Origin of the sequence: uncultured Solobacterium sp., from assembly GCF_963550625.1 — a bacterium.
Lineage (GTDB): Bacteria > Bacillota_I > Bacilli_A > Erysipelotrichales > Erysipelotrichaceae > Bulleidia.
This window is the reverse complement of the sequence record NZ_CAUVCV010000001.1, coordinates 288,358-336,595: the sequence shown is the minus strand read 5'-3', so window position 1 is coordinate 336,595 and position 48,238 is coordinate 288,358. Positions and strand designations below refer to the sequence as shown.

General features: G+C 37.1%; 42 protein-coding genes and 1 other annotated feature (1 of these 43 cut by a window edge). Of the genes, 8 read left to right on the top strand and 34 right to left on the bottom strand.

The genetic code is table 11. From position 1 onward, the window contains the following. The coding region (locus tag RYK16_RS01570) for an IS3 family transposase (protein ID WP_314850311.1) at nt 1–1,451 on the top strand (1,451 nt) is incomplete at its 5' end. Between the two features lie 58 nt (nt 1,452–1,509). Here RYK16_RS01570 and RYK16_RS01565 read toward each other — a convergent pair. The 14 genes from RYK16_RS01565 to malQ form a co-directional block, all read right to left on the bottom strand. Next, nucleotides 1,510–2,361, bottom strand: coding sequence for a MetQ/NlpA family ABC transporter substrate-binding protein (locus RYK16_RS01565; RefSeq protein WP_314850309.1), 852 nt, complete (start codon nt 2,359–2,361; stop codon nt 1,510–1,512). 29 nt (nt 2,362–2,390) lie between these two features. After that, nucleotides 2,391–3,050: a methionine ABC transporter permease gene (locus RYK16_RS01560; protein WP_294207919.1), complete on the bottom strand. Its 660-nt coding sequence runs from the start codon at nt 3,048–3,050 to the stop codon at nt 2,391–2,393. Beyond that, entirely contained in the window at nt 3,050–4,069 is a 1,020-nt protein-coding gene (locus tag RYK16_RS01555) for an ATP-binding cassette domain-containing protein (protein ID WP_314850307.1), read from the bottom strand. Before RYK16_RS01555 ends, RYK16_RS01560 begins: the two co-directional genes overlap by 1 nt. A gap of 47 nt (nt 4,070–4,116) precedes the next feature. After that, nucleotides 4,117–4,353 (bottom strand) — a binding site (T-box leader). Nucleotides 4,354–4,444: 91 nt separating this feature from the next. Next, nucleotides 4,445–5,998, bottom strand: coding sequence for an alpha-amylase family glycosyl hydrolase (locus tag RYK16_RS01550; protein ID WP_314850305.1), 1,554 nt, complete (start codon nt 5,996–5,998; stop codon nt 4,445–4,447). A 3-nt stretch (nt 5,999–6,001) separates the two neighbouring features. Next, the gene (locus tag RYK16_RS01545) at nt 6,002–6,769 is read right to left on the bottom strand and encodes an HAD family hydrolase (RefSeq protein ID WP_314850304.1); all 768 of its coding nucleotides are present in this window, start codon (nt 6,767–6,769) and stop codon (nt 6,002–6,004) included. A gap of 84 nt (nt 6,770–6,853) precedes the next feature. Beyond that, entirely contained in the window at nt 6,854–7,732 is an 879-nt protein-coding gene (locus RYK16_RS01540) for a sugar ABC transporter permease (protein ID WP_298666815.1), read from the bottom strand. Then, entirely contained in the window at nt 7,732–9,090 is a 1,359-nt protein-coding gene (locus RYK16_RS01535) for a sugar ABC transporter permease (protein ID WP_314850303.1), read from the bottom strand. Before RYK16_RS01535 ends, RYK16_RS01540 begins: the two co-directional genes overlap by 1 nt. 83 nt (nt 9,091–9,173) lie before the next feature. Further along, a complete protein-coding gene (locus RYK16_RS01530; RefSeq protein ID WP_314850301.1) occupies nt 9,174–10,412 on the bottom strand; it encodes an extracellular solute-binding protein in 1,239 nt (412 codons plus the stop codon). 120 nt (nt 10,413–10,532) lie between these two features. Then, nucleotides 10,533–11,711: an ABC transporter ATP-binding protein gene (locus tag RYK16_RS01525; RefSeq protein ID WP_314850299.1), complete on the bottom strand. Its 1,179-nt coding sequence runs from the start codon at nt 11,709–11,711 to the stop codon at nt 10,533–10,535. 1 nt (nt 11,712) lies between these two features. Continuing rightward, nucleotides 11,713–12,744, bottom strand: coding sequence for a LacI family DNA-binding transcriptional regulator (locus tag RYK16_RS01520; protein ID WP_314112490.1), 1,032 nt, complete (start codon nt 12,742–12,744; stop codon nt 11,713–11,715). A gap of 120 nt (nt 12,745–12,864) precedes the next feature. Continuing rightward, nucleotides 12,865–14,634, bottom strand: coding sequence for a MucBP domain-containing protein (locus RYK16_RS01515; RefSeq protein ID WP_314850298.1), 1,770 nt, complete (start codon nt 14,632–14,634; stop codon nt 12,865–12,867). Nucleotides 14,635–14,948: 314 nt separating this feature from the next. Continuing rightward, nucleotides 14,949–16,208: a cytochrome c biogenesis protein CcdA gene (locus RYK16_RS01510; RefSeq protein WP_314850297.1), complete on the bottom strand. Its 1,260-nt coding sequence runs from the start codon at nt 16,206–16,208 to the stop codon at nt 14,949–14,951. 12 nt (nt 16,209–16,220) lie between these two features. Then, nucleotides 16,221–17,063, bottom strand: a complete 843-nt coding sequence (locus tag RYK16_RS01505; RefSeq protein WP_314850296.1) for an undecaprenyl-diphosphate phosphatase — start codon at nt 17,061–17,063, stop codon at nt 16,221–16,223. 14 nt (nt 17,064–17,077) lie between these two features. Beyond that, complete coding sequence (gene malQ, locus RYK16_RS01500; protein WP_314850295.1) at nt 17,078–18,541, bottom strand: 4-alpha-glucanotransferase; 1,464 nt, start codon at nt 18,539–18,541, stop codon at nt 17,078–17,080. Between the two features lie 132 nt (nt 18,542–18,673). Here malQ and RYK16_RS01495 point away from each other — a divergent pair, with 132 nt between their 5' ends. Next, a complete protein-coding gene (locus RYK16_RS01495; protein ID WP_314850294.1) occupies nt 18,674–20,932 on the top strand; it encodes a glycogen/starch/alpha-glucan phosphorylase in 2,259 nt (752 codons plus the stop codon). A 9-nt stretch (nt 20,933–20,941) separates the two neighbouring features. Further along, the gene (locus tag RYK16_RS01490) at nt 20,942–21,412 is read left to right on the top strand and encodes a peptidylprolyl isomerase (RefSeq protein WP_314850293.1); all 471 of its coding nucleotides are present in this window, start codon (nt 20,942–20,944) and stop codon (nt 21,410–21,412) included. 81 nt (nt 21,413–21,493) lie between these two features. Here the strand turns inward: RYK16_RS01490 and RYK16_RS01485 are convergent, their stop codons facing one another. The 5 genes from RYK16_RS01485 to RYK16_RS01465 all read right to left on the bottom strand — a co-directional run bounded on the left by RYK16_RS01485 (nt 21,494) and on the right by RYK16_RS01465 (nt 24,407). Continuing rightward, entirely contained in the window at nt 21,494–21,784 is a 291-nt protein-coding gene (locus RYK16_RS01485; protein ID WP_006526626.1) for an HU family DNA-binding protein, read from the bottom strand. Nucleotides 21,785–21,946: 162 nt separating this feature from the next. Beyond that, complete coding sequence (locus tag RYK16_RS01480) at nt 21,947–22,285, bottom strand: FMN-binding protein (protein ID WP_298666851.1); 339 nt, start codon at nt 22,283–22,285, stop codon at nt 21,947–21,949. Between the two features lie 78 nt (nt 22,286–22,363). Then, a complete protein-coding gene (locus RYK16_RS01475) occupies nt 22,364–23,191 on the bottom strand; it encodes a DNA/RNA non-specific endonuclease (RefSeq protein ID WP_314850292.1) in 828 nt (275 codons plus the stop codon). 41 nt (nt 23,192–23,232) lie between these two features. Further along, the gene (locus tag RYK16_RS01470) at nt 23,233–23,931 is read right to left on the bottom strand and encodes a 5'-methylthioadenosine/adenosylhomocysteine nucleosidase (RefSeq protein ID WP_314850291.1); all 699 of its coding nucleotides are present in this window, start codon (nt 23,929–23,931) and stop codon (nt 23,233–23,235) included. Next, a complete protein-coding gene (locus RYK16_RS01465) occupies nt 23,928–24,407 on the bottom strand; it encodes an S-ribosylhomocysteine lyase (RefSeq protein ID WP_314850290.1) in 480 nt (159 codons plus the stop codon). Before RYK16_RS01465 ends, RYK16_RS01470 begins: the two co-directional genes overlap by 4 nt. Before the next feature lie 86 nt (nt 24,408–24,493). On the opposite strand from RYK16_RS01465, the gene RYK16_RS01460 reads away from it, so the two are divergent. Then, nucleotides 24,494–25,687, top strand: a complete 1,194-nt coding sequence (locus RYK16_RS01460; protein WP_314850289.1) for a hypothetical protein — start codon at nt 24,494–24,496, stop codon at nt 25,685–25,687. Between the two features lie 13 nt (nt 25,688–25,700). Here the strand turns inward: RYK16_RS01460 and RYK16_RS01455 are convergent, their stop codons facing one another. The 5 genes from RYK16_RS01455 to RYK16_RS01435 all read right to left on the bottom strand — a co-directional run bounded on the left by RYK16_RS01455 (nt 25,701) and on the right by RYK16_RS01435 (nt 32,681). Continuing rightward, nucleotides 25,701–27,383, bottom strand: coding sequence for an ABC transporter ATP-binding protein (locus tag RYK16_RS01455; protein WP_314850288.1), 1,683 nt, complete (start codon nt 27,381–27,383; stop codon nt 25,701–25,703). After that, nucleotides 27,380–29,113: an ATP-binding cassette domain-containing protein gene (locus tag RYK16_RS01450; RefSeq protein ID WP_314850287.1), complete on the bottom strand. Its 1,734-nt coding sequence runs from the start codon at nt 29,111–29,113 to the stop codon at nt 27,380–27,382. The genes RYK16_RS01455 and RYK16_RS01450 overlap by 4 nt, the downstream gene beginning before the upstream one ends. A gap of 53 nt (nt 29,114–29,166) precedes the next feature. After that, nucleotides 29,167–29,442, bottom strand: coding sequence for a glutaredoxin domain-containing protein (locus tag RYK16_RS01445; protein ID WP_314850286.1), 276 nt, complete (start codon nt 29,440–29,442; stop codon nt 29,167–29,169). 60 nt (nt 29,443–29,502) lie between these two features. Further along, entirely contained in the window at nt 29,503–30,750 is a 1,248-nt protein-coding gene (locus RYK16_RS01440) for a chloride channel protein (protein WP_314850285.1), read from the bottom strand. 128 nt (nt 30,751–30,878) lie between these two features. Beyond that, nucleotides 30,879–32,681 (bottom strand): FAD-dependent oxidoreductase, encoded by a 1,803-nt coding sequence (locus tag RYK16_RS01435; RefSeq protein ID WP_314850284.1) that lies wholly within the window; start codon nt 32,679–32,681, stop codon nt 30,879–30,881. A 301-nt stretch (nt 32,682–32,982) separates the two neighbouring features. Here RYK16_RS01435 and RYK16_RS01430 point away from each other — a divergent pair, with 301 nt between their 5' ends. Further along, nucleotides 32,983–33,966: an LD-carboxypeptidase gene (locus tag RYK16_RS01430; protein WP_314850283.1), complete on the top strand. Its 984-nt coding sequence runs from the start codon at nt 32,983–32,985 to the stop codon at nt 33,964–33,966. Nucleotides 33,967–33,989: 23 nt separating this feature from the next. Here the strand turns inward: RYK16_RS01430 and RYK16_RS01425 are convergent, their stop codons facing one another. The 5 genes from RYK16_RS01425 to RYK16_RS01405 all read right to left on the bottom strand — a co-directional run bounded on the left by RYK16_RS01425 (nt 33,990) and on the right by RYK16_RS01405 (nt 39,562). Further along, the gene (locus tag RYK16_RS01425) at nt 33,990–34,679 is read right to left on the bottom strand and encodes a CBS domain-containing protein (protein WP_314850282.1); all 690 of its coding nucleotides are present in this window, start codon (nt 34,677–34,679) and stop codon (nt 33,990–33,992) included. 14 nt (nt 34,680–34,693) lie between these two features. Next, a complete protein-coding gene (locus RYK16_RS01420) occupies nt 34,694–35,530 on the bottom strand; it encodes an HAD family hydrolase (protein ID WP_314850281.1) in 837 nt (278 codons plus the stop codon). An 82-nt stretch (nt 35,531–35,612) separates the two neighbouring features. Further along, entirely contained in the window at nt 35,613–36,977 is a 1,365-nt protein-coding gene (locus tag RYK16_RS01415; RefSeq protein ID WP_314850280.1) for a Sapep family Mn(2+)-dependent dipeptidase, read from the bottom strand. 36 nt (nt 36,978–37,013) lie between these two features. After that, nucleotides 37,014–37,769: an exodeoxyribonuclease III gene (locus tag RYK16_RS01410; RefSeq protein ID WP_314850279.1), complete on the bottom strand. Its 756-nt coding sequence runs from the start codon at nt 37,767–37,769 to the stop codon at nt 37,014–37,016. Next, complete coding sequence (locus tag RYK16_RS01405) at nt 37,766–39,562, bottom strand: aminopeptidase P family protein (RefSeq protein ID WP_314850278.1); 1,797 nt, start codon at nt 39,560–39,562, stop codon at nt 37,766–37,768. Before RYK16_RS01405 ends, RYK16_RS01410 begins: the two co-directional genes overlap by 4 nt. Nucleotides 39,563–39,772: 210 nt before the next feature. Here RYK16_RS01405 and RYK16_RS01400 point away from each other — a divergent pair, with 210 nt between their 5' ends. Then, nucleotides 39,773–39,994 (top strand): hypothetical protein, encoded by a 222-nt coding sequence (locus RYK16_RS01400; protein WP_314850277.1) that lies wholly within the window; start codon nt 39,773–39,775, stop codon nt 39,992–39,994. 104 nt (nt 39,995–40,098) lie between these two features. Further along, nucleotides 40,099–42,231, top strand: a complete 2,133-nt coding sequence (locus tag RYK16_RS01395; RefSeq protein WP_314850276.1) for a cation transporter — start codon at nt 40,099–40,101, stop codon at nt 42,229–42,231. 95 nt (nt 42,232–42,326) lie between these two features. Here the strand turns inward: RYK16_RS01395 and RYK16_RS01390 are convergent, their stop codons facing one another. After that, nucleotides 42,327–42,605: a type II toxin-antitoxin system YafQ family toxin gene (locus tag RYK16_RS01390; protein WP_314850275.1), complete on the bottom strand. Its 279-nt coding sequence runs from the start codon at nt 42,603–42,605 to the stop codon at nt 42,327–42,329. Further along, nucleotides 42,598–42,867: a type II toxin-antitoxin system RelB/DinJ family antitoxin gene (locus tag RYK16_RS01385; protein WP_314850274.1), complete on the bottom strand. Its 270-nt coding sequence runs from the start codon at nt 42,865–42,867 to the stop codon at nt 42,598–42,600. Before RYK16_RS01385 ends, RYK16_RS01390 begins: the two co-directional genes overlap by 8 nt. A 566-nt stretch (nt 42,868–43,433) precedes the next feature. On the opposite strand from RYK16_RS01385, the gene nudC reads away from it, so the two are divergent. Further along, a complete protein-coding gene (nudC, locus tag RYK16_RS01380) occupies nt 43,434–44,243 on the top strand; it encodes an NAD(+) diphosphatase (RefSeq protein WP_314850273.1) in 810 nt (269 codons plus the stop codon). On the opposite strand, the gene RYK16_RS01375 is transcribed toward nudC, so the two are convergent. From RYK16_RS01375 to secA, 3 genes are all read right to left on the bottom strand, one after another. Further along, nucleotides 44,244–45,107, bottom strand: coding sequence for an RluA family pseudouridine synthase (locus RYK16_RS01375; protein ID WP_314850272.1), 864 nt, complete (start codon nt 45,105–45,107; stop codon nt 44,244–44,246). It lies immediately after the preceding gene. After that, nucleotides 45,100–46,210 (bottom strand): peptide chain release factor 2 gene (gene prfB, locus RYK16_RS01370; protein ID WP_314850271.1). Its coding sequence is split into 2 segments (ribosomal slippage): nt 45,100–46,137 and nt 46,139–46,210, totalling 1,110 coding nucleotides; the frame shifts between segments, so codons are not numbered across the junction. The genes RYK16_RS01375 and prfB overlap by 8 nt, the downstream gene beginning before the upstream one ends. A 2-nt stretch (nt 46,211–46,212) precedes the next feature. Beyond that, on the bottom strand, nt 46,213–48,238 hold the 3' portion of the coding sequence (gene secA, locus RYK16_RS01365) for a preprotein translocase subunit SecA (RefSeq protein ID WP_314850270.1). 326 nt of this gene lie beyond the right edge of the window; the window shows 2,026 of its 2,352 coding nt (coding positions 327–2,352); its start codon lies off the right edge, out of view; the stop codon is at nt 46,213–46,215.

The following is a 48,238-nucleotide window of genomic DNA, read 5'->3' as shown; positions in this document are numbered from 1 at the left end:
CCCCAAAAGTTGGACAACAACTTAGGAGGTTCACTTTTATTATGAAATTTACATTCGAAGACAAGGTCCAAATCTATAAGGAACGTAAATGTGGATTCACAATTCCACAACTCCATTTTAAATGGAATATAACACGATCTGAAATTGAATATATTGTTAGGCTAGTTGATAGACATGGAATTGATATTCTACGCCATATTCATCAAGATTACTCTGCTGAATTTAAGGAAGTGGCTATCTATAGAGTATTGACACTTCATGAGTCAATACTGAGCGTATCAATAGACTTAGGATTATCTACCAATAGTATTCTGCGTAGATGGATTAAAGAATATAAAGAAAATGGATATAATGTCGTTATAAGGAAGCGAGGACGACATGCCAAGGAAGAAAACAATCGAGGAGTTAGAGAAAGAAATCAAGTTCCTACGCGAGCAGAACTTGAGGCTATTAATAGAGAACGAATTTATAAAAAAATTAGATGCCTTAGTTACGGAAAGAGAAGCACGAGAAAAGAAGAAATAGTTAGAGCGATATCGGAGCTAAGGCAAGAACTACAAGTGCCTGTTAGATTTATCATTCAAACAATCAATGACAGCACACGCTTGCCTTATCATATCAGCCGCTCTGACTACTATTATTGGAAAGACAAACAAGACAATGATTTCAAATATGATGACGTAATGAATGATATCATCATTATTTACTATACCCATAAGGGAAGATATGGATATCGACGCATTTATCTTGAAATCAGAAAGCTGTATCCAACAATCAATCATAAGACAGTACAAAGACTCATGCATAAGATGAGTCTGTTTGGAAATACACCTAAAGCTAAATACAAATCATACAAAGGCAATATGAATGGTACAGTAAAGAACCACTTACTAGATGTCGTTATTGATGAAGAGAATCATAATACATATTACAAGCGCAACTTCTCAACAAACACAGTAAATGAGAAATGGACAACAGATGTATCAGAGTTCCATATCACTGCAGGTAAGCTGTATCTATCACCTATTCTCGACATGCATAATAGAGAAATTATATCTTGGAACATATCTAAGACCCCAAACTATGAACAGATTTCCAATATGCTTACTATCGCATTTCAGAAACATCCAAATATAGAAGGACTGATATTTCATTCTGATCAAGGATGGCAGTATCAAATGAATCAATACCATAAGACTCTACTTGAACACGGAATCATCCAATCGATGTCACGCAAGGGAAACTGCTTAGATAACTGTGTGATGGAGAACTTCTTTGGAAAGATGAAGAATGAGATGTTCTATGAACATGAATATGAATTCAAAACCTTAGATGAGCTAGAAAGTGCCATGGAAGAATACATACACTATTACAACAAAGAAAGAATACAGACAAAATTAAAAGGCCTAACTCCTTGCCAGGCAAGGAATCAAGCCTTATCATGTCTGTAAATTAACGTGTCCAAGAAATTGGGTTCACTTCAAAATATTCACATGGTAATATTTTTACTTATTCAGCTGGGATAACGGAACCATCAGACCAGTTCTTCTTGATGAATTCACGGATTTCTTCAGACTGTAATACCTTCACTAAAGCTTGGATCTTTTCATCCTTTTCATGACCTTCTTGGCAAGCGATGATGTTTACATATGGGTTCTTTGCGTCAGCCTTTTCAAGGATTAATGCATCAGAGCCTGGCTTTAGACCAGCGTTGATTGCGAAGTTACCGTTGATAGCTACTAAATCACCTTCACCATTTTCATAAGCTGTTGCGAGTAATTCTGGTTTTACTTCCTGGAACTTTAAGTGCTTAGGATTGTTTGTGTCGTTATCGATATCTGCGATTGTTAAGTTTAATACATCTGCGTTTTCTGGTAACTTCACAAGGTTTTCCTGTGCAAGAATTGCTAAGATACGACCATTATCTGCTACAGAGTTAGAAATAACAACTGTTGAACCATCCTTGATATCAGAAACTTTCTTGATTGTCTTAGAGTAGATTCCAAATGGTTCGATATGAACTCCACCTACATTAGAAATCTTGTAATTCTTTTCTTTCTTTTCTTTATCAAAGAATGGAACGTGCTGGAAGTAGTTTGCGTCTGCTTCTCCATTAGATACTGCTTCGTTTGGAATGAAGTAATCATCTGTAACTGTTACTTCTAGGTCGATGTTGTACTTGTTCTTTAAGATGGACTTAGCTTCTTCTAGAATCACTGCGTGTGGGTTAGCAGTTGCAATCACTGTTAACTTTGTGCTATCTGAAGCTGTTGATGATGCACTTTCTTTTTTGGATGTTCCGCAAGCTGTTAAGCCTAATGCGAATGTTGCTGCTGCAATAATCTTTGTAATCTTGTTCATGAGTTTTCTCCCTTTTCTTTTTTATATATTTATCGTTTGTCGATTCGTTTTACGATTGCATCACCCATCCACTGTATTGCGAATACAATGACGATAATGATGATGGTTGAAGTATAAAGTATTAAATCGTTTCTTCTTGCAAAACCATATAAGTATGCGAGGTTTCCAAGTCCTCCAGCACCGATGGCACCTGCCATTGCTGTATAGGAGATTAAGGAAATTCCTGTTACTGTGATTCCTGAGATTAAGGATGGTAATGCTTCAGGAAGTAATACTTTCAAAATAATTTGCCAATTGCTGGCGCCCATTGCTTTACTTGCTTCAATGGTACCTTTGTTTACATCTTGGAATGCGATGATGCACATTCGTGCATAGAACGGCGCTGCCGCAAATACCAGTGAAGGTAAGGCTGCTGTAGCTCCTAACATAGAACCTACAATCAACTTTGTAAATGGGATTAAGATAATCAATAAGATGATAAATGGAATTGCACGTAATACGTTGATAATTACATCAATCACTCGATTGATAATCTTATTTTGGAATAATCCACCTGTTTGTGTACAGTACAGTAGAATACCAATCAGTAATCCTAGGACTGTCGCAAGTACAAGTGATACGGCTGTCATATAGAGTGTTTCATTGATAGCTTTGAATAGCTGATCTAAATTGAGTACGCCACCTATCATTAGAGCACCTCCACTATGACATTGTTGTCAGTTAAGTATGTCACAAACTTGTTGTAGTCACTATCAACTCCACCACTAATATGAATGTATGTTACACCCATTGGACCAACAGAGGATTGTGAGATATTTGACTCAACAATCGATATCTCAAATGGTACAAGTCTAGCAGCGTTAATAATCGTTGGCTGCTCTGCGTTATTTCCTGTAAAGGATAAACGTAGTAACTTACCACTTGGATATTTCTCTTTTAAGCTTTCCGCCAATTCTTCGATTGTTTGGTTAGCTTCAATATTCTGCACAAATCTTCTTGTGACTGCGTGTTTTGGATGTTCGAACAACTGTTTCACTGTTCCTTCTTCCACAATATTTCCATCACTCATCACTGCCATTCGTGTACATATCTTTTGAACAACTTCCATCTGGTGTGTAATCATCACGATGGTGATTCCTAAACGACTATTGATTTCTCTTAATAGTTCAAGAATCTGCTCTGTTGTATCAGGGTCTAGTGCAGAGGTTGCCTCATCACATAGTAGAATTCTTGGCGAATTGGCGAGTGCTCTTGCAATACCAACTCTTTGTTTTTGACCACCTGAGAGTTCACTTGGGTATGCATCTTCTCTTCCTGTTAAGCCTACCATTTCAATTAGCTCAGCTGCTCTTTGTTTTCTTTCTGCTTTAGGAACATGCGCGAACTCTAGAGGAAGTTCAATGTTTTCAGCGACTGTTCTACTCCATAGGAGGTTGAAGTGTTGGAAAATCATACCGATTTGTTGACGTTGTAAACGTAGTTCTTTAGGACTAAGTTCTTTGAAGTTGACACCATTGATGATAACATCACCAGCTGTCTGTACTTCTAGTTGATTAATCAAACGAATTAACGTACTTTTACCAGCACCGGAATATCCGATGATGCCGTAGATTTCACCATCATTGATGGTGAGTGAAACGTTGTTTACCGCATGGATGTTTTCCTTGTTCGCTTTGAATGTTTTAACTATGTTAAATAACTCAATCATCGCTGCCTCCTATCTATATAAACAAAAATCCCGCACTTACACTTACATGTAAGGACGGGATATATAATCTCGTGTTACCACCTTAGTTTATATGTACTTCACAATACATACCTCATCGAGTACCAACATACTCTATGTCTATAACGGGACATCCCGGTACCCCCTACATTTCGGAAGTACAACTCCAAGACCATCTTCACTAAACCTTCGTATATCCTCTTCTCAGCGCTCGAGGACTCTCTGTGATACTATCTTTCAGCTACTCTTCTTATCATCGCCTATGGTTATAGTTTATTTAGAATTTAATAAATGTCAACAACTTTTTTGAGATTTTTTTGTAAATTTTGTTTTCTTCCATGAAAAATCTGTAAAATATTACATTTTTTGTAATACTACAAACGAACTTGGTCCAATTGTAAGAGTTAGCTCTTCAATAGATGCTTTTCCAATCGTATAGATTGGCTTATAACCTTGTAGCTCATCAAGAGAAATTGTCTCCTCTAATCCACTTGGATTGATTGCTAGTATCAACTTTCCACGTTTGTATACAAATGGCATCTTCTCCTTCTCAGCATAAATCACATTGAAGTCTGCATCAGCCTGTAAGTCTGCGTGCTTGTGACGTAATTCCACAAGAGATTTTGTCGTAGAATAGAGGGAATTTTCATCATTAAGTTGATCTGTAACGTTTGGTGCATCTGCTGATGAATCCACGGCTAGATAGAGTTGATGTGCTCCTGCTGTTGAAAAGCCCTTGTTTACGCTATTATCCCACTGCATTGGTGTGCGTGATCCTGTACGTTGGAAGCCACCTTCTTTGGAACGTATATCCTTCATATAGCGCATACCAATTTCATCACCATAGTAGATAAATGGTACTCCTGGCATTGTTAAGATAAATGCATATGCAATCTTTAACTCTTCTGGAGTTAATGTATTAGCCGGACGAGGTGTATCATGGTTGCATGTAAACATGGAGATATAACCATTCTGCTTTGTTGCCTTGTATTTAGGCATGTAGTCATTTAAGAAACGACAGATATCGCCCTTACCACTCTTTAAGAAGAAGCTGTTATCTTCCCCACCTGTTTCATAATCACGTAATAATGTGTTATATCCATTGTGCCAATGATCTAAGTAGAAATCCATGTGGAAGCCACCACCATTGATCGCTTGTTGTGGATTGGACCATTCACTGACAAGTGCTGCTTCTGGATACTCTTGATCTAGCATATTACGAACATCTCTCCAGATTTTCGCAGTAGCTGATTTCTTGTTATCATCATTCTTCACAAGTGAATCTGCCATATCAACACGGAAGCCATCTGCACCATGATCTAGCCAGAAGCGCATCACATCCTTCATCGCTTCTTTGGTAGCGATAGCTTCTGGACTATCGACTGCAGACATCCAATTCTCTGTACGATCTAGCCAACCATAGTTGAGCGCTGGTTGAGACGCAAAGAAGTTTAACATATAGGCACCATTTCGATCAGACATACCTGCCATATATGGATGATCTTTAACCCCAACAAAGGCACCATTTGTCCATACATAACGACTAGAGTATTCATTTTCTTCTGGTTGCTTACTTGCGTTAAACCAAGCATGTTCATCAGATGTATGACCAGGTACTAAATCTAGCAATACTTTGATACCACGCTTATGTGCTTCTTCAAATAAGCGATATGTGTCTTCATTTGTACCATAACGAGCCGCAACCTTCTTATAATCCCTAACATCATATCCTGCATCCATAAATGGTGAGTCATACATTGGATTAATCCACAATGCATTACAGCCTAGTTCTTTGATGTAATCTAACTTCTGGATGATACCTTCTAAATCACCGATACCATCTCCATTTGTATCATAGAATGACTGTGGATAGATTTCATAAAACACTGCATCTTTTAACCATGTTGGCATAACTTATTCTCCTAAAATTTCTAAAATATCCCCTGAAGTAACAATTTTGTACTGGAAGTCTGGATATTCTTGTTGTAACGTTTCTAATTCCTTTTGAATTACTTTTTCTTTACGGTGTGCCGTATTTAATAATATACCAGTTACCCCACACAATGCCGCAACTTGCATATCACTACCTACTTCATTACCAATCATGACACAATCACTCGCATTTAGTTTATGGTCATCGAGTACTTTTTGCATAAATGCTTTCTCTGGCTTACGGATACCGTAATCCGCAGAGATATACATATAATCAAAGTATGGATTTAAATCACAGATACCCATCTCCACTAGCGCAAAAGAGCGCTGTGCATTGGATAGTAAGATAATTTGATGCCCTTGTTGCTTTAATGTTTGTAATGTCTTGATGGTATTGAGGTATGGTTTACAACGTACTCTTGTCAAACGTCTAAACTCTGTTTCCACAAAGAGTAACCAAGTCCCCATATCTTGGACTCGTAATACTTCTTTGTGCATAGGAGCTTCATCATATAAACGTTTGAATACATTTTTAAATTGAATATCAATATATGTATCAGGATGAAGCGCTTCTACACGATCCCACTCTTCTTCATTAAATTTTAAATATGCTTGTTCAAACTGTTCTGGAGTGTAAATTGCACCATAACATGCATACATGTCTGATAATGCTTTCCACACCTTATGATTATGTAATTCCGTATGAATATCAATGAGTGTTCCATACAAGTCAAAGATATATGTTTTCATGTGGTTCCTCCTGATTCATATCTATCATACTACGATTTTACAAAGTAAACGGCAGGACCAAAAGGTTCTACCGTTTTTGTTTTATTATCCTTTAACAGCGCCAGACATTCCTTCAACGTAGAATTTCTGCATGTATACGAATAAGATTGCGATTGGAAGAGAGATAATAACCGCACCAGCCGCAAAGCTTGTGTACCATTGGTTAATATATTCCTTCTGCAACATATTCCATAAACCGATTGCGACTGTAAATTGATCTGCGTTAGCACGAACAATAACTTTCGCAAAGATAAAGTCTACCCATGGAGCGATGAATGAAGTCATAACTGTATAGATAATGATTGGTTTTGATAATGGCATTGTAATTCTTGTGAACACTTGCCATTGTGTAGCACCATCCATAATCGCTGCTTCATCGACAGAACGTGGAATTGTATCAAAGTAACCCTTGGCAATTTGGAAGCCTAAACCAGTACCAGCAGAATATACGATGATAAGTGCTAAACGTACTGCAGAACCTTCTGTTAAACCAAGTGCTTTTAAGATATAGTATTCCGCAATCATAGCCATAAATCCTGGGAATAAACCAAGAATCATCGCTAAGTTCATATATGGCTTACGTAGCTTGAAACGCATACGAGATAAGCTATATGAAACAGATAATACGAAGAATGTTGAAATAATACATGTGAATACCGCAATGATAAGTGTATTTGCAAACATACGTGGGAAGTTTAAGACGTTACGGTCTGTAAATAACTTAATGTAGTTTGCAAGTGTATATCCCTTAGGGAAGAATGTACTTACATAGGATCCCTGTTCAGCTCTAAAGCTAGTTAAGATGATCCAGAAAATTGGTAATACCCATATCGCTGCTAACATTGCTAGAAATACATGAACGAAGAAGTTACCAACACGGCTGGATACGCTCTTTTTATTACGTTTTAGTGTATTCGTACTCATTACATGAACGCCTCCTCATTCTGATAAGACTTCGATCTACGATATGTGATCAATGTGACTGTTGTTAAGATAATGAATGTCAAGATACCGATAACTGCACCTAAGTTATAGTACTGTTGATCGATTGTTAACTTGTACAACCATGTTACGAGCAAGTCTGTTTGACCTGCAGTATCTCCAACATATGTTGGTCCACCACCTGATAAGAGGTAGATAACGTTAAAGTTATTGATATTACCAACAAATGATGTAATCAAATATGGTGTAGTAACAAATAACATGTAAGGAAGTGTAATCTTGAAGAAAATCTTCACTGGTCCTGCACCATCCATACGAGCTGCTTCATAGAGCTCGCCTGGAATGTTCTGTAAGATACCTGTTACCTGTAACATTGTATATGGAATACCAATCCATAAGTTGATTACGATAATTGTGATTCTAGCCCACATCGCATCTGTTAAGAATGGTAGTGGTCCACTGATTAATCCATTATTCTGTAGTAACACGTTGATTGCACCTGATGGTTGTAACATGATATTCATAATCATCAAGGAAATAAACTGTGGTACAGCAATAGACAATACAAAGCAGAAACGCCAGAATCCTTTTGCCTTTGTTTCCTTACGGTTAATGATCATCGCAAGGATCATACCTGTAATGTAGTTTAAGAATGTCGCAACAAGAGCCCAAACAACTGTCCAAGCAAGTACATGCCAGAACTGTCTACCTATGTTACCACTGAAGTTTAATACACGCTTAAACTGTGTTAGTCCATTCCAATCGAACAACTGTAAGTGTTCATCTTCTTTGGAATAGGATGTAAATGCCATACTGATCATATAAACTAATGGCACGATATTGAATACTAAAATACCAACACATGGTAATGTCATCAATGTGATATGTAAGTTTCCATCTAATAGAGACTTCAGATCTTCCTTAAAGGTATTGATGTGTTCATTATTTTCTTTCTTTAGTTGTAGTTTGTATGCATGTTTAATCTGTAATACCCATAATAGGATAAAACCAGCAATAACAAATAGTGCAACAACCCCAAATAAGAGAATGAGCTGTGAGTTATCTCCGGCAGAATATTCGAAAATTTGTTTTGCTTCATTCCATACTTTGCCTTGTGCTTCATCACCCAGTGACGGTAGCATTGATAAAGCATGTATACCAGAAGTAGCCATATATAAGAAGAATGCTACTTCTAGAAGGAATATGAGGCAACCTTTAATTTTCTGCCCTTTCAAAAATATACCAAGTCCCATAAATGGGATGGATAGCTTCGTTTGTAAATCACCTGCTGTTATCGCTTTTAACACTGTGACTTTATCCTGAATCTTTTTATTTTCCATACGATTACCTCAATTCTATAAACGAAGAAGAATGCGGTTAAAATAAGTATCTCAACCACATTCTTTTAATCAGTAATGCAATATTATTGAACGGAAGCAGTGTTCATTGCCTTGTTCATGCTCTCTGTCTTTTCAGCAGCATTTTCATGTGTTACTGTACCGGCAACGATTTCCTTACCCATTGATTCTGCTGGTGTCCAATATTGACCCATGCCTGACTGTAGTGGCTGTACGATTGAAGCAAAGTCCATTGTATCCATCTGTGCCTTAGCCAATGCATCAGAAACTTTCAATGATGTATCTGTAGGAATGATATTACGTAAGTCGTAGTGAGCCTGTTGAGCCTTTGCACTACCTAAGAATGAAGCTAATGCAACTGCAACTTCTGGATTCTTACTTGTTGGGTTAACACCAATAGCCTTAGAACCTGCAAATGCCTTTAACTGAACTTCCTTACCATTTAAGTTGTACTTAGGAGGAGCTACGATACCAACGTTTTCTTCACCTAAAGCTTCAACAACTGCCTTGTAATCCCAAGCACCTGAGAATAATGCGTTGATTGTACCATCAGCTAATGTGCTTGGTGTTAAACCAGCCGCATCCTTGAAGTTAGGATTCTGAACTAAGTCAACTAAGTAATTTGTAACTGCTGTGCCCTTATCGCCACCGAAGTCGATACCAGCCTTAGCATCTGCTCCATTAGCACCGAATAATGTGCATCCGTTAGCTGCATAGAACGCTGCGATATACCAAGAGTTAGAGATTGGGAAGCCAACCTTACCCTTTGTAAGCATTGTATCTAAGTTCTTTACATCATCTTCTGTGAAGACGCGCTTGTCATAGTACATGAACCATGTGTTTGCTGTAAATGGAACACCATATACAGAGTTTTCATAAGTTACTGTGTCAACAGTAATATCGCTGTTGTTCTTCTTGATTGCTTCTACTGCAGATCCACCTAATTCAGCGATTGCGTTAGCCTTTAATAAATCTGGAATCTGGTCGTTTGCGAACATGTAAACGTCAGCTGCTGCTGATGGGTCAGCTGCTACTAATGTCTTCGCATCACCTTCAGGACATACACCTGTTTTGAATGTTAACTTCCATTCTGGGTGAGCTTCCTGGAAAGCATCTAATTGCTTCTTGAGCCAGTTACCCTGTTCATCTGATTGGTCTTCAGATGGTGTCCACACTGTAAGTGTAACATCCTTAGAATCTGAAGCTGTTGTTGTGTTTGATTCCTTCTTGCCGCCGCATCCTGCTAATGCAGAGATACCCATTAAAGCAGCTAAACCAAGTGATACTAACTTTGTACTTTTCATGTTATCCTCCCGAAAAAGTTTGTACATTCGTAAACGTTACTGGAAACGTTTACAATACTATAGTTTTATTTTATGCAAAGCGCTTTCAAATTTCAATATCTTTTTTATGAAATTTTAAAATTAATATTCTAAGTTCTGATGAGATTCTTTACCAAAGAGGTGCATTACATTACCACCAAATGTAAAGTTGATCTTATCGCCAATCTTGAATGTCCTACCACCGAGATCTAATGTTGGAACGATGATAATGCTATCCTTACCGCATGCATTTACGTGTAAGTGGATTGCAGATCCCATCATTTCGCTTACATCAACTGTACCTTCGATTGACTTTCCACTTTCACCACCAAGTGAGATATGTTCTGGACGAACACCTACTGTAATTGGCTGTGGTTGTACATTCTTTTCAGCTAAGATAGCTTGCTTCTCTTCAGAAACTTCCATCACAGCATTTTCTAACTTCACACAGTACTTACCAGCTTCATTCTTTAAAAGTTCACCACTGTAGAAGTTCATCTGTGGCATACCGATAAAGCCTGCTACGAACTCATTGATTGGATGATCGAATAACTGCTGTGGTGTTCCTACCTGTTGGATAACACCATCCTTCATAATAACGATACGATCACCTAGTGTCATTGCTTCTGTCTGGTCGTGTGTTACATAGATAAATGTTGCCTTAATCTTCTGTCTTAGCTTGATGATTTCAGCACGCATCTGGTTTCTTAATTTCGCGTCTAAGTTAGAGAGTGGTTCATCCATCAACAATAACTTTGGATCACGCACAATTGCACGTCCAATCGCAACACGCTGTCTTTGTCCACCGGATAAAGCCTTAGGCTTACGGTCAAGATATGGTGTTAAGTCAAGAATTTCTGCTGCTTCTTCAACCTTTACCTTGATTTCATCAGCTGGAACTTTGTGCATCTTGAGTGGGAATTCAAGATTCTGACGAACACTCATATGTGGATATAGCGCATAGTTCTGGAAAACCATCGCAATATCACGATCCTTAGGAGAAACGTTGTTCATTAACTTTCCATCAATAAACAATTCTCCACGTGTAATGTCTTCTAATCCTGCAACCATTCGTAATGTTGTAGATTTACCACAACCAGAAGGACCTACTAATACAACGAATTCTTCATCGCCGATTTCCAAGTTGAAATCATCAACCGCAACCACACCTTCATCTGTAATCTTTAGGTTCGTTTTCTTTACTTCGCCCTTCTTTTTCTTTTTTACCTCAACACTATTTGGGTAAATTTTTTGGACATGCTTTAGACTTACTGTTGACATCTTACTTTTCCTCCACTGGTTTTTTGATACTAACACTTTCTCCCGCCAATACATGGAATGGAATAATTTCATGTATTACAGGTTTATTATAATTTAATCTTAATAACAAGTCATCTACGCTGCGTTTTGCAAGTTGTACCGCATCTTGTTCGACGGTAGCTAAACGTGGTGTTGTATACCTTGCAAAGTCGATTCCATCGTTACCAATAATCGATATATCTTTTGGAACATTTAACCTACGGTCGTTAATTGCTCGTAGTGCACCAATTGCCACAACGTCACTAACTGCGTAGATTGCGGTAACTTCCGGATAGCGGTCCAATAACTTGATTGTTCCATTATATCCATCCTCAAGTGAGAACTTGCCTGGCACGAATTGCTTGCGTTTATCAAATGGTATCTTGTTTTCTTTAAACGCTGCAATTGCACTTTCTACACGTGTGGAACCAATTGATCCATCCTCAGAGACAGCAGATCCGCATACAATGCCAATCCTTCTGTGTCCTGATCGGATTAAGTATTCCGCTGCTGCACGTGCAGCTTCTCTATCGTCTGTCGTGAAACTGGAGAGATTACTAAACTTCATCCCTGCTGCGCTTTCTGAACATAATACACATGGCACTTTAACACTCGTAAATGATTCACGGAAATACTTTTGATTTCCACCCAAGAAGATAAAGCCCTTTGGTTTCTTCTCGCTACATATACGTATTGCCACTTCAACTTCGTTTTCAAGTTCATCCAAGTAGACAACGGAGACATCTTCCCCACTTTCCTGCAGATAACTTTGCATCTTTTCGACAATGATACTAAAGAAGGCATTGTGCAATCCCTTGATCAAAATCGTAATTGCGGATGCCGCAGATTGCTTTAAAAGTTTCGCATTTGAGTTTGGCTCAAACTTTTCGTCCTTGATTACCTTTTCAATTTTTTTCTTTGCTATCGCACTAACATCAGGATGGTTATTTATAACTCTGGAAACCGTTCCAATGCTATACCCCGATATACGTGCAATATCTTTTATTGTCGTCATTCAAACCCCTTTATACTCGTAACCGTTTACGGAAACGTTTACAGGATACATCAAAATAATATGTTAGCGTTTACAAAGTGTCAAGAGAAAAAACCTTCTTTCGAAGGTTTTTCAACTAGTTTATTTTGATTGTTTGAACTTGCGAATAAAGATAAGGGCTGCGATACAGAACGCTCCGATTCCAACAGCACCATACATCATTACATTTGTCGCATCAGATGTCTTTGGTGTAGGTTTACTTGGTGCTGGTGTAGGCTGTACAGGCACCGGTGTAGGTGTTGGCACATATGTATTTGTAACCGTAAAGCCATCTGTAAGATTGCCTTCCACACTTGCGGTGTAATTTGTGTAAGTATCTTCCGTTACACTGTAATGAATCACATTCCCTTGCATGTCTGTAACTGGCATCGTAACTGTCTCTTTCCAGTTATTTGTTGCGTTTAATACAATTGGACTACCTGTTTCAATTCCATTTGCTAAAACATGCAATGTTACTTCATCTAGTGTATGCGTTGGATCTGCCCAAACTTTCTTTACTTCAAATGTCTTTAGTTGACGATATACAAAGATTACTTCAATCGTTGTATTACCAATGACTTTACCTGTTGCATTAGCTGGCATCTCTACAAGTTCATATCCAGCGATTGTCTTTTCAGCCGCAGTATATGCCGCATTTTCAAGTCCATTTGTAATAACTGTTTCCTGTGGTGCCAGCTCATTACCTGCTTGATCTAAATACTTAGCTACGACGTTACCTCTAGGTGCACGTCTTGCATTTGAACTTAATGTTCCACCATTTACCGTAAGATTATGTTGTGAAGTCTTAGGTGCTTCATTATTAATTTGTGATTTGAGCGCTACAGGAAGGGTGTTATTTGTAACGGTTGAAGTATCCTTTACGATTAGCGGTAAATCTGGTCCTAAACGATATTGTGCCGCAATATTTTCGTCATCCATACTAATGATTTGGACAACAACCTTCGTTGGTTCAATTGAAAGAATCTTTGTCTTTACTCTCCTCTTAGGGAAGAATACTACACCATTTCCATTTGCACGTGTGGCTGCTGTATCAGCTGTCATAAAGCGGAAGTTTTGGGGATTTACCTCAGTACCTACCGCAATACGTGTTGTATCGAATTCAACTTTTCCATCTGTTAGTTCATAAGTTAGAACATCACCTGGCTTTAGTGGTGCACTATCAGGGTTGTTACTGCCTGAGGAATAACCACTTGGTGTTAGAGTTGCAGCACGAATTTCATCTGAGGAGTTTGTCTCTAAGTTGATTGTGCCATCTAACACCAAGAATGTTGGAACTTTATTTTGGAATGTACGCCCTGGAACGTTTTGTGAATTACTCGCTAGTTCTGTTCCATCATAGAGAATCTTCGCTACACGGTTGTAAGCTTGATTCTTAATAAAGTGATTCGAGCGAACGTTTCCACCAATATCAAAGTTAACTTCATCATATTCACCATTGAAAGTAACAGTTAAGTATGTATTCTCAGTATACTCATTGTCATAAGTTGGATTGATGACATCACTAAATGTATCAACATAGTGATCTTCATAATGTACGCTCAATTTACCAATTACTTTTTTCGTACCCGTCGCATCGGTTGTAGTAACATCAAGCCCATTTAATGGGTTAATATTGATGTTTTCAAAATCATAGCGTATGGTATCACCCGCATGAACTTGACCTGTTACTTCAGCGTGGATATTAAATTGGATCTGTGATGAGTAGTCGTTTGCTTGGGATGTCTGTATCGTTGCGGTATTTGTTACAGTAAATCCCGGTGCTGCATTAACACGAATTCCTGTTGTATGAAACAACATTCCTATCGCAAGCACTAAGGCACTTAGCGTGCGGATTAGATTTTTTGCTTTCATTGCCATCTCCTTACGTATCTGATTGATTGAAACTGTTGTGTAAATCTTTTTTTGATTCTTACAAATTCTTCCATTCGTAATCATCTACATACTAGGTATGTACAGCATTTTTTGCATGAAGAAAAAATGTTTACATATATACACATTTATCATAGCCGAACATCAATAAAATAATACTTGTTTCACATCACAAAAAGTCATTCTTAATAGTTACTTAATAATTAGTGTCGTATCTAGATACAAATTATAAAAAGGTGATTCAAAACACGTATGAATCACCTTGTATTCGTTTACACGAATGTGGATACTTTTTACTATTCCTGTGCTGACTTAATAAAGTTACGCAATTGTTCTTCAGATACATAGCCTGGTACATATCCTAAGAATTCACCGGATGGACGAACAACATACGTTGTTGGATAACCACTTACCTTATAAGTTCTTGTCATCTCTAAAGTTGTGTCATAAAGAATTGTAAAGTTATATCCCTTCTTCTTCATGTACTCCTCAACGTCAGAGATAGTACCCTCACCATTCAGGCCAGGAGCCGCAATCATAAGTACTTGAACATCGTCCTTCATCTCATCATTAATCTTCTGTAAACTTCCAAATTCTTCGTTACAGTAATGACACCATGTGCCAAAGAAGTTCATGACAATTGTCTTTCCCTTGTAATCGCTGAGATTATGAACATTACCTTCACCATCCACTAACGCGAAGTTATACTTTTCAATTGCAGTTTGGGAAGAGGCATCTGAATTCTCTTTTGAAGATGTATCTTCCTTGTTTGAAGTGTCTTCTTTTGTAGAAGTATCTTCCTTTGATTTGGAATCATCAACTGTTGTTGTTTCAGCTGGTGCTGAGGAACCACTATTTTGGAGAGCATTCATTGTGCTGAAACCACGGAATAACATAAAGCATCCCATTGCCAAGACAAGAACTCCACTTGCGATACCTGTATACTTCACAACATTCTTATTACGCTTGATTAGATTCAATATTTCTTCTGTAAAGAATCCAATGAGTACGAAGATAACGATGAATCCTAATGCATAGGACGCAATATAGAGCCAACCAAGTCCGTTTGTAGCAGTAGATGCTAGCAAGATTGCTTGTGCCAATAATGGGCCTACGCATGGAGACCATGCAAAACTAAACACAAATCCCAACGCAAATGCTTTGAAGAAAGTCATTCCACCTTCTACACGCATTGTCTTTTGGTGTGTCTGATTCAAGAAAGGAATATTGATAATGTGTAGATTTGCTAGACCAAGGATAACTAGTAATACACCACCTGCAATTTGAAACTGCAATGTGTATTGCTTGAATACTGCTGCTAATGCACTAGATCCAAGTCCTGCAATCACGAACACTGTCGAGATTCCTAAGACGAATCCAATTGTTAGAATGAGTGTTTTCATTCGATCATAACGTACCTGTCCATTCTCGTCTGTCATCATGGAACCATTTGTAAGGTAGCCAATGTATAACGGAACAAGTGGAAGAATACATGGTGAGAAGAATGATAATAACCCTTCTAAAAATAGACCGCCAAGAGTAATAATTTCTTTCATAATACCGCCATTCTATGCTATAAAGCGTGTAATGCAGAGAATCAGGACGATAATTCCGAGAATAATACGATATATGCCAAATACCTTGAAGTCATTCTTACGAATGTAATTCATTAAGGTACGAATCGCAATAATAGAAACGATAAACGAAACCACTGTACCAATGAGTAAAATCATGAGTGGCCAAAAGCCGAATGAGAAGTCTGCTTTGATAATCTTTAAAAGACTTGCGCCAAACATTGCTGGAATTGCCATAAAGAATGAGAACTCTGCAGCTGTTGCACGATTAAATCCTAATAAAGTTGCACCAAAGATTGTACTTCCAGAACGACTAGTCCCTGGAACCAAAGCCAAAATCTGGAACATACCAACACCGAAGGCTTTCTTAGGTGTGATTTGACTAACATGTTCAACTGTAAACTTCTTTTCTCTATTCTCCATCCAAATAAACAAGATACCGTAGAGAATCAAAGTAATACCGATGATATATGGTGCACTCATCACATCGTCAATCCAATCATTCAATAACATTCCTGCTACTAATGGAATGGATGCCACGATAACCATCAGCCATGTATGGTAGATATTCTTTTTCTTAGGCTCTGATACGTTTTTGCCGAGTGGGCATAAACGCTTCCAATACAAAAGCAGTACAGACAAAATACTACCGAACTGAATTACGACCTTGTATACATCCCAGAAGGCTTTGTTTTTTGCAGGATCCGTAAAGACATTCAAAGGCATAAACGTCTGTAATAAAATTAAATGACCTGTTGAACTGATTGGTAGAAACTCTGTTACACCTTGTACAATTCCAAAAATTACAGATTTAATAATATTTAAGATAATATCCATTTTTGTTAACCTTCTTAGTCGTGATTGATACGATCAGCTCGTACTAAGTCTGACTTAATTTGTTTGATACGTTTCGCAAATGCGCGTAAATCTTTCATTCGCCACATCCAGTTTGGAGCACCTACGCTACCAGGCATATTTAAGCGTGCTTGGCTTCCAGCATGGATCCAGTCTGACATCGGAATAATTACCATGTCCGCATTACTATCCAACGAATAGTCAATCACATCATCGACAAAGCTATGCTTGCGATATCCGTGTTTCCATAGGTATTGACGCATCTTTCTTCTTAAAGAAGCAGGTTGTTTGCAATACCAGGAATATGTCGTATCGTTGTCATGAGTCCCAGTATATACCAATAAATGCGTTTTATCTTCTTCCATGCCCTCAGGGTCAAATGTAAATTGAACAATACGCATACCTCTAAACTTATAGTGATCTCTTAATTCCAGTACTTCTGGACGTAAATCTCCTAAATCTTCCGCAACGATAGTTAGGTTTGGATATTGTTTGAATAATGTATCAAATAACTCATATCCAGGCGCTTCAATCCACTCACCTTCAATCGCAGTTGGACAATCTGCTGGAATCTTCCAGTATGTATCAAAGGCACGGAAGTGATCGACTCTAACAACGTCGAACATCTCTCCCATATATGACATACGCTCAATCCAGAATGTGAACTTATCCTTCTTCATAAAGTCCCAGTCGTAGATAGGATTGCCCCATCTTTGTCCTGTCGCTGAGAAGTAATCTGGTGGAACACCAGCGATAAACGTTGGTCTACCATCTTGATCTAATAAGAAGTTTTCACGATGTGCCCAAACATCTGCAGAATCTAGTCCTACATAGAATGGAATATCACCAACCATTTGAATCCCTAAACTATTTGCATACTTTTTAAGTGCATGCCACTGTTGGTACAACACAAACTGCAAGAACATCTGGTATGCAATTTCATCGTCATACTTTGATAAATCTAATTTCTGGTTGATTGGATAATCTTTCTGTTCCTTCTCCCATTCGTTCCAAGGTCTTAAATTGTTCGCAACTTTAAAAGTCTTAAAGATTGCATACTCTTTTACCCAAGGTTTCTTGATAAAAGATTCATATGCCTCATCCTTTTCAAACTTCTGATAGGCACGACGCAAGTACTTATCATGATACTGGCGAACTTCCTCATACTGAATCACATCATCGTTACGATGATAGGAAGGTACCTTCTCTAATAAACCTTGTTGTGCTAAAACATCTAATGATATATAGAGCTCATCAACCGCATAAGATGAATACGGCTGATAAGGTGAATTTCCATATCCTAAAGGGTTTAATGGCAATAGCTGCCAAATGCCCAAACCAGACTGGTGCATCATCTTTACAAAATCATATGCTTCTTTTCCAAAAGTACCACATCCGTGGCGGCCAGGCAGAGATGCGACTGGCATTAAAATTCCTGCTTTTCTCATATTACTATTCATTTAACTCCGCTTTCAGTTTAAATATTAACCCATGACGTAATATTTTTCCATGTCAAGTGAATGGAATTCACTTTTTTCTCATTTATGGTATAGTTGTCTATGGTTTTAATTATTTTGATAAAGGAGATACTCATGACATTAGAGAAAAAACTTGAGTCAAGCTTGAAAAAGCAGATTAAAAATGCCACTGACAGAGAACTTTATGATGCGATTGTTGCTATCGTAAAGGAAGAACAAGACCAACTTAAGAAGATTACAGGTGAAAAGAAGTTGTACTACATCAGTGCAGAATTCCTCATCGGTAAACAGTTAGGTAAGAACTTAATTAACTTAGGTCTATACGATGAATTAGCAAAGTTATTATCTAAGAATGGCAAGTCCATCCGTACAGTTGAAAGTTTTGAAAAGGAACCTTCACTTGGTAACGGTGGTCTAGGTCGTTTAGCTGCTTGCTTCTTAGATTCCATCGCTACATTAAACTTACAAGGTGATGGTGTTGGTTTAAATTACCACCTTGGTTTATTCCGTCAGGAATTCAAAGACAGAAAACAACATGAAATTCCAGATGAATGGTTATACGGTTCTACAGTATTACGCGATACAGATGTATCCTTCCCAGTTGAACTTGCTGGTAAGACATACTACTCACACATGTATGACTTAGATATCATCGGATATAAGACAAACAAGAATACATTACACTTATTCGACTTAGATACTGTTGATGAATCAATCGTTCACGATGGCACAAAGTTCGATAAGAAGAATATCGATAAGAACTTAACCCTATTCCTATATCCAGATGATAGTGATAAGGATGGTCAGTTATTACGTATTTACCAACAGTACTTCATGGTAAGTAACGCTGCTCAATTAATTCTCAAGGAAGAAAAAGAAAAGGGACACAGCCTCAACGATTTAGATAAGTATGTATCTATTCAAATCAATGATACTCACCCTTCTATGGTGATTCCTGAATTAATTCGTTTATTGATGAATGAAGGTATTACATTCCGTAGAGCAGCAGATATTGTCGCTAATACATGTGCATACACAAACCACACAATTCTTGCGGAAGCGTTAGAAAAGTGGCCTCTAGAATATCTACAGGAAGTTGTACCACAGCTTGTTCCAATTATCGGTGGATTAGATTATGCCGTAAATATCGCTTTCAAGGGTGATAAGGAGTTAACAATCATCGATGATAGTCACCGTGTACACATGGCAAGAATGGACATGCATTTCAGCAGTTCCATCAATGGTGTAGCAGCACTTCATACAGAAATTCTAAAACACCAAGAATTAAAGCCATTTTATAACATTTACCACTCTAAGTTTAACAACAAGACAAACGGTATCACATTCCGTAGATGGATCATGCATTGCAACCCAGAACTTGCAAATTACATCGATACATTAATCGGTGATGCATGGCGTAAAGATGCTAGTAAGTTAGAAGACTTATTGAAGTATATCAACGATACAGCAGTACTACAGAAGTTAGATGATATCAAGTATACAAACAAGGTTCGCCTTGCGGATATGATTAAGAAGGAAGAAGGAATTGAAATCAATCCAAGTTCTATCTTCGATATCCAAGTAAAACGTCTTCATGAGTACAAGCGTCAACAGATGAACGCATTATGGGTAATCTATAAGTACCTACAAATCAAGGCAGGTCAAAAGCCAGCTCGTCCTATTACCGTAATCTTTGGTGCAAAAGCAGCACCTGCATACATCATGGCAAAGAATATCATTCACTTAATTATTTGCTTACAAGACTTAATTAAGAATGACCCAGAAGTAAGTCCATACCTCAAGGTTGTTATGTTACAAAACTACAACGTAACTAAGGCAGAAACAGTTATTCCTGCATGTGATATCTCAGAACAGATTTCCCTAGCTTCTAAGGAAGCTTCCGGTACTGGTAACATGAAGTTCATGTTAAATGGTGCTATCACATTAGGTACAAATGACGGTGCTAACGTTGAAATTGGTGAATTAGTAGGTAAAGATAACATCTATACATTCGGACGTTCATCCGATGATGTAATCAAGCTCTATGAAACAAGTGGTTACCACGCAGCGGATTACTACAATAATAGCCAACTCATTCATGCATGTGTAGACTTCATCACAAGTCCTGAACTAATTAAGTTAGGCGACAAGCAGATGTTATCTGACTTACGTGATAACTTAATCAACAAGGACTGGTTCATGACATTACTTGACCTTGAAGAATATTGCAGAGTGAAAGATCAAGTACTAGCTGATTATGAAAATCGTCTAGAATGGAAGAAGAAGTCATTAGTAAATATTGCTAAGAGTGGATTCTTCTCAAGTGATCGTACAATCTTAGACTACAACCGCGATATCTGGCACTTAAAATAGGAGGTTACCATGATCGTAATCGAAATGAATAACGGCAAAGTTATCAAGTTAGAACTTGATGAAACAGCCGCCCCAAAGACTGTTGCGAACTTCAACAAACTTGTTAGTGAAGGTTTCTATGATGGATTATCATTCCATCGTATCATCCCTGGATTCATGATCCAAGGTGGTGATCCTATCGGAAATGGAACAGGTGGTTCCAAGGAAAACATCGTTGGTGAGTTCGCTTCAAACGGAGTTAACAATCCAATCAAGCATACTCGTGGTGTTATTTCCATGGCTCGTTCAATGGATCCAAACTCCGCAAGTTCCCAGTTCTTCATCATGCATGCAGATGCTCCACACTTAGATGGAAACTACGCTGCATTCGGTCATGTTGTAGAAGGTTTAGAAGTAGTTGATGAGATTGCAAATACTCCAACAGACTTCCGTGATAAACCAACAACTCCAGTTATCATCAAGCGTGCATATATCGCTTAAACAATAAAACCTGTGTAATCAAATACACAGGTTTTATTTTTCCTTCATACATAAAAAAGAGCGGTTATCCCGCTCATAAAATTACTTAACTAAGTCCTTTAAAGTCTTGCTAGCCTTGAACTTTGGAGCCTTAGTAGCCTTGATCTTAATCTTTTCGCCTGTAGCTGGGTTTAAACCAGTGCGAGCCTTCTTCTTAACTACTGTGAACTTACCAAAGCCATTTAATGAAACTTCGCCACCCTTCTTGATTGTTGTAGCGATTTCATCAAATACGTAATTAACTGCTTCTCCAGCAGCCTTCTTTGTTAAACCGTATTTTTCTGCTAAATCATCTGCTAATGTCTTCTTTGTAACGACTTTTACTGTTGCCATGCTTATGGCCTCCTTTTATTTTGATAATTTTATTGTAATTGATTTTTATGTATTTTCAACCTTTGAATCTTAAAAAAGTGTTTATTTATGCATGTTTTTCGCATTTTTGATGCGAAATTGTTTATTTTTACAAAAAAAGAAGGCAAATTGCCCTCTTTTTAATTACTTAGCTGCCTTCTTTAAAGCTTCCTTAGCTGCTTCAATGATTGCTTTAGAAGTAATTGTAGCACCAGAAACTGTGTCTACTTCAGCCTTGTTCTGCTTAACGATAGCTGCTGGAACTTCTTCTAAAGCGGCATCAGCGATACCTTTTGTTTCCTTGTTGTCCTTAACTTCTACCTTTTCAATCTTTGAATCTGAAACTGTAACTGCAACTGTAACGTCGCCATTACGTCCTTCAGCTGTTGCTTCATATGTACCGGCGTTGTAAATAGCCTTGGATCCGCAACCTGCTAATGAAAGGATTGTAGCTGCTGCTAAAATGCTCTTAACTAATTTCATGTTCATTTTCTCCTTTAGTCAAATGTATTATACATAATTCTTGATATTTTTGGTATCCATTTATTATTTTTACATAAATTAATCCTGCATAATCAGTTGATGATCACCAGTATGATAATCGATTTTTATATTCGGCTGCACGTTATAACAGAACACATTGAAGCAGATTCCTTCTCCACCATCCTCTATCGAGCGTGCTTCAATTAACACACCTGTTACCACTAGATTATCCTTTTCAAAGATAGGTGTACATCGATACAGCACATGGTTTCCTGTTCGTAAGATATACCATGCTGTCTTATCCTCAAACGGCTGCATCCCTTCCACATTCATATATCGAGTGCCAGTTATCAAATTCTGTACATTCGCATTTTCACCACTTAATTCATACGCAATCAAATGACAGCGATTATACAAATATTTCCCATCAATGAAATCATACTTGGCTAAATGCCAGCCAGTTGGTTTTACCATCGATATTGACCCACGCTTCTCTGTCGGCATCATATCAATGCCTACCATCGCCATCGCTGGACCACAGCGACCAAGATAATCTAATTCACTATACGATTCATATTCATCACTCTTTAATTCTTCTTCTGTAAAGAATGGGATGTTATGATTCACCTCTACGTATGGCGATGATGTATACGCTGGAATATCCGACATTGAAAATGATGCATCACGATTCACTGGAATCGCAGAAAAGAATGCTTCCCATATCATCACTACCGATAATACTAATAAAAGCAGTGATGACAGAATCCGTTTACGATATCGACGAAAAGACTTTTGGTACATCATCTTTGTAATACATATCACTAGATATGCAAATACCAAAAGAAATAATCCAATTGATAGATTTTTTATAAATGACTGCTGGTTATACATACTTGTATTATACACACATCTACCAATCACACTTTAAAAAAAGCGGGAATTCCCGCTTATAAATTCTGTAATACTTGGAAGACTAGATTTGCACAATGCTCAGCCGCCTGTGCTTCAAAATCCTCATAAGATATCGTACTTTCTTCATCTGCTTTATCAGAGATTGCACGTACAATTACAAATGGAACGTGATAGTCCGTCGCAACATGCGCAATTGCACAACCTTCCATCTCACAGCACTTCGCACCAAAGTTAGAAATAATCCAATCTTTCTTTTCTTTTTGTCCTACAAAGATATCCCCACTAGCAACGCGTCCTTCAAAGACTTGAATTTCTGGAGCGACCTTTTGAATACTATCGACAACCAACTTACGTAGAGTTTGATCTGCCGTAAAAGAGATTGTCGTTCTTCCCGGTACCATCCCAACAGGATAACCAAATGGTTCTACACTAAAATCATGATATACCGCATCGGTCGATACAACGATATCTCCAATATTAATTTGATTATCCAAAGATCCTGCAATACCTGTATTTAGAATATGTGTAACATCATACTTTACACACATGGTTGTAGCACAAATTGCAGCATTTACTTTACCAATGCCACATCTTGCGACAACAACTTCTGTATCACCAATTTTTCCTAAACAATATGTGTTATCTCCAACTTGTTCAATCTTATCGATTGTCATGCGTTCTTTGATCGATGTTACTTCCACATCCATCGCACCAATAATACCTACTCTCATCATTCTGCGTACACGAGGTGTGCCTCGTCAATCTCCTTTACTGTATTCTCTAAATAACGATTGGCAAGATACTTTGCCATCGGTAAATTCTGGTCTAAATAGTTACCACAATCACGTGCTTCTGCACCAGGGATAGCTCCCTCAAAGTCACGTACAAATTCGAATAACCCTTTTACAAGTGGAACGATTTCCTTTGAAGTTAAATCCCCTTCGCACAGCAAATAGAAACCTGTACGACAACCCATCGGGCCAAAATAGACAATACGATTTTTCCAAACAGGGTCATTTCTTAGATATGTAGCACCCAAGTGCTCTATTGTATGCATTTCTGCAGTATTCATCACCGGTTCTTTATTCGGTGTTGTCATTCTTAAGTCAAACGTAGTTATCGTCACATCATTAAAATGATCTTGACGAGATACATATATTCCTGGTTCTAAGACCAGATGATTGACTGTAAAACTAGCGATTTTCTCCATAGTAGCCCTCTTCTATTCTATATAAGGTTATATCATACTTAAAAACTTAATGGGAAACTTTCCATAGTCTAAGATATAATAGACTCATGAAGAAATTAATGACAAGATTATTCGCAATTACATGTACACTATTGATTGCCTTAACAACACTATTACCAGCTAACGCTAGAGAAGATGATTTTAATTTAGGTAGAAACCTATATAGTACAAACTATATCTTTCTAGATGCAGATACAGGACAAGTACTAGACGCAAAAAAACAGGACGAACAAATTAGTATCGCATCTCTTACAAAGATGATGACAGTACTTCTAGCTATCGAAAATAGTTCTTCCCTCAATGAAAACATCACGATTACTGATGAAATGCTTGCAGGGCTATACGAAGAACAAGCTAGTGTTGCAGGATATATCAGTGGTGATGTGGCCACTTTACTAGATCTATGTTACGCTGCCGCGGTTCCATCTGCAGCAGATGCCGCAAATGCACTTGCATTACAGATTGGTGGTAGCTTTGAAAAGTTCTATCAGATGATGAATGACAAAGCAGCAGAATTAGGAATGAATCACACTGTCTTCAAGAGTGCCCATGGTCTTGACCGTGATGGCCAATATTCAACGGTTGAGGATATGTCAAAGTTATTACGTTATGCATTACAAAATCCAACCTTCAAAGAGATCTTCTCCACGAAGGAATATACAACCCAAGCCACAACCTATTATCCTTTTGGAATTCCACTTGCTAGTACAATTTGGGCTTATGCGGATACATACGGATATGATTTAACAAATCTATCTGGTGGTAAGACTGGTTATACATTACAAGCCGGTAGATGTATCGCCTACTGGGCAACTGTCAACGATATGAATATCATTGCCGTAACAGCTGGCGCAAGCACTAACGTGGAACAATACTCTAACTTAAGCGATGCACAAACTAGCTTAAAGAATTTATCTTCTTGGCAGAAGAAAACAATTCTGAAAGCCAATGATGTCGTTTCAACAATTGAATATAAATCATTCATGCATACCGCAAATATCGACGTAAAGATGGATAAAGATATTACACTCGATTTACCTGCAAATGCAGAATGTACATACGAAATTGATTTACCAAAGAAATTCTCAGCAGAACTATACGACCAAAATATTCAGGCTACGATTACATTTACAGCCGATCGTAAAGTCATCTATACAAAAACAATCAGTATCACACTACCACGAGAAAAGAATATATTCGGAAGAATCATTCTACATCTACAGAACTTTATAAAAGGTTGATTGCATGTGACAATCAACCTTTTTCGTTTGCTATTCCATCTTTAACTTCAATGATGCGATCACAATGTGTTAGTGTAGATAAACGATGTGAAATCGTTAGAATCATTTTGTCTTTAAATTCCTTCTCTAATGTATAGAGCAGTTCTTTCTCATGCAATACATCTAGAGCACTTGTAGGCTCATCTAAAATAATTACATCCGGTTGTTTTAACATAATACGTGCTAAACCAATTCGCTGTCTTTCACCACCTGAAACACGAGAGCTCATCTGTCCCATATGTGTATCATAACCTTCTGCTAAACTCATGACAAAGTCATCAATACCTGCTCTTTTCGCTGCTAGACGGATTTCATCCAACGTGGCTTCCGGTTTTGCAATAGCGATATTTCCAGCAATCGTATCGTTAAATAGATAGGTATCCTGTTCTAATACCGCAATATGACGATGTAATTCTTCAAATGAGAATTGTTCTAAAGAGATGCCATTGATACAAATATTACCTGTTTGAATCGGATAATATCTTAACAACAATCTTAATATCGTTGATTTCCCAGAACCACTTTCACCGACAATACCAATATGTTCATCATCTCTTACTAACAAATTAAAATTCTTTAAAACTTGGCGTTTTGTTTTTGGATATGTAAATGAAACATCTTCAAAATCAATACGTTCCACCTGATTAATCTTCACGGATTTACTAGGGTTAACAGTCAGTGGATTGGCATCTTCAATCAAGAAGATTCTCTCTGCTGCCGCAAAGGCCTCGAGTAAATGAGAAACAACAAATGTAAGTGAGAATGTAGAAGAGAATGATGCAGTCGCGATAAATGAAATGACGATTGTACCGACTGGATTTCCAATTCCATTTGAAAGTAAATACGCAGACACAATCAATATCATTATTCTACCCAAATAGACAAAGAAATTTGGGGCAGAAGATAATGCTTGTTTATGCATCGTCATCGCATGCATGTCTTTGTTAACTTGATTGTTATACTCCATCACCTTTGCAATCTTCTCATCTTGGGCATTATATATTTGAATATCCTTAATCGCATAGATGTTTTCAAGTATCACTGCCTTTAGTTTTCCTAAGTCTTTACGATATTCTTTGCCGATTCCTCTTCCTAGATATAATCCAACAAGTGGAATAATCACACTTATCATAAGATATACAGGAATGAGTACATACGCATACAAAGGATTAAATTGTAATGCGATGAAAACAGTTGTGACTGGCAAAAGTATTACTGTAAACATCGGCCCGATTGTATGGGCAAAGAAGTACTCTAAGGTTTCAATATCACCTACTGCAATGTTAATCACATTACCTATCTTTTGGTCAATCAGATATGCAGGTGCTAAGCGATTGATAGATGTAAATAAATCTACACGCATCTTTGCTAAAATGCCATACGCACCTAGATGCGAGAATACACCTTCTAAATATCGACAGACTGCGATTAAAAGACCACACACAAACATCATGCATGCATAAAACCATACATTACCATCTGTCATAATATCTGCAGCCCTCATAATCCAAAGTGCGCCGAATCCCATTACGCCCATATGGGATAAATTGCCAATTATACTAGCTAGCGTGGATATGGTAAGATATTTTGCGATTGGCTTTGCTTTCTTGATCAATCTCGATCCTAAAACTGGAATTGAATATGCATATTTCTTCATGCTTGCACCTCCAGTGTATTTTGTTCTTCTACAAGTTCTCGATAAAATCCCTGATTCTGCATAAGTTCATCATGATTACCTATTTCTTCCACAATACCTGCACGTAAAACAATGATTTGATCTGCATTTCGTATCGCAGATAGACGATGTGAAATAATAATGAGCGTGCGCTTCGTCGATAATTTATCAATACAGTCCCATATTATCTTTTCGCTTTCAGGATCAACTGCAGAAGTCGCTTCATCAAAGATGATATACTCCGCATCTGTTAATAATGCCCTAGCAATACCCATCATCTGTTTTTGACCACCAGATAAATTTGAACCAAATTCACTTACCATTGTATCTAAACCATTTGGCATTCTTTGTATATGCTTATCCAAGCTAACTTCGTGTAGCACTTGCCAAAGTTGTTCATCACTTGCGGAAGGATTTGCGAGTAATAGATTGTTCCGTATTGTATCATTAAATAAATTTACTGTTTGTGGGACCATTACAATATATTTCCCAATTTGTTCGCGATTCATGCATGCATAATCTGTTCCATTGAGATATATAGCTCCACTTGAAGGATATATAAACTTCATTAATAATGATGCTATCGTACTCTTCCCACAACCAGATAATCCCACTAATGCTGTTGTCTTCGATTTTTCAATCTTGATATTTATGTTATGTAATACTTCTTTTCTGCCTTCATATGAAAAGGAAACATCCTTTAACAGAATACCTTCTTGATAGTCGTTTTGTTTTTCGGTCTGTTTTATTTTTACAGATTCTACTGCAAGAATTTCTTCTGCACGAGTTGCGGCAGAAACAGCAGTTAATGCATCATGTGTTGCGGACATCAATTGACGAATTGAACCAAAATAACTATATCCCAACAATAAAATCATTAGCACACTGCTTAGATCCATTGTTTTATTTGTTAACGCATTTATCGCAATGAATACACAGAGAAATAATGTAATGTAGATGATACCTTCGGTTACTAGGAATGATGTGAAATTAACCTTCATGAATTCATTAATTTGACGATTCAAATAGTCAGCTTTTTCTCCTAATACTTCCGCATGTTTATCCGATTGATCAAATAGCTTTAACGTTGAAAGCCCACGAATACTATCGAGGTAATACCCTGTCATATCTTCCAGTGATTTCCAATACGATTTTCTAAGTTTCTCAATCCGATAACGGAATACATTATGTAATGGTAATAGCACAAAAGATACTACAAGTAGTATGCATGCAATTAAGATTGAACTTGGATATATCTTTGTAAACAAGTATATTGGCGCAATCACACTAAAGATTAAACTTGGTAAGTAAACGCTAAAGTAAACTTGCATCTGTTCTACACCATCAACAGCTGATGTGATTGCGGAATTTGGACCAATCTTTTCAATATAACCAGCATCGAGCGACATCGTTTTGGTAAATAACTTCTGACGAATAGATGAACGTGCTGCCGCTTGTGCACGGTACTCTAATTCTCCTTGAATCAATTGAAAGACAAAAATCAGTATTGATACAATAATAATCTGAATGACAACACTTCGTATTTCGTCATGCGTGAATGATGGACTCATCATATTTCCCAAGAAATATGAAATACTACTTGCGAAGTTTGTTATCATCACAAGCGAACATACACGTATCACTACTAGTGAAACAATCCATATCCAAAGACCTTTTGTCATCTTTAGTAATGTTTTATCAAGTAATAACATTCTACCTCCTGGTCTACTTAAAAAAGGAATCTTTGATAGATTCCTTATCAAAACTATTTAGCAGCTTCAAATACTTTACGCACTTGTTCCTTGCATTCTTCATACTTTTCGAATAAATGCGCTTCATAGATTTTCTGATCACCAATCCACATACATGGAACTGCGTGATAATCATACTTATCAATGATTTCTGGATGTTCATTTTCCTCAATCATATCGATTTCAATGTTGTTGTATTCTGGATTCTCTGCTCTTAGCTCTTTGATTGCCTTGTTTGCATTTTTGCAATATGGGCAAGAATTGAGATGGAAATAAGTAATTTTCTTCATATCATTTACCTCTATGTACCTATTTTACTATTTTTTGTTTATTTTTATAGCGAAATGCTTTTAGTTTGTATTACGTTCGATACGTGTACTATTCATCTTAGAGAAGATAATTGTCTGCGCTTTATATAGTCCTGAATAGCCAGAAACAATATAACTAATTGCGACCGCAATTAATAAGAATGAACTTGCCTGGAAGTTGAATAATTCAAAACCAATAAGCAATGATGCGATTGGGCAGTTCGTAACTCCACAGAATACCGCAACCATACCTACTTCAGCCCATAAACCAGCAGGTAATCCGAAGATTGTACCAAACGCACTACCAAGTGTAGCACCGATAATTAAGGATGGAATAATTTCGCCACCCTTGTATCCAGATGAAAGCGTAACTGATGTAAAAAGTATCTTGAGTAAGAATGCGTAGATAGGAACATCACCCTCCAATGCACGTTCAATCATATGTGCACCAACACCATTGTAATCTTGATTACCTACTAACAGTGTTAATACGATGATCATCACAGCACCTACAATTGCACGTACATATGCATTTTCAATCATCGCAAATATATGGTGTGTCTTATGCAAACTATATACAAATAAGCGGCTGACTAAGCCAGCTAAAAGTGATAGAACAATTACTGCAATCGCTGTAATTGCGTCTAAGTTAGGAACTGTTCCTATATGATGCATAGGTTCTACAAGATTCAATGCAGTCGCAACGCTATGTCCAATTAATGATGCGATAGCACATGGAAGTAATGCCGCGTATTGCATATATCCTACATGTACAACTTCAAGTGGGAAAATAGTCGCTGTAAGTGGTGTGCCGAATAAAGCTGAGAAACAACCAGACATACCAGCCATGATTAATGTTTTTTTATCCTCTTCTTTTAAATGAAGTGTCTTTGATACAAAACTACCAACACTACCACCAATCTGTAGTGCTGCACCCTCACGTCCAGCAGAACCGCCAAACAAGTGTGTAATAACAGAAGAAATAAAGATGAGTGGTCCAATACGCACAGGTAAATGTGGTTCAGAGTGAATCGAATTGATTACCAAGTCTGTTCCTGCGTCTTTATATTTTGCGAGTTGATATAGCAACACGATAATGACACCACCGAGTGGTAGAAAATAGATTAGCCATGGGTATTGTGCTCTTAGCTCAATGACACTATTTACACTCACAGTAAATAAGGTGCCGATAGCACCTGCACCAATGCCTACGATTGCTGCATATATCAGAATGCGTATAAAGTCTATACTTTGCTTAAGATCTAACTTCTTCTCATTCGTATTTGTCATAACTTACTCCTTCTTTTGTACCATACTATAACAGATTTATTTTCAGATTGTAAAACCGTATTAATGATACAACCAATCCATCAAAAAAGTACGTATGAATTTTATTTTCCATACATACTCTTTTGCAATTATTCCTGTAATGCATTTATGATTTCATCTGCGACATATTTTCCAGACACAAATGCCCATGCAAGAGCTGCACCCCCTGGCATCTTTTCGCCAAATACATTTCCTGCAATACTACCTACCGCAAAGACATTTGTCTTCGCTTGTCCACTGCCATCTAATAGATTCAAGTGATCGTCCACCTTTAAACCACCTGTTGTCTCATAGCGATATTTATTGAGCGGAATAATGCATGTTGGTTTTTCCGGATCTATCTTACCAATCACATTAGTATTTAAAGCCTCTATTTCAAAGTTATGATAATTAATTGTTTCTAATAATTTCTGTGCATCCAAGTCTGCAGAAACAGCAGCTTCACTCAGTGTTTCACCACTGAATGGCACAATAGCGTACATGGACTGTAAATACTTTTCTTCTGCTTTTGTAATTGTCGCAGTGGAAAGTAATTTTTTCTTCCACTCTTGGTATACGTCCTCATTCATCACGAGATAGGAAGTCGCATTATTCTGGTTGTGGATTGCTTCTGAGATTTGGTTATATGGTTCTGTTTCATCGATGAAACGTTCACTAGTATTGTTGACTAATACAACACCTTTGGAAAGAATCGATTTTGTCGCAAGATAGGCATCTAGCGTAATATCACGAACAGTATATCCCAAATAGTTATATACAACCGAACCATCCTCTATCTGATAAGGATGTTTTTCATCTTTCGCTAACGCTAATGCATCACCTGTATTAGTAGTAAGGCCTAAGTAAGAAGAGTTATGATCGCGATCTGGAATCAGATTTAGATTTCCTGCAGAAGTACCTGTTGCGAGAACAACATACTTTGATGTTGTTTCAATAATATCCCCATTCGATTTTTTAGCTCTAACTCCGATGATTTTACCTTCTTCATCATAACGTAATCCAATGATACCTGTATTCGTATGAACACTAGAACCAGATACTTTCACTTCTTTTCGAAGTAACTCATCAATTTCACCACTCGATTCATCATATAACATGACCGAATTGAGGGCTAAACCGTCTGTAGGAATGTAGCCTGTCTTCTTATCAAAGGTAATACCCAAAATCTTAAACTGCCAATCTACCATTTCCCCAATTTGATTTTCAAATAATTGTGTTAACGTAGGACTGTTTGTTTGATTCGTATAAGCTGTAATATCTTCTGCTAATGTTCCTGCAGAATCAATGTTCTCAAGATTTAACTTTGTGGAACCTGCTACAATTTGACCACTATTTGCATAGTATCTTAGGGAGCCACCAATCTCACTATCCTTTTCAATCAAGGTCGTCTTATAACCTTTTTCCTGCAATCGTAATACAGTTGCGATGCCTGCTGCACCACCACCCACAACTGTCACATCTGTATCTTCTTGAATAATCTTTTCTTTATTCTTACCCGTACAATCCTTCTGCCACTCCTCGACATTACCATTAGCAGCAGTAATTGCATTACCAATCGCTTCGATTACTGCTTTCGAAGTCTGGGTAGCACCCGTAGAAATATCTACATTTAAAGACTGCTCATTGATTACATATTCTGGAATCTTATTTAACGGCGCATCGGATACTGCATCTGTTTCTTGTTCATCCGTTACAATAACATTAGTCAAAATACCATTACGGAACGATACAGATACCGTTATATAGCCATTATAACCAGTCCCAATTCCTGTATAGCTACCATCATTTACAGTATGAGTCATAGTTGACTCTTTCTGTGGTGCACAACCAATCATGCCTGCTACAAGTAATAAAGCTGTTCCAGTTTTACAGATTTTATCTAGCATATTCATAGAATTATTATATCATCTTATAATTCTAGTGAAATATGTGATTCAACACATCATTTATTCAGATAATGTTCACATAGCGTTCTTATTTCCTTAACATTTTCACTTTATAGTAATAACTGTAAACAGAAAGGAGGATATAGAACAAAGTTGCTAAAGAGTAACTAAAAATACAGTAGTAATTAAATTATTTCTTAAATTCATAAATTCCCCCCAATTTATAAAAATAATAATAAGTTTTACTTAACCATCGGCTCCCCACCGATGGTTATTTTATGTATAATACGACTTAAGGAGACCAACTATGAAATATCCTAAATTTATAAAGCAAGGTAGTACAATTGGTGTCTGCGCTCCAAGTTCGGGCATCGGTAAGTTCGAAAAGAAATTCCAACGTTCAATTGATAACCTGCATGCGTATGGCTATCAGACAAAAGAAACCGCATCTGTTCGAAATGAAAGTGAACCAAGCAATTCTTCAACCATTCGTGCAAGGGAGGTCGAAGAGTTATTACTCGATAAAGATGTAGATATGATCATGGCCGCAACTGGAGGAGATTTCTTGTTTGATATCCTACCTCACTTAAATCCATCTATCATACAAGAAAATATAAAGTGGATTATGGGTGCTTCTGATCCAACAGGACTTGTCTACCCTATTACTACGAAGTATGATATCGCAACACTCTATGGAGAAAATGCCGGTGATTATTACGCAATACCTACTCCGGATTATTTGGAAGGAAATCTAGCTATATTAAACGGTGATTTGGTTGTACAAACAAATTATCCAAGACGCATGGAACAACCACCATTCTTTTGCGATGATATTATCTATGATAAAGAAAATATTTGGAAATCTACATCTAATACGATTGATGTTGAAGGAAGATGTATTGGTGGGTGTATCGATGTACTAAAAGATTTAATTGGCACACCATATGATGGTACATTAGATTTTATCGAACGTTATCGCAATGATGGTATTATTTGGTACTTCGATAACTTCGCAATGAATAGTGAAACACTCTACCGTACCCTTTTACAAATGAAGTATATGGGCTGGTTTGAAACAACCAAAGCTATCATCATCGGAAGAACATGTTTTGAATCTAATAGTACTGGCTTAAGTTACGAGGATACAATTAAACATGCATTACAAGATATACCAGTTATCTATGATGCGGATATTGGCCATACTGTCCCACGCATCACAATGATGAATGGCGCTATTTTACACTTACAGTATGAAAATGGAAATGCAGCACTACAATTCAAACTAAAATAATAGGGTCTACACCCTATTATTTTTTATGCATAAATTTTTAAGATATTTGGTAAGTCTGAAGTTGTAATAATACCAATAGGTTTTTCACTAGGCTTTCCCGATTCGGTGATTAAGATTGCCAGTAAAGTAATACCTTCTTCTCTAGCCTTATCAAAATAACGCAATACAACATCAACATTATTACTCTTAGAAGTAAACACAACCCTAGAGTTCTTCGTAGAAGATAAGACGTCAGATACGACTGTATTATCTGTTTTTCCTTGCATCGCAACTTTTGCAATTTCATCTAAGGTAATCATTCCCACAAAATTCTGTCCTTTATATACAGGAACTTTAGATGTGTCCATCTCTTGCATCAGATGAAATGCATCACGAATACTTGTATCAGTATGTACTGTTTTAACCGGCATGCTTGCATACTTTAGAATATCATGTGGTTCCGTTAATAATTTTGCGATTCTTTCAATGTCTTCTGTAACACTATCGCATGGTTCAGCGATAATTTCTTTTTCACTACCACGGATATGAACAATTGCATTACGTAATTCATTATATTCACGTAGAGATTGTTGGTTAAGTGCGACAACTCTACTTCGATTAGCACAGCGAGCTACAAGTTGTGAAAACGGAATGTACTTTGGTTGTTCTGCTAATTCAGCCAATTTCTTCTCACACTGTGCATAGGCATTTAAAAATCTCTCAGCATTTGTCATAGATATATCCTTCTTTACTTGATTTTACCTTCCAAAGCTTCTAGAGCACTGTCTGCACTCATGTGATCGAGTATCATCTTCATCAATGTTTCCATTTCTGAACCTTCACTGTAATCCGCTTTCACCATGTAGTTTGCACGCTCTTCACGGATAAGTTTTTCCGCAATCTTCTTTGCTTTTGCGGATTTCTCGTTGTAAACTGCTACTGAACGACCACCATATTCTTTTACAAGACGCATACATGGTACATCTGTTAAGCCATCTGCCACATAAACCATCTTTGTAAGTGGGATTGGACGTAACTTTGGATCAATATAAGTATTTAAGTCTTCGGCATCATTTTCATCTAATACCTGTTTATTGATACGGAAGATATATTGTGTCTTTGTTGTATAGTTTACGATTTGCGCTGGCCATCTTGCAAATCCATTTTCATCGTAGAAATAACTACATGCATAGATATGCTTAAACTCACCCGCAACTGTTACATTCTCAATGATTTCTTTCATACCACTAGAGATAATGTAATGTTCTACTTCAAGTCCTAATTTTTTACCATACTTGTTAATACGCTTGAACCAAGTATCAACCCCGTTATACAACACAATTCCCTTTCCTACGCCTTCGAATTGTTGTTTTGTAAGTGGTTGACCCATCTCCTCAAACTTCTTCTGCAACATATATAGATATGCACTAATCGCATCCATATGATGTTGTGAAGCTAGTTCAGTTACTTCTGCCCAAAAATCTTTTGGGTTATCATAGCCTAAAGATGGTATCAAGCTATATTCCTGCATGTCTTTGCCACACAGTGTTTTATCGAAATCATATAAAATCGCTACTTTTGTCATGTGACTATTATATCACGCTGTATGATTCATAGTTGTAAGATAAGTAAAAAGACAGAAGCTTTTACAGTTTCTGTCTATTCATTTAGATTTGTAAGAGTTTTAGAATTGCAGCTACATAGATTTCTGCTTGCAGGAGTAATTCATTAATCTCTACATATTCATTTGCGTCATGAATATGATAATCCTTGCCTTGGAATGCGCATCCAAATGCGATTGTATTATCAATTCCCTTTGCGTATGTTCCACCACCTAATGTGATTGGCTGTGCTTCCTTATCACCTGTTACCTCACGGTATGCAGAGCATAATGCACTAACAAGTGGAGAGTCAATCGGGAAGAAGAGTGGTTCATGTGAACTGAGCACTTCAATTACACCATTTTCATCTTCAAGATGGCCTTCCATTAACTTTAGTACCTTACGAGAAGTTAAAGTAACTGGGAAACGAATATCGATAGAACCTTCAATAACACCATCCTGCATTGAGATGACACCATTGTTTTGTGTTAACGCTCCATATTCATCAGAACAGTTTGCGCCAAAGCCACTTCCATCTGTCGCAAGTCCAAAGTGCTTGCAATAGAAATCAACGAATCCATCTTGGAAACCAGCTTGCTTTAAGCCATCCATTAAGTAGGATAATGCATTCTTACCAAGTTCTGGTAAACTTGCATGTGCAGCAATTCCCTGTACAGAAATCTTAACATCATTTTCATCAATGTTTTCGATACTGAATTCTAGATTTTCGTTATTAAAGTAGTCTTCCAGTGTCTTACGAGAGAAACTATTTTTATCGATAACTACGTAGCAGTTACGACATACGATATTTTTAGCAGTACCACCTTGAATATCCTTAATGGCAGTATTCTTAGATAGGTAACGCATGGCAATCATACCCTTTTCACCATGTACACCAGGGAAGTCTCCATCTGGTGTAAATCCATAGTCTACAGAACCTTCTTTTTCAACATAGTGCTTTAGGCACTTAGATCCAGTTTCTTCATTTGTACCAAAGATTAAGCGAATTCTCTTTGTAAGTGGAACATTCATGTCTTTGATTACCTTTAATGCAATCATGCTGGCAACCATCGCACCCTTGTCATCACTTACACCACGACCATATAGAACACCATCTTTTTCTACCATTTCAAATGGATTACTATTCCATCCATCTTTTACATTAGCAGGTACGACGTCTAAATGTCCGATAATACCAATCAGCTTTTCCCCTGAGCCAATTTCTGCATAACCAATATAGTTATCCAAATTCACTGTATCAAAACCATCTGCCTTCATCATCTCTAATGCTGTTTCTAAAGCGACCTTAGGTCCTTTACCAAACGGTGCATCTGGTTCTGGAGTTCCTTCCACACTATTTATTGATATAAGTTTTCCTAGTCTACTTAGTAGTTCTTCCTTATATCCATATACCATAGATTTTACATCCATGATCTCACCTCCGTAATTCTAATATGTACTATTTTATTACAGATTGATATTTAATCCAACTGGACAGTGATCAGAGCCCTCTGTCTGATCAAATATCAATGCGTCTTGTACATTTGCTAGTAGACGTTGACTGACTAAGAAATAGTCAATCCGCCAACCAACATTTCTTTCGCGGGCTTTCATGCGATAACTCCACCAAGAGAACTTCTGTGTATCTGGATAGAGTTCTCTAAATGTATCACAGAAGCCTGAGCCTAGTAATTTTGTCATCGCTGCACGTTCTTCATCTGAGAAACCAGGATTCTTATGGTTAGTCGCTGGATTCTTCAAGTCAATTTCTTCATGCGCAACATTTAAGTCACCAGTATAGATAACTGGTTTTTTCTTATCTAATTCCATTAGATGCTTACGTAACATCTCTTCCCATTCAATACGATATGGTAGACGTAATAAGCCATCTTTAGAATTTGGTACATATGCACATACAAAATAGAAATCTGGATATTCAAGGGTAATAACTCTTCCTTCCTTGGTTACATCTCCTTCAATTTCATAAGTGACACTGAGTGGTTCATGTTTTGTATAAATTAGTGTTCCAGAATATCCTTTTCTTTCTGCACTATTCATGTACATATGATAACCATCAAACTTCATCGTATCTTCAAGCTGATCTGGTTGCATCTTTGTTTCCTGTAAGGCAAAGAAATCTGCATCCTGTTCCTTAAAGAAATCTGCGAATCCCTTCTTCATTGCGGCTCTTAAGCCATTTACATTCCAAGATATGAATTTCATGCACGCGTAATCTTTCCAGTAGCTTTCTTTAAGAAGCTCTTTTCTTTACCGCTAAGAAGTGGTCCAATCTTTTCCCAAATCATCTTGTGGTATGCATTAATCCAATCAATCTCTTCATCGCTGAGATACTTTGTATCAATCGCATCACGGTCATATGGTACGTATGTAATATCTTCAAAGGATAAGAACTGTCCGTAGAAATTCTTTTCTTCCTTTTGAACAATCATCTCATTTTCAATACGAATACCTAACTTATGAGGCATATATACACCTGGTTCATTTGTGACAACCATTCCCTCTTGAAGAACAACTGCTTTACCATTTGCAGGCATGCCCCAACGAATTCCGTGTGGACCTTCATGTACAGCTAATACGTGACCCACACCATGACCTGTACCACATTGATAATCAATGCAATCATTCCATAATGGATTTCTTGCAAGAATGTCTAAGTTATTGCCTGTTGTTCCATATAAGAACTTTGCATGCAATAAATCAAGATGTCCCTTTAATACCTTTGTATATAACTTCTTTTCTTCTGCTGTTAATTCACCAACAGCGATTGTTCTTGTAATATCTGTTGTTCCATCCTTGTATGTTCCACCAGAGTCAACAAGCAAGAAACCTTTTGGTTTTACTGCCGCATGTTTTTCTTTAGTTGCAGTGTAATGCATCATTGCAGCATTCTCTTGATATGCACAGATTGTTTCAAATGATGGTTCGATGTAATCCTTCTGTTCTGCACGTAATGCATATAAATGATCTTGTGCTGTCACTTCTGTCATCTTGCCTTTTGCAACATTACTCTTTACCCAAGAAATAAACTTCACCATCGCAACCGCATCCTTTACGTGTGCATTACGAATGTTCTTAATCTCTGTCTTATTCTTGATTGCACGGAAGTAAGCGACTGGTGAAATTGCATCATAAATCTCATTACCCGCTAATGCTTTATACAGATTGGAGTTGAGATGTCCCATATCTGCCCAGATCTTCTTACCTTCTAATTGTTTTAAGTCCTTCATTAACGCATTGTATGGACGCACTGTTACCTTATTGTCTTTGAAGTACTTTGCAACCTTCGCATTAATCTTCTTAGAATCTACATAATAGTAGAGTTTTTTGTTAGTAATTGCTGCGAATGCATAACTCACTGGAGTGCATGCAATATCATTGCCACGAATATTCAATAACCAACATGGATCTTCTAAAGCAGTAAATAAGATTGCATCACATTTGCTTGCCTTCATTGCTTCTCTTGCACGTGCAATTCTTTCTGATGCTTCTTCACCTGTATACTTCTTAGGAAGTACATATAATTCTTCCGTTGGCATAGCAGGTCTATCTTTACCCCAAACCATTCCAACAAGATCTTCTGTTGTATATAACTTTGCATTCTTTTCCTTTAGAGCTTCTGTTAGATGTAAATAATTTCTAGCAGAAACAACTGCTCCATCAAAACCTAACACACCATTCTTTGGTGTATTCGCAATTAAGAAATCAATTGGATTTGGTACACCTTCTTGACGCAGTCTCATTAATGTAACACCAGTTCCCTGAAGTTCATTTTCTGCCTGTGTAAAGAATCTTCCATCTGTCCAAAGACCTGCAAAATCCTTTGTGATAATTGTGCATCCGGATTCTCCACTGAAACCAGACATATATGATTTACACTTAAAATAATCAGCTGTATATTCATCAGAAAGATGGTCATCCTCATTCGGAATGTAATATACATCAATCTTACGTTCAGCCATCAAAGCTCTTAATTGTTTGATTCTATCCTGTATCATAATTTAATCACCTCGTTATAATTATACTCGATATTTTTCAAACAAAAACAAATCCGCTTCAATTCTGTACTTTTTGTTAGAACAAACTAACCTAAATTTACCAATAAAGCTATAATCATAAGAATATAATTTACAATTATGTTGAAATACAGACAAAACATCACTATTTTTTTGTGTAAGAATGGTATAATCCATAAAGGAGGATTATTTATGGAAAAGAAAAAAGATTGGCTAGGCATCGTCTTTGGTACAATTTGGTTTCTATATGCAGCCTTTGTCTTAGTCAACTATCTATCCGGAAATCTAAACGGCAGTTTCACTGTACCACGTCTTTTAGTAGTGATATATGATATTTTCGGAGTAGTCCCTGGTTCAATTGTGCAGATGGTTGTAAGTGCCATTGTAGTAATCTTAAGTATTCGTGGAAGATAATTTTTGTAAAGAGACACATGGAATTCATGTGTTTTCTTTTATCTATCACAGAATATACATTCCTATTCTGTTGATAATTTTGTAAAATATAACAGAGGACATCCATGGAAACTATCAGACAAACATTTTCAGTCGCAAATCTGTATTTAAATGCAAGCGCTGATACCATCTATCAACGCTTAATGAATACGCAAGGAATCGTTGCTGTAACGGTTGCTTTAAGCGACCGCAATGTAACTGTCGAGTTTGATCCATCGATGATTACAGCAGATATCATTATTGCAAAAATCAAAGCATGCGGATATCAAGCATATACACGTGAGATTCCAACTTCAGATATGCTGATACCACAAGATCATAAAGTTTCAATCAAACCAAATTATCGTATCTTATTTGTTTTTGTGGTTGAAATAATTCTACTAGCGATTCTATGGATCATGCATGTTACACCTTGGATAGGATTAATATTTTCTCTATATTCTCTGTATGTAGGTCGTTTAATATTCATGCATGCAAAAGAGGAAATTCAAAAAAGAAATCCATCTTCCGCTACTATCGGTAGTATTGCCGTTGTGATTACATTTTTATACGGTATTTATCTTACAATTCAAAATACTGTAAATGCATATCCATTTGTTATTTCAATGATTGTAATACTTGGAGCAAATATCTATAAAACAAAATACCTGAAGTACATGCAACAATGTTCTTCTACTTCGTTAAATATTAAACAATATATTCCAGAAAATACAGCCGTCTTCAATAAGACTGGAGAAGTCATCGAAGAAACAAGCCAACTCAAAAAAAATCAAATTTTGATTATCAGGCCTAATGAAAACATTCCTTGCGACGGTATCGTCGTAGAAGGATATGCATCTGTTGATGAATCTACACTGACAGGTGTACAATCAAACATCACAAAATCCGAAGGATCTTATGTTTATGCTGGTACACGTTGTTTGCAAGGCTCTATACAGATTAAAGTAGAGAAGATTGGGGAAAAGACAACACTATTACAGTTTGCAAAACTAGCAAAAGAAACAGCGAACGATAAATCCTTTGATTCACCATTTAAGAACTTCTCAAAATACTTATTCTTATATTCAATTATTGCAGCTATTATCTTATTCTTTGGTTGGATCTTAGTTGGTAAGTCATTCTCTATTGCAATCAGTATTTCTGTTGCAGTACTAGCATCTGTTGCAATGAATGCACTAACAATTGCCTCAGAAAAAGAAGTATTAGAAAAGGCTATCTACGCTGCTAAAAATCATGTTTTATTCCGTAATGTGGACGCATTAGAAATAGCAGGCAAAGCAGAAACATTATTCCTTGAGCAAGATGATGTATTGATTGCTTCAAAACCTGAAGTTACAGATTTTATTCCTGTTGATGAAACAGATTTAAATATCATGCGCTATATTGCATATACACTTTCCAATAAAAGACATGATAGTTATTCAAGAGCGATCAATCGCTACTTAAAATCACAAAAGATTTCATCCACAAATCTAAGTGTTCTAACAAATTTCCAAAAGACGCATCCAAGCGACTCTATTCAAAGTACATACAAGTTATGTAATATCCATGAATTCTTAAATAACAATCTAATAAATGATTCTACAAATCAGAAGATTGATAAACTCAAGCAGGAAGGGAAGACTGTATTTATCCTAGTTGATGAAAAACAGGTGATTGGCTTAATTGCAGCCCAAAAGCCAGTCGTACCAAATAGTTTACAGGCAATTAGTTCTCTAAAAGAAATTATTGACGTTCACCTATTTGCTCGTGGCAATACAGAAGAGATTCAATACATTCAGGATGCTTGTGGAATTCAGAACATTCATGCAAATGTAGATATGAACGAAAAAGAAAATCTGATAAAATCATGCTCGCATGACTCTATCAGTATGTACGCAAGTGCAGACGGTTCATCCTCTTCATCTACAGCTGATGTAAATGTTCAATTCGGTATTCATCAGGATCTAGATTCTGATGATAACGACATTATATTAACGCGTAAACGTTTAAGTGATTTAGTATTTGCAATCCAAACATCTGCGAAACTAAATCAACAAATCCAATTTAAACAGATAGCGATTATCATATATCACGTCCTGGCTGTCGTATTATTTGGATTTATTACACCAATTTTCTTCGACATTCCATTACCGGCAATCCTTCCATGTATCACATCCATCTATGTTATTCGCTTCTTATTCCAATCACATGACTAAAAACAAGTTTCGGTAAAATCAACTATATAAAATTGCATAGAATTTTAAAAGCAGTACATAAAACCTAAATGGTTGAATGTACTGCTTATTTATATTTAAAATAAATCACTATGTGTACCTGTTCTAATTAATTCAAGAATTAATTCTTGTTTAATAACCCTATATACCAAAAGCCAATCAGGTTCTATATGGCATTCTCTTACATCTTTATAATTCCTAGAATTAGTTAATGCATGGTCTCTATAGATTTCTGGTAATGTTACTTGATTACATAACAACATAATTACTTCCTGTAGTTTTTTCTTATCACAGCCTCTTTTGATTGCTTGTTTATAATCCTTCTTGAATTTATTTGTATACAGCGCTTTAAGCATCTAGTGACTCCATAAGTTCATCAATACTATTAAAAGGACCATTTAAATCCTTTCTCTTCGTGGCATCGTCAATCGCCGCATATGTCTCTATATTTGGCTCTTCTATTTTTACATCGAAGGGTAGACCATGATGTTGTAATGCTTGTCGATAGAAAATACCAGTGGCCGTACTCATATCAAGCCCTAAAGATTTGAATAGTTTTGTTGCCCGTACTTTAATGTCATGATCGATACGTATTGTCATATTCTCTTTATTTGCCATATTACTCACCCCTTTCTTTTATATTTTATCATAAAATAATTCATATTGCATTGCATTGCACATAATTATATGGTTTATACACATTTTATATAAAATTCCTAATAAACTTTACTACATAGATATAACAAAAAGGTCTCGATTAAACCCTGCTGTTTCAATCCAACGGTTTGATTTGGCGAGACCTTTCTTAATGCTATAGATTTGCTACATTATCTTTTTTTGCGATACTTCGCTACTGAAATACAAATTTCAGAACTATTTGTTATTCACAAATTATTTTAATATTCTATTTTATTTTAAATTGTCCATTGGTCTGTCCTCAACTTTTCTTGAGAAACAATTCATTTAACGATTACTTTGTTAAATGTTGGAGCGTAAACTGTAATTGAGTAACACTTCCTTCATGAGCTTGTACCTCCTTATCCTTTCTTTTAGGGTACTTCTCTTTGCACCTTTACTATAGCATCGACTTTTAAATTTAATAGTCTTACAATTAAAAATTTTTTGTTCTATAATATTATTGTTGGTCCGATAAGGACCATTTCTTATTTCCAGGAGGTTACCAGATGATCCAAGATATCTACCCACATATCTATAAAAATGCGTTTGAACCTGGTGTTAAACCTTCAAACGATGATATTATCTTTTCATTTGAAGAAGACCAAGTCTTAATGAAAGATGAACATCAGTTCTACCACTATTATGAGATTTCCAAGGAAAGTAATTGTTATTATCTATTTTCAATCGATGATACCAAATTCTTCCTTGCGGATTTAACAAGTCTTAATCATATTAAAGTTTCTTTCCGAACAATGCGTACCTTCGAAAATCAGATGTTAGGTTTTGCGGCTATCACAGCTTGGCATCTATATCGTTGGATTCAGGATAATAAATATTGTGGTAAATGTGGTCATCCTATGGATTTTGACCAAAAAGAAAGAGCATTGCGTTGTCCACATTGCTCAAATATTGTATATCCTAAGATTTCACCTGCCGTTATCGTAGGGGTTACCAATGATAATGGCCAGATTCTTGTTACGAAGTATGCACATGGCCATTACCAAAGCTATGCACTCGTTGCAGGTTACTATGAAATTGGTGAAACAATCGAAGAAACTGTAAAGCGTGAAGTAAAAGAAGAAACTGGACTAGATGTAACTGATATTCGGTACTATAAATCACAACCATGGTCTTTTTCATCCTCATTACTATTTGGTTTCTGGTGTAAGGCGCATGGTGATCAACCAATTCAGATGGATGAAAGTGAGTTGCGTGTAGCTCGTTGGGCAAATCGTGATGAAGAAATTAATACACTGGATAACGCTTCACTAACATCTGAGATGATTCAATATTTCAAACAAGGGAAAGTAGTCTAACTACTTTCTTTTCATATCTTTAGCTAATGCTATTTCTAGTTCAATCTTCTCTTGGCTAAAGGGTTGTAAAAATTTTATTCTTGCACAATGTAAGGCTGGTCGCTTGATCCAATCTGTATTGCCACCATATAGTGAATCACCCAAGAGTGGATGACCGATTCCCGCAAATCCTGCACGTATTTGATGTGTTCTGCCTGTTTTCAAGCAAACCTTAATTAAACATTCTGTTGCATACCGTTTGAGTACTTCATACGTAGTTACACAATCTTTCCCGCCTTGATCAAAGGATTGTACCATTTTCCCTTCTTCTTTCTTCAAAGAAAATGAAAGTAGTCCATAATCATCTAGCTGTCCTTCTACGATAGCGTAATACACTTTTTGAAGTGTTCCATCTTTTCTCTGTGCTGTTAATCTAGCTGCAGCCAACTGATTTTTAGCATATATCATAATACCTGATACATCTTTATCTAATCGCCCTATTGGACGAATTACAAAGTGTTTATCTTGATAATTATTTCGTAGTAGTGTTCCCATATCATCCTCTAAATGATGATGGCTTGGATGAGATGGCATACCAGATGGTTTATTTACAACAACTACATCTTCATCTTCATACAAGATTTCTGGCTCAATACTAATTGGATGTAAATCAAACTTTTCTACACTCAATTCTTCAATCACTAAGATATCTCCAGTATGTACAACTTGATTGACCAGAACTGGTTTCTGATTTAAATACATCTGATAAGCTGAAAACTTAAAGCGAGAAATCTCATGACGGCTAAAACCCAGAGACGATAAAACGGCCTTTACTGTAAGACCGTTTTGTTTATCTGTGATTTGATAGCGTAGTACTTTATTCATCTGCCTTAATCATACTACGTAAATAACTATCAATGAAGCCATCAATTTCACCATCCATGACAGCTTGTACATTACCTGCTTCATGACCAGTACGTAAGTCTTTGACCATTGTATATGGCGCAAAGACATAAGAACGAATTTGAGAACCCCATTCATTTGCCTTCACTTCACCTCTTACCGCAGCTGCACGTTCTTCATTCTCACGAATCTTGAGTTGTAGTAATTTTGACTTCAACATATTCAAGCATGCTTCACGGTTTTGAATCTGTGATCGCTGGGATTGGCAGAATACTGTAATTCCACTTGGAATATGTGTCATACGTACTGCAGAGTCTGTCTTGTTGATGTGCTGTCCACCAGCGCCAGAAGCTCTCATTGTGATAACTTCCAAATCTTTATCATCAATTTCTATTTCAAGATCATCTTCAAACTCAGGCATAATTTCTACTGACGCAAAGGAAGTATGTCTTCTTGCGTTAGAGTCAAATGGGGAAATACGTACCAAACGATGTACACCACTTTCTGCCTTCAGATAACCGTAAGCCATAGGACCTTGGATAAGGACCGAGCAGGATTTCATACCTGCTTCTTCACCTTCTTGATAATCCATTAAATCAATCTTGAAGCCTTTTCTTTCTGCCCAACGCATATACATACGATATAACATTGCGGCCCAGTCCATCGCTTCTGTACCACCAGCACCTGGATGAATTTCTAAAATGGCATTGTGATCATCATACGGACTAGACAATAGAACCTGAATTTCAAACGCTTCAAACTTCTTCATCGTCTCAGTGTATTCTTCACTAATTAACTCATTCATATCTTCATCAAAGGAAGATGATAGTTCACTGATACCTTCGCTTAATTCCGCAAACGCATCGGTTAAGGAATGGTGGATTTCGATTAAAGCTTTTAACTGATTACTTTCGCGAATAATTTTCTGTGCCTTCTTCTGATCATTCCAGAAGTCAGCTTCTGCCATTAAGGCATTGTTTTCTGCTAAACGTTTCTCTTTCCCTTCTAAGTCAAAGAGAGTGGCCAAGCGACTCCAATTTTGCTTGGCACTGAGAAACGCTCTGTCTCATTTCATACAATTCCATGATTACGCCTCCTGTTCAGGTCCATCCACTACGCGAATGTTCATACAGAACGCTACAATTTCACGTGAAATTGTACGCATCATCTCCTCAAATAGGTTAAATCCTTCTGTGACATACGCCTGTAAAGGATTGCTTTGTGCATAAGAACGTAAACCAATACCATCACGTAACTTTGACATTGTATCGATATGATTAGACCATGCACGATCAATCATACGTAATGAAACTTCCTTCTCGATTGGTAGTACCTTGTCTTTTACCTTTTCGATCTTCTGTTCATAATCAGACCACGCCTGTTCCAAGCAGATATCAACGACATCATTTTCTGCTCGTCCTTCAATATCTTCTACGCGAACAACACCCTTAAATCCAATACCATCTAAAGCCGCAATCAACTCATTTAAGTCTTGATCTCTAGCCTCGCTATTGAAGTGTGCTGCCACAATATCAGAGATAACACGCTTAAACATATCGTGAATGACTGCGTGAACATCATCATTTTCAAGAATATAATTTCTTGTTTCGTACATTGTTTCACGCTGTTGACGCATGACATCATCATATTGTAATAACTGTTTACGAGCATCGTAGTTTACACCTTCTACACGACGTTGTGCGCCAGAAATAGAACGTGTAACTGTCTTAGATTCGATAACTGTATCACCAAGTTTCGCAAATAATGCTTCCATGTGCTCAGCACCGAAACGAACCATTAGATCATCCTGGACAGATACATAGAAACGTGACATACCTGGGTCACCTTGACGACCAGAACGTCCACGCAACTGATTATCGATACGTCTAGATTCATGTCTTTCAGAACCTAATACGCAAAGACCACCTAACTCACGAACACCTTCGCCAAGCTTAATATCGGTACCACGACCAGCCATGTTCGTCGCAATTGTAACAGCACCTCTTTGACCAGCCTTAGCGATAATATCTGCTTCACGTGCATTATTCTTAGCGTTTAATACTTCGTGTGGAATATGACGTTCCTTTAAGTACTTAGAAATTAATTCGGAAGTTTCAACCGCAATTGTACCTACAAGTACTGGTTGACCTGCCGCATGACGTTCTACAACCTCGTCTACAAGCGCATTGAACTTTGCCTTCTTCGTGCCATATACCGCATCAGGATAGTCAATACGTGCAACTGGACGGTTTGTAGGAATCTCATAAACATACATATTGTAAATCTCTAGGAATTCTTCTTCCTCTGTCTTCGCTGTACCAGTCATACCGCAAAGTTTGTTATAGAGACGGAAGAAGTTCTGATATGTAATGGTCGCAAGAGTTGTTGTTTCTTGTTTGATAGAAATACCTTCCTTGGCTTCTACGGCCTGGTGTAAACCATCAGACCATTGTCTACCCTTCATCAAACGACCAGTATTTGGATCGACGATAACAATCTCATCATTTTCTTCATCAACGACATACTCAATATCTCTTAACATCACATAGTTAGCCTTTAGTGCTTGGTTGATGTGATGCAATAACTGTGTATGAGCTAGATTAAATAAGTTTTCAATACGGAAAGTAGCCTCTGCTTTCGCAGTACCCTTTTCTGTTAACTGAACTGTACGTGACTTCACGTCTAATTCATAGTCTTCATCTTTCACCAAACGCTTTACAAAGCGATCAGCCTGTAGATAGAGATTGGCAGTATCTTTCTTACCACCAGAAATAATTAATGGAGTACGAGATTCATCAATCAAAATGGAGTCAACTTCATCGACCATCGCAACATTCAAGCCACGAAGTACACGGTCCTCAACACGAGTAACCATGTTGTCACGTAGATAGTCAAATCCAAGTTCTGAGTTTGTTGTATATGTAATATCACAGGCATATGCTGCACACTTTTGTGCCTTTGTTAATTGGCGAAGGTTTAAACCAACTGTTAAACCTAAGAAACGGTGGATCTCTCCCATCCATGCGGAGTCACGTTCTGATAGATATTCGTTTACAGTTACAACGTGAACACCTTTACCATCTAAGGCATTTAAATATACTGCCATAACAGAT

Coding starts and splice junctions, on each gene's coding strand:
- RYK16_RS01545 (WP_314850304.1), bottom strand. CDS start 6,769: ATGAAAACATATATCTTTGACTTGTATGGAACACTCATTGATATTCAT.
- RYK16_RS01420 (WP_314850281.1), bottom strand. CDS start 35,530: ATGACAAAAGTAGCGATTTTATATGATTTCGATAAAACACTGTGTGGC.
- malQ (WP_314850295.1), bottom strand. CDS start 18,541: ATGAATAGTAATATGAGAAAAGCAGGAATTTTAATGCCAGTCGCATCT.
- RYK16_RS01525 (WP_314850299.1), bottom strand. CDS start 11,711: ATGTCAACAGTAAGTCTAAAGCATGTCCAAAAAATTTACCCAAATAGT.
- RYK16_RS01540 (WP_298666815.1), bottom strand. CDS start 7,732: ATGAGTACGAATACACTAAAACGTAATAAAAAGAGCGTATCCAGCCGT.
- RYK16_RS01480 (WP_298666851.1), bottom strand. CDS start 22,285: ATGAAATTAGTTAAGAGCATTTTAGCAGCAGCTACAATCCTTTCATTA.
- RYK16_RS01440 (WP_314850285.1), bottom strand. CDS start 30,750: ATGACAAATACGAATGAGAAGAAGTTAGATCTTAAGCAAAGTATAGAC.
- RYK16_RS01395 (WP_314850276.1), top strand. CDS start 40,099: ATGGAAACTATCAGACAAACATTTTCAGTCGCAAATCTGTATTTAAAT.
- RYK16_RS01390 (WP_314850275.1), bottom strand. CDS start 42,605: ATGCTTAAAGCGCTGTATACAAATAAATTCAAGAAGGATTATAAACAA.
- RYK16_RS01505 (WP_314850296.1), bottom strand. CDS start 17,063: ATGGATATTATCTTAAATATTATTAAATCTGTAATTTTTGGAATTGTA.
- RYK16_RS01470 (WP_314850291.1), bottom strand. CDS start 23,931: ATGATGAGAGTAGGTATTATTGGTGCGATGGATGTGGAAGTAACATCG.
- RYK16_RS01435 (WP_314850284.1), bottom strand. CDS start 32,681: ATGAATATGCTAGATAAAATCTGTAAAACTGGAACAGCTTTATTACTT.
- RYK16_RS01425 (WP_314850282.1), bottom strand. CDS start 34,679: ATGACAAATGCTGAGAGATTTTTAAATGCCTATGCACAGTGTGAGAAG.
- RYK16_RS01465 (WP_314850290.1), bottom strand. CDS start 24,407: ATGGAGAAAATCGCTAGTTTTACAGTCAATCATCTGGTCTTAGAACCA.
- RYK16_RS01515 (WP_314850298.1), bottom strand. CDS start 14,634: ATGAAAGCAAAAAATCTAATCCGCACGCTAAGTGCCTTAGTGCTTGCG.
- RYK16_RS01450 (WP_314850287.1), bottom strand. CDS start 29,113: ATGTTATTACTTGATAAAACATTACTAAAGATGACAAAAGGTCTTTGG.
- RYK16_RS01445 (WP_314850286.1), bottom strand. CDS start 29,442: ATGAAGAAAATTACTTATTTCCATCTCAATTCTTGCCCATATTGCAAA.
- RYK16_RS01560 (WP_294207919.1), bottom strand. CDS start 3,050: ATGATAGGTGGCGTACTCAATTTAGATCAGCTATTCAAAGCTATCAAT.
- RYK16_RS01550 (WP_314850305.1), bottom strand. CDS start 5,998: ATGCCAACATGGTTAAAAGATGCAGTGTTTTATGAAATCTATCCACAG.
- RYK16_RS01565 (WP_314850309.1), bottom strand. CDS start 2,361: ATGAACAAGATTACAAAGATTATTGCAGCAGCAACATTCGCATTAGGC.
- RYK16_RS01455 (WP_314850288.1), bottom strand. CDS start 27,383: ATGAAGAAATATGCATATTCAATTCCAGTTTTAGGATCGAGATTGATC.
- RYK16_RS01485 (WP_006526626.1), bottom strand. CDS start 21,784: ATGGCAACAGTAAAAGTCGTTACAAAGAAGACATTAGCAGATGATTTA.
- RYK16_RS01375 (WP_314850272.1), bottom strand. CDS start 45,107: ATGAATAAAGTACTACGCTATCAAATCACAGATAAACAAAACGGTCTT.
- RYK16_RS01415 (WP_314850280.1), bottom strand. CDS start 36,977: ATGGATGTAAAATCTATGGTATATGGATATAAGGAAGAACTACTAAGT.
- RYK16_RS01410 (WP_314850279.1), bottom strand. CDS start 37,769: ATGAAATTCATATCTTGGAATGTAAATGGCTTAAGAGCCGCAATGAAG.
- RYK16_RS01385 (WP_314850274.1), bottom strand. CDS start 42,867: ATGGCAAATAAAGAGAATATGACAATACGTATCGATCATGACATTAAA.
- RYK16_RS01400 (WP_314850277.1), top strand. CDS start 39,773: ATGGAAAAGAAAAAAGATTGGCTAGGCATCGTCTTTGGTACAATTTGG.
- nudC (WP_314850273.1), top strand. CDS start 43,434: ATGATCCAAGATATCTACCCACATATCTATAAAAATGCGTTTGAACCT.
- RYK16_RS01430 (WP_314850283.1), top strand. CDS start 32,983: ATGAAATATCCTAAATTTATAAAGCAAGGTAGTACAATTGGTGTCTGC.
- RYK16_RS01555 (WP_314850307.1), bottom strand. CDS start 4,069: ATGATTGAGTTATTTAACATAGTTAAAACATTCAAAGCGAACAAGGAA.
- RYK16_RS01520 (WP_314112490.1), bottom strand. CDS start 12,744: ATGACGACAATAAAAGATATTGCACGTATATCGGGGTATAGCATTGGA.
- RYK16_RS01495 (WP_314850294.1), top strand. CDS start 18,674: ATGACATTAGAGAAAAAACTTGAGTCAAGCTTGAAAAAGCAGATTAAA.
- RYK16_RS01405 (WP_314850278.1), bottom strand. CDS start 39,562: ATGATACAGGATAGAATCAAACAATTAAGAGCTTTGATGGCTGAACGT.
- RYK16_RS01510 (WP_314850297.1), bottom strand. CDS start 16,208: ATGAAAGAAATTATTACTCTTGGCGGTCTATTTTTAGAAGGGTTATTA.
- RYK16_RS01535 (WP_314850303.1), bottom strand. CDS start 9,090: ATGGAAAATAAAAAGATTCAGGATAAAGTCACAGTGTTAAAAGCGATA.
- RYK16_RS01490 (WP_314850293.1), top strand. CDS start 20,942: ATGATCGTAATCGAAATGAATAACGGCAAAGTTATCAAGTTAGAACTT.
- RYK16_RS01530 (WP_314850301.1), bottom strand. CDS start 10,412: ATGAAAAGTACAAAGTTAGTATCACTTGGTTTAGCTGCTTTAATGGGT.
- RYK16_RS01460 (WP_314850289.1), top strand. CDS start 24,494: ATGAAGAAATTAATGACAAGATTATTCGCAATTACATGTACACTATTG.